Source organism: Streptomyces gottesmaniae (assembly GCF_031845845.1).
GTDB classification, from domain to species: domain Bacteria; phylum Actinomycetota; class Actinomycetes; order Streptomycetales; family Streptomycetaceae; genus Streptomyces; species Streptomyces akebiae.
This window is the reverse complement of the sequence record NZ_JAVRFJ010000002.1, coordinates 341,555-387,245: the sequence shown is the minus strand read 5'-3', so window position 1 is coordinate 387,245 and position 45,691 is coordinate 341,555. Positions and strand designations below refer to the sequence as shown.

Below are 45,691 nucleotides of genomic sequence, written 5' to 3'. Positions count from 1 at the left end.
GGGTGGGGGCTGACCCTGCGGGGCTTCGGCCGGCGGGGGCAGCAGTTGCGTGTGGCGGAGGTGGGGGCCGCCCAGGACGCGGGCCTCGACGACCACGCCGGTCTCGCCCGACTCGCTCATGATCGGGCGGCGCAGGAGGGTGGCGACGCGGTTGCCGGAGAGGGTGACCTCGTCGAGGGTGCGGTGGGGTGAGGCGATGAGTTCCTCGGCCTTCTCCCGGAGGACGGCCATGTCGACGCGGCCGAGGGGCTCGGCGTACCGGCCGCCGTCGTCCCGCGCCCAGGGCGGTCGCTCGGGCTGGCGGGGCCAGGTGTCCGTGCCTGCGGCTGCCGCGCCCGCCCCCGCGCCTGGGCCCGGACTCACACCTGGACCTGGACCCGCGGCGGCACGGGCGGCCCGGCGGTAGGCGGCCAGGAGCGCCTGCTCGCGTTGCGTGGCCTGTTCCAGGAGTGCGGCCTCGATGTCGTGGGCCGCCTCTCGGACGAGCCGCAGCATGGCGGGGTCGCTGTCGTCGCGCAGGCAGGTGAGGTCGAGGACGGCCTCGACGCGGCCGCTGAGCGGGTTGCGGACGGGGGCGCCCGCGCAGGCGAACGGGGAGAGGCAGTCGGCGAAGTGTTCCCGGCCGAGGACGAGGACGGGTTGCCGCTCGGCGAGGGCGGTGCCCACGCCGTTGGTGCCGGCGGCGGCCTCGGAGGCGCAGAAGCCCGGGGCGAAGTTCACCTCGTCGAGACGGTTGAGGAGCTGTCGGTCGCCGCCGTGCCGCTGGATCATGCGGGCCTGTCCGTCGCAGAGCACGACGGTCATGCTGACGTCCGCGAGGGAGGCGGTGAGCCGTGTGAGCACCGGGCCGGCGGCGCGCAGGAAGGGGTCCTCCATCGCGAGGTCGGGCACGAAGGGGACGAGCAGCCGGTGGGGTTCGAGGCCGGCGGAACGGCAGCGCTTCCACGAGTCCAGCACCGGGTCGCGAACGTCGGAGTCGACGTGCGCGCCCGCGAGGAAGCGCTCATGGGCATCGACGAGACCGCCGATGTCGTCCCAGGAGACGGACAACGGGATCACTTCCCTCACCTGCGCACGGCCCGCCGCGTACCGCCACCGGACGCGCCCACGGGCCGCCTGCCAGGCGCTACAACCCTAGACCTTGCGTGACGCATATCACAACGGCGCGGGTGGGGTGGGACGGGGGGCCGCAGGGGTGTGTGGGGTCCCCGTTGTGGAGGTCCTGGGAGTGACTTGTGTCTCATACGGGGTGGGGACGTTCGGACGGGTGCCGACGGCGGAGTCGCTGTTCGGAGGCCGTGTCGTCGTTCTGGCGGTGGCAGGAGTTCGGGCGGTGCATACCGGGGAGTCATTTGGGGTGGGAACGGTCCTGGGGTTCCCTTCGTTCTTGACTTGCCCTGCCTCCGTCGGTGCGGTCCCCCGCCGTACCGACGCGACGCGGAAGGACGACGTGCCCTTTGTTCCCGCTCCCGCTCGACGCGCCGCCCCCCTCGCGGCCCACCCCGTCCCCGGATCCCGAACCGCTCACCCTGATACCCAGCCCGGCCCGTCCCGTGGACCTCACCCGGGCCCCGAGCCAAGCCACACCCACGGCCGCCGACCCCACGGCTGCCGACTTCACGGCCGCCGACCCCACGGTTGCCGCAACCCCCGCGAACCCGACGGCGCCCACGACCGCTCCGCCCTGCGTCCTCACCCCTGACCCGGGGCCGACAGCGCTCGCCGGCCCCACCCCGGCATGCCCCGCTCCCGCCCCCGCCCCGGGCGACCCCCTCACCCCCTGCGACCCCACCTCCGCCCAGCACGCCGCCCCCCACCCGCCCCGGCTCGTCGCGCTGCTGCCCGGCCGGGTCCGGGCGCTGCTGCCCGCCCGGACGGCCGCCAACGGCCGACGCTTGCGGCTCGCTCTCACACTGTTGCCGTTGCTGCTGCTCGGCGTCTGGGCGGCGGTCGACTGGCGCACCGTGCACGGCGGGGCGGTACGGCTGGCCTCGGCCGATCCGCGGTGGCTGCTGGCCGGGGTGCTCTTCACCGCCCTGTGCTCGGTGGCCTCCGCGTGCGTACGTCAGGGGGCGGTGCCGGAACGGCTGCCGCCGGGCCAGTTGCTGGCCACGCAGTTCGCGGCCGGGGCGGCGGGTCACGCGCTGCCGGGCAACATCGGCGCCCACGCCGTCGTCCTGCGCTTCCTGCGGCGCCGGGGCATCCCGCTCGCCCGGGCCACGTCCTCGCTCGCCCTGTACTCGGCGGTCAAACCCGTGGCCAAGACGCTGGTGATCGTCGCCTTCGTCATCGCCTTCCCGGGCACGCTCCGCCTGACCGAACTGCTCCCGAAGGGCGAGACGCTCGCCCTGGTCGGTGCGATCACCGGCGTCAGCCTCGCCGCCGTGGTCACGCTGCTCACGACCGTACGGCCGTTGCGGCGGCCGCTGATCGGAGGGCTGCGTTCCGCCCTCACCGACACCCGGATCGTGCACAGCCGACCCGTCCGCGCGCTCTCCCTGTGGGGCGGGGCCGCCGCCTTCCCGCTGTGCCAGGGGGCCGTGGTCGCCTCGGTCGGCTCCTCGCTCGGGCTGCCGCTGTCCTGGCCGCAGATGCTCTTCGCCTACCTCGTCGCCAGTACGGCCGCCGGTGCCGTGCCCGCGCCGGGTGGCCTCGGCCCGATGGACGCGGCGCTCGTCTTCACCCTGGTCGCCTTCGGCGCGCCGGCGACCCTCGCCACCACCACGGTCATCGGCTACCGCGTGCTCACCGTCTGGCTCCCTCTCCTCCCCGGCATGCTCGTCCTCTCGGCGCTGGTGCGGGCGAAGGTGCTCTGAGGGGACGGCGCGGCGAGCGGACGCGCGCCGCGAGCGGACGGCACACCCGAGGGCACACCGAGGGCACGGTGACCTCAGGGGCACGGTGATCCGAGCGGAACTCGGCGCGCCCTGCGGCCGGGCAGGGGGCCGGCCGACGTACGGGCCCGACCGTGGGGACACCCTTCGGGGGGCACCCGTGTGGGGTGCAGGAAGCAGTTGAAACGGGAACCATCTCTGGAACAGGAGGACCGGGCGGGGCTGGGCAGGTCGGGGAGGGCGTATGTCGTACGCGGTGGGGCGTCGGGTGGTCGTCACGGGGCTGGGGGCCGTCACTCCACTCGGGGTGGGCGTGGGTGAGCTGTGGCAGGGCCTGCTGGAAGGGCGATGCGGGATAAGGGAGCTGGACGGGGAGGAGTTCGCCGAGTTACCCGTGCGGGTCGCGGGGACGGTGCCGGTCGACCCCGCCGAGCTGCTCCCCCGGCCCCGGGCCCGGCGCATGAACCGGGCCGCGCGGTTCGCCGTGCTGGCGGCGCGGGAGGCGTGGCGGGACGGCGGCTTCGATCCCGGCGGTACGGCGCGCAGCGGGCTCGACGCGGGGCGGGTCGGGGTGTCCTCCGGGGCGATCCTCGGTGACGCGTCGGTGCTCGTGGCCGGCGACCGGCAGTTGCGGGAGCGGGGGCCGCGCGCTGTCTCCCCGCTCACGACCCCGATGTGCGTGCCCTCGCAGGCGGCGTCGCAGATCTCGCTGGACCTCGGTATCACCGGGGAGGCGCGGACCGTCACCAGTGCGTGCGCCTCCGGTACCGAGGCGGTCGGGCAGGCGGTCGACCGGATCCGCTACGGGCGGGTGGACGTGGCGCTCGCGGGTGGGGCCGAGGCGGTGGTGACCCCGGCGATCATGGCGTCCTTCGCGGCGATGCGGGCGCTGTCGCGGCATGGACTGAACGGTGGTGGGGCGAGTCCGTCCCGGCCGTTCGCGAGGGACCGGGACGGGTTCGTGAACGGCGAGGGAGCGGGCTTCCTGCTGCTGGAGGCGGAGGACCATGCCCGGGCTCGTGGGGCCCGGATCTACTGCGAGGCCGCGGGGTGGGGGCTGTCCGCCGACGCGCATCACATGGCGGCGCCCGATCCGTCGGGCTCGGGGGTGGCGCTCGCGCTGCGGCGGGCGCTGGAGGACGCGGCGGCGGGGCCCTCGGACGTGGTCCACGTCAACGCGCACGCCACCGCCACGGTCGACGGCGACCTCGCGGAGGCGAACGCGCTGGCGGCGGTGCTGTCGGGGCGCCGGGTGCCGGTGACGGCGCTCAAGGGGCACCTCGGGCACCTTCAGGGCGCGGCCGGGGCGGTGGAGGCCCTCGCCACCGCGCTCACGCTGCACCACGGGCTCATCCCGCCGACCATCGGCTGCGCCGACCAGGACCACGCCATCACCCTCGACCTCGTCACCACCGCCCCGCGCGCTCTCCCGGCCGACGGCGACCTCGCCCTCACGAACTCCTTCGGCTTCGGCGGCCACAACGCGGTCCTGGCCCTGCGCCGCACCGCCTAGGCCGCCCTGTCGTCGATCACATTCCCGTCCGCCCCGCGAACGGCGCGGGCGGGCGGTCAGGCCGAGCGCTTGCGGGCGGCGGTCTTCTTCGCCGCGGTCTTCTTCGCGGGGGTCTTCGCCGTCGACGACTTCGTCGACGCCGTGGATTTCGTGGTCGAGGTCGTCGATTTCGAGGTCGCCGTCTTTCTGGGGGCCTGCTTCTTCGTGGCCGCCTTCTTCGTCGGCTGTGCGGACCTGGAGGTCGACTTCTTGGGGGCGGCGGCCGTTTTCCCGGTGGACGCGGTGGACTTCTTTCCGGAGGCCTCTTTGGGGGTGGGCCGGGACGCGAGACGGGTGACGTCGGCGCCGGCCTCCTCGCCCCGGGACTCCTTGGCCTCACGCACGCTCTTCTCCAGTGCGGCCATGAGGTCGAGAACCTTGCCCTCCGCGGCCGGGACCGGGGCGCTCGGCGGCTCCTCGCCGGAGGCCTTCGCCGCGATCAGTTCCTCGACCGCCTCGCGGTAGTCGTCGTGGAGGGACTCCAGGTCGACCTCTCCGAGCGTGTCCATGAGGGCGTCCGCGAGGTCGAGTTCCTTGTCGCGGACGGTGACACTCGCGTCGGGGGCGACCCCCTCGGTCGTACGGATCTCGTCGGGCCAGAGCAGACCGTGCATGGCCAGGACGTCGTCCACCACCCGGAGCATCCCCAACCGCTCGCGCCCACGGAGCGCGTACTTGCAGATGGCGACCTTTCCGCTGCGCTTGAGCGCCTCGCGGAGGAGGGTGTACGGCTTGGCGGCGGGGACCCCGTTCGCGGCGAGGTAGTACGCGGCGTCCACCTGGAGCGGGTCGACCTGTTCCGCCGGTACGAAGCCCTCGATCTCGATCGTCTTGGCCGTGGGGATGGGCAGCGACGCGAGGTCCTCGTCGGTGATCGGGATCATCGTGCCGTCCGCGTCCTCGTACGCCTTGCCGATCTCCCCCTGCGTCACCTCACGGTCCTCCAGCTCGCAGACCTTGCGGTAACGGATGCGGCCGCCGTCCTCCAGGTGGACCTGGCGGAAGGAGACGGAGTGGCTCTCGGTCGCGTTCACCAGCTTGATCGGGATGCTGACCAGGCCGAAGGAGATGGCGCCGTTCCAGATGGATCGCACGGGCAGCACGCACCTTTCGGGTCCCTGCTTCCGGTTTGTCCACACCGTAACGCCGACCCGCCGCCCTTGCTCGTCGGCCGCCGGGCACACCCCCGGAGCGACCCGGCCCGGCTCGCCACCGGCCTGGCGGGACCCGCCACGGGCCCCGCCTCCGGACCGGTCAGGATTCGAGAAGCGCCGCCGGGTGGGGCGCGCCTAGCGTGAAGGCCATGAACCTCACCATCAACGCGAGCTTCCTCCCGCACGACGATCCGGACGCCTCCCTCGCCTTCTACCGCGACGTCCTCGGCTTCGAGGTGCGCGACGACGGCGGGTACGACGGCATGCGCTGGATCACGGTCGGACCGGTCGGTCAGCCCGGCACGTCCATCGTCCTGGAGCCCCCGGCGGTCGACCCGTCCGTCGACGAGGGCGAGCGCCGCATGATCGTCGAGATGATGGCGAAGGGGACGTACGCCCGTGTCCTCCTCGCCACCACCGACCTCGACGGCGCCTTCGCGCGGCTGGAGGCGGGCGGCGCCGAGGTCGTCCAGGAGCCGACGAAGCAGCCGTACGGCGTCCGCGACTTCGCCGTCCGTGATCCGGCGGGCAACCTCATCCGCGTCCAGGAGGTCTGAGATCCGGGGGCCGCCGTGATCGTGCGACGCGAAGAGGACCGTCGTCGTACGAAGGCGCACGGCGGACGCGGACGACGAACAGCGGACGCGCGGCACACCCGGAGCGGATGCGCGGCAGCCCGCAGCGGACCCGCGGAACACGCACGGCGGGCGCACCCACGCACGTACCGTACGCAGCGGACTGTTCCAGCGGACCTGTTCCCAGCGGATCGGAAGCGGACGGGCGTCGTCGGACCGGCGACGCCGGCGGGGAGCGTGGGACGCGGCCCCGCCCGACAGATGGAGGAACGATGACCAAGGCCACGAGGGCGCGGACCGAGGCGCAGGCTCCCGGGCCGCACGCCGCCGACAGCCATGATCTGATCCGTGTGCACGGGGCGCGCGAGAACAATCTCAAGGACGTCAGCATCGAGATCCCGAAGCGCCGGCTCACGGTGTTCACGGGGGTCTCCGGCTCGGGGAAGAGCTCGCTGGTGTTCGACACGATCGCCGCCGAGTCGCAGCGGCTGATCAACGAGACGTACAGCGCCTTCCTCCAGGGCTTCATGCCGAACCTGGCCCGTCCCGAGGTGGACGTGCTGGACGGGCTGACCACCGCGATCACCGTGGACCAGCAGCGGATGGGGTCCGATCCGCGTTCCACCGTCGGCACCGCCACCGACGCCAACGCGATGCTGCGCATCCTCTTCAGCCGGCTCGGCAGACCGCACATCGGTCCGCCCGGCGCGTTCTCCTTCAACGTCGCCTCGGTCTCGGCGAGCGGCGGCCTCACGGTCGACCGGGGCGCCGACAAGACCAAGACGGAGAAGGTGACGTTCAGCCGCACCGGTGGGATGTGCACGCACTGCGAGGGCCGGGGCACGGTCTCCGACATCGACCTCACACAGCTGTTCGACGACACCAAGTCGCTGTCCGAGGATCCGTTCACCATCCCCACCTACACGGGGGACGGGTGGGTCGTGCGGGTCATCGCCGAGTCGGGCTTCTTCGACAAGGAGAAGCCGATCCGGAAGTACACCAAGAAGGAACGGCACGACTTCCTGTACCGCGAGCCGACCAAGGTGAAGATCAACGGGGTCAACCTCACCTACGAGGGGTTGATCCCGAAGCTGCAGAAGACCTTCCTCGCCAAGGACCGCGAGTCGATGCAGCCGCACATCCGGGCCTTCGTGGACCGGGCTGTCACCTTCGCCCAGTGCCCCGACTGCGGCGGCACCCGGCTGAGCGAGCTGGCCCGCTCCTCACGGATCGGCGAGCTCAACATCGCGGACGCCTGCGCGATGGAGATCCGTGACCTGGCCGAGTGGGCGCGCGGGATCGAGGACGCGTCGGTGGCGCCGCTGCTCGCCAAGCTGCACTACACGCTCGACTCGTTCGTGGAGATCGGCCTCGGGTACCTCTCGCTGGACCGGGCCTCCGGCACGCTCTCCGGCGGCGAGGCGCAGCGGACGAAGATGATCCGCCATCTCGGATCGTCGCTCACCGACGTCACCTACGTCTTCGACGAGCCGACCATCGGGCTGCACCCGCACGACATCGAGCGGATGAACAACCTGCTCCTGCGGCTGCGCGACAAGGGCAACACGGTGCTGGTGGTGGAGCACAAGCCGGAGACCATCGCCATCGCCGACCACGTCGTGGACCTCGGCCCCGGCGCCGGTACGGCGGGCGGCACCGTCTGTTTCGAGGGCACCCTGGAGGGGCTGCGGGCGAGCGACACGGTCACCGGACGTCACCTCGGCGACCGGGCCGCGCTGAAGGAGACGGTGCGCAAGCCCACGGGCACGCTGGCGATCCGGGGCGCGACGGCGAACAACCTGCGAGACGTGGACGTCGACATCCCGCTCGGTGTGCTCACCGTCGTCACCGGTGTCGCCGGCTCCGGGAAGAGCTCGCTGGTCCACGGCTCGATCCCGAGCGAGGAGGGCGTGGTGTCGGTCGACCAGACCCCGATCCGCGGCTCCCGGCGCAGCAACCCGGCCACGTACACCGGGCTGGCCGACCCGATCCGCAAGGCCTTCGCCAAGGCCAACGGGGTCAAGCCGGCGCTGTTCAGCGCCAACTCCGAGGGGGCCTGCCCCACCTGCAACGGCGCCGGTGTCATCTACACCGACCTGGCGATCATGCAGAGCGTCGCCACGACGTGCGAGGAGTGCGAGGGGAAGCGGTTCGAGGCGTCGGTGCTGGAGTACCGCTTCGGCGGCCGGGACATCAGCGAGGTGCTCGCGATGTCGGTGACCGAGGCCGAGGCGTTCTTCGGGGAGGGTGAGGCGCGCACCCCGGCCGCCCACCGGATCGTCGAGCGGATGGCGGACGTCGGGCTCGGCTACCTCACCCTCGGGCAGCCGCTCACCACGCTCTCCGGCGGTGAGCGGCAGCGGCTGAAGCTGGCCACCCACATGGGTGACAAGGGCGGGGTCTACGTGCTCGACGAGCCGACGACGGGCCTCCACCTCGCCGACGTGGAGCAGTTGCTCGGGCTGCTCGACCGGCTGGTCGACGCGGGCAAGTCGGTGATCGTCATCGAGCACCACCAGGCGGTCATGGCGCACGCCGACTGGATCATCGACCTCGGCCCCGGCGCCGGACACGACGGCGGCCGGATCGTCTTCGAGGGCACCCCTGCCGATCTGGTCGCGGCCCGCTCCACCCTCACCGGCGAACACCTGGCCGCGTACGTCGGCGCCTGAGCGCCTGGGCGGGGGCGCCGGGGCGCGGGCTGGTTCTCGGGACGCGGGCTGGGGCGTCGGGGCGCTTCGGGAGCGCCGGGGCGTGTCGGGACTCCCGGGCGCCCGGCACCCCGGCACCCCCGCCCCCGGCCCCCTGCCCCTGCCCCTGCCCCCTAGGGCATTTACTCCCTTTCGCACCGAATCATGGGATTCTGGCTCCCATGACGCCGATCACCGAGGTGGAGGGCCACAGGGTCGCCCTCTCCAACCTGGAGAAGGTCCTCCACCCGGCGACGGGCTTCACCAAGGGCGAGCTGCTGCACTACTACGCCACGACGGCGGACGCCCTGCTGCCGCACCTGCGCGACCGCCCGGTCTCCTTCCTCCGCTACCCGGACGGGCCGGGCGGCCAGGTCTTCTTCACCAAGAACGTGCCGCCGGGCACGCCGGAGTGGGTCACGACCGCCGAGGTACGGCGGATGGAGGGGCCGGCCCGGATGGTGCTGGTCCAGGACCTGGCGAGCCTGATGTGGGCCTCGAACCTGGTCGTGGAGTACCACACGCCGCAGTGGACCGTCCGCACCTCCGACGAGGCCGACCGGCTGGTGTTCGACCTGGACCCCGGGTCGCCCGCGACGGTCGTCGAGTGCTGCGAGGTCGCCTGCTGGCTGCGGGAGCGGCTCGCGGCGGACGGGATCGAGGCGTACGCGAAGACGTCCGGGTCGAAGGGGCTGCATCTGCTGGCGGCGGTGCGCGGGGCGTCCTCGGAGCGGGTGTCGGAGTACGCCAAGGAACTCGCCGTCGAGGCGGAGCGGGCGATGCCCCGCCGGGTGGTCCACCGGATGACCCGCAGTCTGCGCCCCGGCAAGGTCTTCGTCGACTGGAGCCAGAACGCCGCCCGCAAGACCACGGCCGCGCCGTACACCCTGCGGGCCCGCCCCGAGCCGACCGTCTCCGCGCCGGTGACCTGGACCGAGGTCGAGGAGGGCGCCGCCCCCGAGCGGCTGCTCTTCCGCGCTCAGGACATCGCCCCCCGGCTGCAGGACTACGGCGACCTGCTGGCACCGCTCCTGGACCCGGAGGCTGCACGCCCCCTGCCGTGACACGGCCCGCCGCCGGTCCGCCCGGGCTCACCCGCACCGACACGCACGACCGCACCGGCGCCCACCGCGAGGCACGCCCACGCCCGCGCGGCGGTCTACACCCGTGTCCACGTCCGCCGGTCGCGCGCCGTCGCGTGCAGGCCCTCCACGTCCGCCGGCTTCAGCACCCCACCGGCGCGGGCGAGTTCCGACAGGTCCGTGTCGCGCAGGACGCGTACCTCCCGCAGGGGTGTGGTGACCACGACGGCGGAGGGTTCGGCGAGGGCGAGGACCGGACGGACCTCGGCGGTCAGGGCGTAGGAGGCGCGGTCGGCGTCGGCGCGCAGTCCGCGCAGCAGCGCGCGGGGTTCGTGCCGGCCCACGGCGACCATGGGGTCGGTGACGACGACGCGCTGCCGACGGGCGTGGACGGAGCGGACGCAGAACAGGCCTCCGGGGCCCACGACCAGGTGGTGGATGCGGTCACCGCCGGGCAGCGGCACGGAGTGCAGGGTGTGCCAGCCCGCGCCCTCCAGCCGGTCCAGCGCGTCGCCGACCGTCCGCTCGGCGGCCAGGGCTCGGCGGCGCGGATCGGGGCGCAGCCGGCGCGGCGGGCCGGGGGCGCGGTCGAGGGAGATCAGCAGGGCCTCGCCGGGCCGGTTGGGGGCGAGGTCGTCGTCCGGCGGGAGGCTCAGCCGGGCCAGTTCGGCGGGGGTCGGCACGGGCGGCGGCCCCACGGTGACCGGGCCGATGACGAAGGGGCCGAGGACGGCCAGCACGTCCTCTCTCAGCTCCTCGCTGAGGAGGTTCACCCGGCCCGCCTCACGGTCGTACCAGGCGACGTTCCTCCCGTCGGTCCGGCACACGTACAGGCGCTGTTGTCCGTGACGCCAGGTCGGTATGACGCGCAGTCGGTTCATGCACCATCACCCCACGACCATGGGAACAGGCGGGGTGCTCCATCGGCAAGAACCCGGCTACCTTTGAGGTGACGACCCGTCGTCAGGGGCCGGGGTCCGTCAGGAGGGGCCCTGAGGCCTGGGGGAGGCGACGTTGCGCACGCGCAAGCAACCCGATGTCCCGGCTCCGAGGGAACCGTGGAGCGAGATCGTGCCAGGGCTGTGGATGGGCGGGCACGAGTTCGCGGGCCCGGCCGGTACCGGGAGCGTCGAATTCGCGGTGGTGCGCGACGAGTTCGATCTGGTGCTGACCCTGCTGCGGCTGCCGGGGCACGGCCCGGACGACGGTGTCGAGCACCATGTGTGGCCGATCCCGGACGGACCGCTGGACGGTACGCAGCTGGCGGGTGTGATGCGGCTGGCACAGGCGGCGTGCGACGCGCTGGAGGACGGCCGGCGGGTCCTCGTGCGCTGCTACAGCGGGTACAACCGCTCCGGTCTGGTCGTGGCGCACGCGCTGATCCGCGACGGGCACTCCGCCGAGGAGGCGATCCGGCTGATCCGCACCCGCCGTTCACCGTGGGCGCTGCACAACGAGCTGTTCGTGGAGTACCTGCACACGGGGCTGGCGACGGTCCGGCTGCTGGAGGAACTGGAGGAGCCCGCCGAGTAGCGGGGGGTGCGCGACCGAGCCGTCACGAAAAAGCACTTCCGCACGAATTAGGGTGTACGGGATCACAGCGGCCTCCCGCGCAGGCAGCCCCCGAGCCGCCCTCCCCGTACCCGTACCCCCCAGGAGTCCCGGTCCCGTGTCCCCGAGCCGCCCCGCGCGCGCTGCCGTCGGCGTCTTCGTCGCCGTGGCCTCCGTCCTGCTGCTGGGCGGTTGCGGCGACTCCGGGGGCCTGGTGAGCGCGGGCGCGACACCCACCGCGAGCGGCCCGACCCGGCTGTGGCCCGGGGAGCCGCCCGCCTCCTCTCCCGCCTACGACTACGGAGAGGCCGAGACGGAGGTGGTCAGGGGTATCAAGGCTCCCGGTGAGGACATCCACGAGGTGGACCCGCTGGCCGTCGTCCGCGCGGAGATCGCCGCGCATCCCGACGTGTACTCCGGGTCCGAGGCCCTCTACGGGGAAACGGCCGCGCGCATGGCCGACTGCGGCAAGGGTCGATCGAACGACACGGACGGCACGGACGGCACAGGCAGCAGGGAGGGCGCAGACGGCAGGGAGGGCGCAGACAGCAGGGACGTGACCGCCGGTACGGGCGCCGCCCGCGCCGCGTGCCCCGTCCTCAAGGCCTACTACCGGGACCTCACCGGCGACGGGCGCGACGACATGGTGCTCGGCTTCCGGTTGCTGCCCGGCAACCAGACGGCGGTGCGGATGTACACGTTCCAGGCGGACCGGCTGGTGCAGGTGCTGGCCAACGACGACGCCGTGCTCGCGGTCGAGCTGGCGGGCCGTACCGTGATCATCCGCTCCCCCGCCGGCATCGTCGGCTACGAGTACCGCACGCAGTGGACCTGGGACGAGGACCAGCTGGCGATGCTGCTCACCCGGGACGAGATCCTGCGCGTGGGCGCGTCGGCGAAGCCGTCCCGGTCTCCCGCGGCCTCCCCCTCCGCCTCCCCCTCGTCCGTCGCACCCTCCGCCTCCCCCTCGTCCGTCGCACCCTCCGCCTCTCCCTCGTCCGTCGCACCCTCCGCCTCCCCTTCGTCCGTCGCACCCTCCGCCTCCCCCTCGTCCGTCGCACCCTCCGCCTCCCCTTCGTCCGTCGCACCCTCCGCCTCGTCGTCGGTGAGGCCGGGGTGAGCGCCGAGAGGTCCGGGCGGAAACGGTTCGGCCTGCCCCGGTGGACCTCCTCGCTCACCTGGAAGGCGCTGGCCTTCATCACGGTCATGTGCTGTGGGCTGGCCGCGCTGCTCGGCGCCCTGGTGCATGTCTCCGTCACCAACCGGACCGTGAGCGACGCCCGCTCCCGGACCCTGGTCCGGCTCGACGAGGCCGCACGGGCGTACGAGGCCGGGACCCGGCTCCCGCCCGATTCCGGGATCGACCCGCGGGGCCTGCCGGGGGATCTCCGCGAGCTGGCGGTGAGCGGGCGGCGCGGCACGATGGTCGGGGTCGTCTCCGGGGTCCCCTCGATGTGGGCCGCCGCCCCCGCCGACGGCCGCGCCCTCGCCGTACAGATCGACTACGCCCAGAGCGCGTCCACCATCGAGAACCTCGACCGGGCCATCCTGGGCTCTTCGGCGCTGGCGATCGGGGTGACCCTGATCTTCGGCGCGCTGGGGGTCAGCGGGGTGACCCGGCGGCTGCGCACGACCTCCCAGGTGGCCCGGCGGATCAGCGCGGGCGACCTGGACGCGCGGGTCGGCGACCCCCGCACGACGGACCCGGCGCGCTACCGCGACGAGGTGGCCGCGGTGGCCGCCGCGCTCGACACCATGGCGTCCACGCTGCAGCGGAAGCTGATCGGCGAGCAGCGGTTCACGGCGGACGTCGCGCACGAGCTGCGGACGCCGTTGACCGGGCTGCACGCGGCGGCCGAGCTGCTGCCGGCGGGGCGGCCGACGGAGATGGTGCGGGACCGGGTCGCCGCGCTGCGGACGCTGACCGAGGATCTGCTGGAGATCTCCCGGCTGGACGCGGGGAGCGAGCGGCTGGAGCTGGACGCGATCCGGCTCGGGCAGCTGGCGGAGCGGGTGGCCGCGCACGCGAGCGGCGACACCGAGGTGCGGGTCGTGCGGGACGCGTGGGTGGAGACGGATCGGCGGCGGCTGGAGCGGGTGGTGGGGAACCTGGTGGCCAACGCCCACAAACACGGGGCGTCCCCGGTGGTGTTGACCGTGGAGGGGGCGGTGGTGAGCGTGCGGGATCACGGGAACGGGTTCCCGGACTACCTGGTGACCGAGGGGCCGCAGAGGTTCCGTACGGAAGGGGCCGGCAAGGGGCACGGGCTGGGGCTGACCATCGCCGTGGGGCAGGCGGAGGTGCTGGGGGCGCGGCTGGAGTTCGACAACGCTCCGCAGGGGGGCGCTCTGGCCGTGCTGCGCCTGCCGGCCGGTGAGGGCTGACCGCGCCCACGCGGCGCGGTCGCACACAGCGGACGCCGCCCCGCGCCCCCTTGCAGGGGCGCTGCTCTGATGGCCCATTGAGAAAGGCGCCCTCTCTCCCCTCCTCCTAATGTGGCGAATAGTCAGCCTCGCCCCCTTTTTTCCTGGAGGAGCATCAGATGTCCCTGCGGATTCTGCTCATGCGGTTCGGAATAGCCGCTGCCGGTGGCGCCCTGCTGGCGTTCGCGGCCACGACTCCCGCCGCCGGTGTCGAACAGGAGGACCCCCGGAAGAGCAAGCAGATCGTCGACGGCGAGGTCGTCGCCCGCACCGGCCTCGTGCTGCGCAGCGCGCCGACCCGTGGAGGTTCGGTCATCCGGGTCGCGCGGTACGGAGAGATCGTCAAGATCTACTGCCGGGCCGAGGGCCAGAGCGTCGACGGCAACCGGCAGTGGTACTTGCTCGTCGACGGATCCTGGGCCTGGGGCTCGGCCCGCTACATCGCCCCCTTCAAGACGCCACTCTGGTGCGACGCCTGAGCGACAAGACACACAAGGCATTCCATTTGGGTAAGTTCCGGGCATGACCACCAAGGCCGGAACGACCCTGGCGGCGGACCCCTCGGATCCGTCCCCGCCGCCCGCCGTACGCCTGCTCCGGCGCCGAGGCGTCGAGTTCACCCTCACCGTCGTGGCCGTCCTGCTCTCCGTGTACGGCTACTGCGCTGTCGGTCTGGCCAAGAACGGCACCGTCCCGCCCGGCGCCGCCGACTACGGCGCCGGGCTCGGCGTGCTCGCGCTGCTGGCCCATCTGGTGGTCCGGCTGCGGGCGCCGTACGCCGATCCGCTGCTGCTGCCGATCGCGGTGCTCCTCAACGGCCTGGGTCTGGTGCTGATCCACCGGCTCGACCTGGAGACCCCGGCCGACCAGGCGGCGCCCGCGCAGCTGAACTGGTCGACGCTCGGGGTGGCGCTGTTCATCACGGTGGTGGCGCTGCTGCGCGACCACCGGGTGCTCCAGCGGTACGCGTACGTCTCGGTGGTGGCCGCGCTCGCCCTGCTGGCGCTGCCGATCCTCTTCCCTCCGGTCAACGGGGCCCGGATCTGGGTGCGGGTCGCCGGGTTCTCCATCCAGCCGGGCGAGTTCGCGAAGGTGCTGCTCGCGCTGTTCTTCGCCAGCTACCTCGCGGCGAACCGCAACGCGCTGGCGTACGCCGGACGTCAGATCTGGCGGTTCAGACGCCTCCAACTGCCCACCGGGCGGGTCCTCGGCCCGATCGTCACCATCTGGCTGCTGAGCGTCGGCGTCCTGGTCCTGGAGCGGGACCTGGGCACCTCCCTGCTGTTCTTCGGACTGTTCGTGATCATGCTGTACGTCGCCACGGGCCGCACCGGCTGGATCGCGGTGGGACTGCTGCTGGCGTGCGTGGGCGCGGGCGCCGTCGGCTGGCTCGAACCGCACGTCCACAGCCGCGTCGAGGACTGGCTGCATCCGTTCGCGTCGATCGAGGCGGGGCAGGGCGCCAACCAACTCGCCCAGTCGCTCTTCGCGTTCGCCGCCGGCGGGCTGCTCGGCACCGGGCTCGGACTCGGCCACTCGATCCTGATCGGCTTCGCCGCCAAGTCCGACTTCATCCTGGCCACCGCGGGCGAGGAGCTGGGCCTCGCCGGACTGTCCGCGATCTTCCTGCTCTACGCCCTGCTGGTGGAGCGCGGCTACCGGGCCGGCCTCGCCCTGCGCGATCCCTTCGGCCGTCTCCTCGCCACCGGCCTCGCCTCGATCATCGCCCTCCAGGTCTTCGTCATCGCCGGCGGTGTCACCGGCCTCATCCCGCTCACCGGCATGGCGATGCCCTTCCTCGCCCAGGGCGGCTCCTCCGTCGTCACCAACTGGGTCATCGTGGCGCTGCTGATGCGGCTCAGCGACTCCTCCCGGAGGCAGTACGCCCCCGGGCCGCCGCCGACGGGCGCGCGCCGGGGCACGGAGCACGAAGGCCGGAACGAGGTCCGGGAGGGCCGGGGCGCATGACCAAGTACATCCGCCGGGCCGCCGCCCTGTGCGCCCTGCTGCTGCTGGCCCTTCTCGTCAACGCCACCCGAGTCCAGGTGCTCCAGTCCCGGGCCTACGACGACAATCCCGCCAACCGCCGCCCGGAGATCGCCCGTTGGGGCCAGCCGCGCGGGGACATCGTGGTCGGGGGGCGCCCGGTCACCGGCTCGAAGGACACCGGGGAGCAGCTCCGCTACGAACGGACCTACCGCGACGGCCCGTTGTACGCGCCGGTCACGGGCTTCGCCTCGCAGGTGTACGGGACGACGTTCCTGGAGCACGCGGAGGACTCCGTCCTCGACGGCAGCGACCCGCTGCTGTCCTTCCTCCCGCTGTGGAACGACATCACCCGTGACCAGAACGCCGGCGGCGCGGTCGTCACCACGATCCAGGAGGCGGCCCAGCGGGCGGCGTACCTGGGACTCGGCGCGCGCCGGGGCGCGGTCGCCGCGCTCGAACCGGCCACCGGACGCGTGCTGGCACTGGTCTCCCGGCCGTCGTACGACCCCTCCGTGCTCTCCGGCAACGGCCGGGAGGCGGCCGAGGCGTGGGCGCGGCTGAACGGGGACGCGAGCAGGCCGATGCTCAACCGGGCGGTGCGGCAGACCTATCCGCCGGGCTCGACCTTCAAGGTGGTGACGGCGGCCGCCGCGCTGGACGCCGGGGTGGTCACCGACCTCGACGCCCCGACCCGCTCCCCCGACCCGTACACCCTGCCGGGCACCAGGACCTCCCTCGCCAACGAGGTCGAGGGCTGCGAGAACGCCTCGCTGCGCTATGCCTTCGAGTGGTCCTGCAACACGGTCTTCGCGAAGCTGGGCGTGGACATCGGACTCGACGCCATGACGGACACCGCCCGCGCCTTCGGCTTCAACGACTCCGGCCTGCGGATCCCCTTCTCGGTCGCCCCCAGCAGCTTCGACACCGAGATGGACCGGGCCCAGCTCGCCCTCTCCTCCATCGGCCAGTACGACACCCGGGCCACGCCCCTGCAGATGGCGCTCGTCACGGCGGCCGTCGCCAACGGGGGCTCGGTGCGGTCGCCGTACCTGGTCGAACGCACCACCACGGCGAGCGGCCGCACGGTCGCCGGCTCGGGGACGCACACCCTGCGCCAGGCCATGGAGCCCACCACCGCGCGGCGACTGCGCGATCTCATGCGCGGCGTCGTCGAGGACGGCACCGGCGCCAACGCCGCCCTCCGCCACGCCACCGTCGGCGGCAAGACCGGCACCGCCCAGCACGGCATCGGCAACTCCGGCACGCCCTTCGCCTGGTTCATCGGCTGGGCCCAGTCCGACGACGCGATCGAACCGGAGGTGGCCGTGGCGGTGGTGGTGGAGGACGCGGAGGCGGTACGGGGCGACATCAGCGGGGGCGGGGACGCGGCGCCGATCGCGAGGGAGGTGATGCGGGCGGTGCTGAGGGCCTCCGGCTGAGGGCGACGCCCCGTCGGCGGGTACGGGCAACCGAGCCGGCAGCTCGACCGGCGCGCACCGTGACGACCAGGTCCGACCGGGCCCGACCATGCCCACCATCTGAGATAAGCGATGGGGTCCCGTCCCCGGCCCGACCTATCGTGCGCCCATGACGACCGCCACGCACGAACTCGCCCAGGTCAACATCGCCCGCCTCAAAGCCCCCTTGGACTCTCCCCTGTTGAAGGACTTCGTCGACGCCCTCGACCCGGTGAACGCGGTCGCGGACCGTTCCCCCGGCTTCGTCTGGCGCCTGCAGAGCGACTCCGGCAACGCGACGGACATCCCCGTCCTCGGCGACGAATGGCTGATCATCAACATGTCGGTGTGGCGGGACACCGACGCCCTGACCGCCTTCATGTACCAGGGTCGGCACCGGGAGTTGCTGTCCCGCAGGCGGGAGTGGTTCGCGCGCCTGAGCGAGGCGGCGACCGCCCTGTGGTGGGTCCCGGTCGGTCACCGGCCCACCGTGGCCGAGGCGGAGGAACGGATCCTCCACCTGCGCGCCCACGGCCCGACCCCGTACGCCTTCACGCTGCGCACACCGTTCCCGGCGGGACCGACCGGACCGACCGGACCGACCGGACCGGCGGAGCTCATCGCGGAGCCGGCGCCGAGGCCCGTCGCGCCGGACGCGGCCCTCAGCTGATCGGCTGCCGGAGTTCGGAGCGGACCTCAAGGGTGCGCTCCGCGAAGGCCTCCACGTCCACCTCCGAGGCGTCCCGGCCGACGCTCTCCACGCTCAGCTCGGCGACGGACGCGCCGGTGTTGCCGTCGGCCCAGGCGCACATCGGGTACGTGATCTCGCTGCCCGCCTGGTCCTGGGTGACGACCTGACAGCTGATGGTGAGGTCGGAGTCGCCCGGGGTGTAGTCCTCGGGCGGCACGACCACCGTGATGCTGCTGACCCCGGCCGCGCCCTTCAGCATGTTGTCGCGGGCGGCGTCGGTGTTCTTGAACCGGCCGTACATGCCCGAGACGATCAGGGCGCCCTCGGCCCCGTCCGCCCGGGGTGCGTACTGCGCGACGGCGGCCGTGACGTCACGGGCGTCCCAGGCGCCCTCCGCCTCGTCCTCCACCTGCCGCCCCGTGGTGTCGGAGAGGTCCTGGGCCAGCTTGTACTCACCGTCGAGGACGGTCTCGGGCAGGGCCAGCTTGTACTCGGCCTCCGGGAATCCGCTGGTGCTCTGCGTCCCGACGACCCACAGGCCCACGGCCCCGAGCACGACGAGCCCGACGACCCCGCCGACGATCCCGAGGACGAGCCCGACCCGGCTCTTCGGCGGCGGCGCGGGCTGCCAGCCGCCGGGGTGGGGCGCGCCGTACTGCTGCGGTGGCGGCGGGTACTGCTGGGGCACGTGCGGGTGCTGACCGTACGGCTGTGGCTGCGGTTGCGACGGGTACGGCTGCTGGCCGTACGGCCCCTGGGGCGGCGGCTGCTGACCGTAGGGCTGCTGAGGCGATGGAGGCATGGACACGCCAGCACGCTACTGCACAAGTCCTGCGCAAAGGATTGACGGCCTTGCTGACAAGTAGTCTCATAAGCGGTGACCGCTGGTAACTCCCTGAACTCCCGTACGAGGAGCTGCGACAGCCATGACTACGGTGACCTCGCTGGATTCGACGAACCCCGAGTCGGAGGCGGAGGTGCTGCGCGACGCGCTCGGGCTCCTCAAGGACCGGGAACAGGTGGCCGAGCGGCTGCTCGTCTCCTCCGCGAAGCACTCCTTCGACCCGGACGAGGAGCTGGACTGGGACGCCCCCTTCGAGGAGGGGAAGTGGTTCTGGCCGCCGGAGCTGGTGTCCCTGTACGGGACGCCGATGTGGCGGAAGATGTCGGAGGAGCAGCGCATCGCGCTGTCCCAGCACGAGGCCGCGGCGCTGGCCTCCCTCGGCATCTGGTTCGAGATCATCCTCATGCAGCTGCTCGTCCGGCACATCTACGACCGCGCCGCGACCAGCGCGCACGTGCGCTACGCGCTCACCGAGATCGAGGACGAGTGCCGGCACTCGAAGATGTTCGCCCGGCTGATCAGCAAGGGCGGTACCCCGTACTACCCGGTGAGCCGGCTGCACCAGAACCTGGGCCGCGTCTTCAAGACGATCTCGACGACGCCGGGATCCTTCACCGCGACCCTGCTCGGCGAGGAGATCCTCGACTGGATGCAGCGGCTGACCTTCCCCGACGAGCGGGTCCAACCGCTGATCCGGGGCGTCACCAGGATCCATGTCGTCGAGGAGGCCCGGCACGTGCGGTACGCCCGGGAGGAGCTGCGGCGTCAGATGGTGACGGCGCCCCGGCTGTCCCGGAGCTTCACCCGCGTCACGTCCGGCGAGTTCGCCCGCGTCTTCTCCGTCGCGTTCGTCAATCCCGAGGTCTACTCGAACGTCGGCCTCGACCAGCGGGCGGCCGTCGCCCAGGTACGGGCCAGTGGGCACCGTCGCGACATCATGCAGACCGGGGCGAAGCGGTTGACGGACTTCCTGGACGACATCGGGGTGCTGCGGGGGCCGGGGCGACGGATGTGGAGGTCGTCGGGGTTGTTGCCGTAGGCGCGTCAGGAGATGGGGGTGCCTGTGCGTCGGCGGGTGCGGCGCGGTGCGGCTTCTCGCGCAGTTCCCCGCCCCCCTGAAAGCCAGACCCTGCGGGCCTGAAAAGCACGGGGCGCAGCCCCTGCTTTTCAGGGGCGCGGGGAACTGCGCGAGCACCCCCCACCGGACCCGCACCCGACAACGCACCCCAACGCACCCTCACCCCCACCACACCCCCGACCCGGCGGCGCAGCCCGTACGCTGCGAGGTATGACGTCCGAGGCCCCCACCCGCGCGTACCGTCGGCTCAGTGTCGAGGAGCGGCGCAGCCAGTTGCTGGACGCGGCCCTGGAGCTCTTCGCGCACCACGCGCCCGAGGACGTCTCCCTCGACGACGTGGCGGAGGCGGCCGGCGTCTCGCGGCCCCTCGTCTACCGTTACTTCCCCGGCGGCAAGCAGCAGCTCTACGAGGCGGCCCTGCGCACGGCCGCGGAAGAGCTGGAGCACTGCTTCGACGAGCCCGCCGAGGGCCCCCTCACCAGCCGTCTGGCCCATGCCCTCGACCGGTACCTGGACTTCGTGGACACGCACGACACCGGCTTCAGCGCCCTCCTCCAGGGCGGCAGCGTCGTGGAGACCTCCCGGGCGACGGCCATCGTGGACGGGGTCCGGCGGGCCGCCGCCGACCACATCCTGCGGCACCTGGAGGTGGCCGAGCCGGGCCTCCGGCTGCGGATGACCGTCCGGATGTGGATCACCTCGGTGGAGGCCGCCTCCCTCATCTGGCTCGACGAGGGAAAGCAGCCGGACGTCGGCGAGCTGCGGGACTGGCTCGTCGAGCAGTTCGTCGCCTGTCTCACCGCCACCGCCGGCCGCGACCCGCAGACCGCCGCCGTCGTACGGCACGCCCTCACCGTGGAGACCCCCGACGGCGCCGCCGGGGCCCTGGCCCGGCGCATCCTGCCCGTGGTCGGTGACGCCGCCCACCTGCTGTGACACTGGTCGGGTGAAGAGCCAAGACACCCCCTTCGTGGGCGGCCCCCTCGACGGGCGCGTCCTGCCCGTGCCGCTCGGCATCACCGGGCACCCCCCGAAGACGTACCGGGTCCCGGTGCCCGACGCCGCCGGCGGCCCGCCGACGGTCCTCGTCTACCACCGGGTCGACGCCGGACGGGGCGGCCTGCTGCACCAGCTGTGGAGGTACGAGTACGCCCCGGACGCGGATCCCCGGCGCCACCTGAAGTGGCCCTGGTCCAAGCCGGACGCCCCGGCGGGCGGCGGCACGCCGCACAGCGCGGACGGGCAATCCGCCACGCCGCCCGCCCGGCCGCGCCCCACCGACGAGTGACACCCCCGCACCGAACGGTCCACCCGGCGCGCGGCCGCCTCCCCCTCCCCCGATCCTGCCGGTGCGAGGTGGACGGCCCACCTCAGCACCGGAGGTGATGACGTGTCAGAAAGGTTTCTGCGTCTGGTCGGTACGGCGACGGTCGCGGCCCTCACGGCCGGCGCCCTGCTCACCACGGCCCCCGCACCCGCCCTGGCCGCCCCGGCACCGCCCGCCGCCGACACCGACACTGCCGCCGACACCGCCGCCGAGTCCCCCTCCCCCGAGGACCGCTCGGTAGTCGACCTCCTCACCGATCTGCGACGGCTGCACCGCGAGGCCGAGAAGGCCGCCGAGGCGTACGGCAGGACCGGCCAGGAGCTCAGGAAGCAGCGGGCCGAGGTGGCGAGGCTCGACCACCGGCTCGCGGCGGCCCGCCTCTCCCTGCACGACAGCCGGGGCGCGGCCGGCCGACTTGCCCGGCAGCAGTACCAGAACAGCAGCACCGCGCTCTCCCCCTACGTACGGCTGCTGATGAGCCGTGACCCGCACCGGGCGCTGGAGCAGGGGCATGTGATCGGACAGGTGGCCCAGGAGCGGGCCGAGACGGTCGAGCGCCTGGTCGGCAGCGAACAGGACACCGACGCCCTCGCCCGCAGGGCCCGCGTGGCCCTGGACCGCCAGCTCACCCTCGCCGCCCAGCACAGGAGGGAACACGACACCGCGTCCGACCGCCTGGACGAGATCGAGGAGCTCCTCGCCTCCCTCACCCCGGCGCAGCTGGCCGACCTCAGGAAGTCGGAGGACACCGACGAGGCCACGCCCGGCCGAAGCCGCTGAGCACCCCGGGCTTGCAGGGGCGCGGGGAACGGCGCGAGAAGCCCCACCGGGCCCACGTCCGGCAGCCGGCGAGCACCGGCATGCGGGCGCGCACCCCCACGGCGCCCGCCCCTAAGCTCCCGCGACCTCCGCAAGATACGCCCGGGTCTTCTCCGCCTCGTAGAAGTACCCCTCGAAATCGGCCGGGTCGTCGAAACCATTGGCGAATCGATCCGCCACGACCGGCAGCCCCTCGGCCGCCCCGACCAGCTCCAGGACGTGCTCGGCCGGCGGAGCCAGCATCGTGTTGGTCCACTTGGTGACCGGTCCCGCGATCTGCCAGAACCGCTCGAACGTCCGCCGCATCCACACCTCGTCGAACTCCCCGTCCCCGTGGTCGAGGATCGCCGAGAGGTACACGGCAGCGCACTTGGTCGCCGAGTTCGCCCCCTGCCCGGTGAGCGGGTCGTTGGCCACGACGACGTCCCCGGCCCCCAGCACCAGTCCGCCGCTCGGGAGCTGCCCGACGGGGTGCCGCACGACCGGTGTGTAGCGGCCGGTCAACGCCGCCCCGGGATCCGTCACCTCGACGTCCGCGGCCCGCGCGTACTCCCAGGGTGTGTACCGCTTCATGAGGTCCAGGGTCAGCGCGAGCTGCCCCTCCGCGTCCCGGACACCCCCGAAGACGTCGAGCGGCCCGTCGGGCAGGCCCAGCCAGAAGAGGGCGTCGGCGCGCCCGGAGGTGGTGAGGACGGGCTGGACGATGAGTTCGCCGACGCCGGGCACCAGGTTGCAGCGGGCCGCGTCGAACTCCGGGTGTTCGGGGCGCGGGCCGAGGCCGTGCACGTACACCGCGGCGAGCGCGCGCTGCGGTTCGGTGTAGGGCGAGCGGGCGGCGTCGCGGCGGAACATCCGCACCAGTTCGCCCTTGCCCGCCGTGACGAGCACGAGGTCGTACACGCGGGAGAAGTAGTCCAGGTCGGAGACCGCGGCGCCGTGGATGACCAGTTGGCCGCCCCGCCGGGAGAACGTCTCCATCCAGCCGGCCATCTTCACCCGCTGGTCGACGGCCTGTGCGTACCCGCGCAGCCGGCCGACCCAGTCGACGGCGCGTTCCCCGGCCGGGCCGGCGACGGAGACTCCGACGCCCTCGATCCTCGGCGCCTGGGACTCCCAGAAGTTCAGGTCGAGCTCGCGCTCGTGGCGCAGGGCCGAGTCGAACATGCACTGGGTGGACATGATGCGGCCGGCGCGTATCTCGTCCGGGGTGCGATTGGACATCAGTGTGACCTCGTACCCGTGCGACTGGAGCCCGAGGGCCAGTTGCAGCCCGGACTGGCCGGCTCCGACGACGAGAATCTTCCGCATCCGGACAGGTCTCCTGGTTGGTCCGTGGCGTCCCGCGTCGTCCCGCTCGGGGACTATTCGGGGCTGAGGGATATCGCGTGGGCGCACAGCGCCAGCAGGGTCTCCATCGCGGAGGCCCGCTTGCGCGCGTCCATGATCATGACAGGTACGTGGTCGGGCACGGTCAGCGCGTCCCGTACGTCCTCGGGCTCGTAGCGCACACTGCCGTCGAACGCGTTGACCGCGACGATGTACGGCAGTCCACAGCTCTCGAAGTAGTCGAGCGCGGGGAAGCAGTCGCCTAGTCGGCGGGTGTCGGCGAGGACGACCGCGCCGATCGCGCCGCGCACCATGTCGTCCCACATGAACCAGAACCGCTCCTGCCCGGGCGTGCCGAACAGGTAGAGGACGAGGTCGTCGTCGAGGGTGATGCGGCCGTAGTCCATGGCCACGGTGGTGGTGAGCTTGTCCGGTGTCGCGGAGAGGTCGTCCGTGCCGGCGCTGGCCTCGGTCATCAGCGCCTCGGTCCGCAGCGGGGTGATCTCGGAGACCGCGCCGACGAAGGTGGTCTTGCCGACGCCGAAGCCGCCCGCCACCACGATCTTCGTGGCGATGGGAGCCCGGCTCAGGTCGGACTGCCAGGGCTTCAGCTCCTCCTCGACCTCCGCGCCCGGCCCCGCCGGGTCGGCTTCGGCACCGGCCTCCGCTTCGGTGAGCCGGTCGGGACCGCGCGAGGCGGCCCGGGCGTGGCCCCCGGGCGGGGCCGCGTCGGTGTCGATGCCGACGCCGTGCGTGCCGAGACCGGCAGGCACGGCGTCCGCGTCGAGACGAGGAGCGTCCGCGTCTATCTCGACGCGGGGGGCGTCGTCGTCGACGCCCGGGGTGACGCCGGCCGAGGCGTCGGGGTTGACGCCGGCCGAGGCGGCGTCAGAGACGGCGGAGTCCACTCAGCACCCTTTCCAGCAGAGCGCGGTCCGGCTGTCCCGGTCCGTGACCTGTTCCGTACACGCGGATCTTTCCCTGGTCCGCGAGATCGCTGAGGAGGACGCGGACCACACCGAGCGGCATCTTCAGCAGCGCGGCGATCTCCGCCACCGTCCGCATACGGCGGCAGAGTTCGACGATGGCCCGCATCTCGGGCATCACCTTGGTGTTGAGTGAACCATTGGCCAACTTCGGCCGTTCCGCCGGGGCTTCGAGTACGGCTACGAACGTCTCCACGAGCAGGACGTGGCCGAAGCGGGTGCGGCCCCCGGTGAGCGAGTAGGGGCGTACGCGGGCGGGTTTGCGGTCGCCGCCACGCACGGGCAGCCTGTTGGCGCCCTTGGAGCCCTTCGCGCTCGCCGCCCCGTGCGGCACGGCCGTCCTCTTCGCCGGGCCGGGCTCGGGGGCGCGCGGCCTGCTCCTCCTCGGGCCGCTCATCGACGGCTCCCGGCCGCCTCGGTCTCCCGCTGGGACTCGGCCTCCAGGGACTTGCGCAGTTCGCTGCGGAGTTCCGGGGTGAGGACATGGCCGGCGCGGCCGACGAAGAGCGCCATGTGGTACGCCACCACGCTCATGTCGCAGTCCGGGGAGCCGTGCACCCCGAGCAGCGAGCCGTCGCTGATCGACATCACGAAGAGGCTGCCCTCGGCCATCGCGACCATCGTCTGCTTGACCCCGCCGAACTCCATCAGTTTGGCGGCGCCGATGGTGAGGCTGCCGATGCCGGAGACGATGGTGGCCAGGTCGGCGGCGGAGCCCCGCGGGCCCTGCGGCCGCTCTTCCCGGGCCTCGCGGGCCTCGGCGTTCCTGCCGGGGTCGGAGGAGAGCAGGAGCAGGCCGTCGGAGGAGACCACCGCGACCGACAGCAGCCCCGGCACCTCCTCCACCAGGTTGGTCAGGAGCCAGTGCAGGTTGCGGGCTTCACTGCTCAGTCCGAAGGTCATGGGCGCGGTCAACTGCTTTCCTCCTCGGAAGTGCCCCCCGTGGTGTCAACTGCCTCTGTCCGGTACTCATGGGGCACGGGCATCCGTGTCTCACCCGACTGCTCGGCGATCTCCGCCTCAACGTCGCGCCGCCCCTCCCTGGCCCCTTGGTGGAACCCGCCGAGCCGACGGCGCAGTTCCTCGGCGTTCACGCCGCCCACCCGTGGGCGGGGGGTCGTGGGTGCCGGCGCGGTGATCCTGGGCGTGCGCTTGGGCAGGCCCTTGTCGGTGAGGCGCGGGGTCGGTTCACCCCGTGGCCCCTCCGTGCCGGCCCGTGACACCTCGGTCGCGCGCGCCGTGTTCCCCTCGTCGGCGGCCCGCTCGTGGGTGTCGGGTTCGCCCGGGTAGGGGGCGTCCCCGTCGGTGCCGGTGCCGGTGTCGGTGTCGTGAGCGGCGAAGCCCTCGTCGCTCTCCTCTTCGGCGCCCTTCCCCGGGGCCACCGGAGCGAAGAGCTCCATCGTCGTCTCGGACACGGACTCGGTCCCGGACGCGGGTCCGGCTCCGGCTCCGGTGTCGGGGCCGGACGCGGCCTCGGGGTCGTCGTCTTCCGGTACGACGCTCCCGGCGGCCTCTGCGGCGTCGGCGGCCGTCCCCACGGCCTCCCTCGCCTGAAGTGCCCGCTCGGCCGCCTCGATGAGGGGGTCGCCGTCGCCCTCGGGCTCGCGTACGGCGACGGATCGGCCGGGCAGGACGTTCGAGTTGGCCTCGGCGTCGGCACCCGGCAGCGAGAACTGGGGCGCGACGGAGACCGGTGTACCCACGGGCACGGCGGGCGTGGGGGCCAGCAGCGCCTTGGGCAGGACGACGACCGCGGCGGTGCCGCCCGAGCCGTGCGGCTGGAGCTGGACGGGCACGCCGAGCCGGTGGGCGAGGCGGGCCACGACGTACAGGCCGAGGCCGAGGCCCTCGCCGTCCTCCTGCTCGTAGGGCGCCTCGGGGTCGAAGTCGGTGAGGCGGGAGTTGAGCCGGGCGAGCCGCTCGGGGGCCACCCCGATACCGCCGTCCTGGACGGAGAGAGTGATCTCGCCGTTCTCCATCAGCCAGCCGGTGACCTCGACGGACATCTCCGGCGGCGAGAACGACGTGCCGTTCTCCAGGAGTTCCGCGAGGAGGTGGCTGAGGTCGTCGGCGGCGAACCCGGCGACGTGCGCGCCCGGCGGCAGCGCGGCGATGCGGACGCGTTCGTACCGCTCGATCTCGCTGACCGCGGCGCGGACGACGTCGACGAGCGGGACGGGCCCGGCGTGGTGCTGGACGTGCTCGTGACCGGCCAGGACGAGGAGGTTCTCGCTGTGGCGGCGCATGACGGTCGCGAAGTGGTCGAGCTTGAAGAGGGTGGCGAGCCGGTCGGGGTCCTGCTCGCGCTCCTCCATGGACTCGATGACGGCGAGCTGCCGCTCGACGAGGCCGAGGGTGCGCAGCGCGAGGTTCACGAACGTGGCGTGGACGCTGTGCTGGACCTTCGTCAGATAGGCCGTCGCCTCGGCGAGTTCGGCGCGCAGCCGGTCGCGGTCGTCGGCCATGGTCTGGCGCTGGCCGATGAGGTGCTTGCGGTCGCCCTCCAGCGGCGCGAGCCGCTCGTGCAGGGCGAGGGCATGCGCGTGGAGCGCGTTGACCGAGCGCACGACCTGGGCGAACTCGTCGTTGCGGCCGGTGAACTTGACCGGTTCCTCGTTCGCCGGGTCGCCGGCGACCCGGGCGGAGCCAATGCGCACCACCGCGAGCGGGCGGGTGAGGGAACGGGCCATGCCGGTGGCGACGCCGACGGCCAGGAGCATCAGGGCGCCGAGGACGGCGACCCGGATCTCCAGCGCGGTGACGTCCTCGTCGCGCAGCTGGGCAAGGTCCTTGGTGCGCCGGTCGTAGAGGGAGGACTCGGCGCCGCGCATCAGGTCCACGCGGGCGGAGAGGGCCGCGCCGACCTTCTCGGCGCTGGTGCCCGCCTCGCTGTCGGAGAGCGTGGGCTGGTCGGTGAGGTCCGCCAGGTACTTGTCGGCGGCGTCGGCCTCGGGGCCGGTGACCGTGGCGTCGTAGGAGGAGCGTCCGGCGGCGGGCGCGGTCTCGCGGAAGTGGGCGAGGGCGGCGTCGGAACGGACGCGGGCCTGCTGGGCGACGGCGGTGAGGGCGTCGCGCTGCTTCTCGTCGGCGGCCGAGGCGCCGGTCGTGGTGGTGGGCAGCCCGGTGGTCGGGTCGATGACCGTCTGGGTGGTGGTCGGGACACTGAGCGCGGCGACGAGCAGCCCCCGGGCGGCGGCGGCCTGCTGGACGGCGGTGTCGAGTTCGGCGAGGGCGTAGGCGCCGCCGCCCGCGCGTGGCGGCAGCTCGGCGGCCAGTTCCTCGGCGAGGGCGTGGAGCTCCGTGACGACGGCGGTGTACGCCGTGTGTGCCTCCAGAGCGGTGCTCTTCCCGGAGAGCGCCGATTCCCGCACGCCGGCGATGGAGGCGATGTCGTCGCGCAGGGCGGCGGAGGTGTCGGTGTCGGCGCTCAGCTCCTCGGCCTGGGTGTCGACCCGGTCGCTGCGCTGTTCGCTGGGCGCGGCCGACCTGGGGCGTCCGGCGGCGATGTACGCGGTGACCTCGTCCCGCTCGTCCGCGAGCGCGTGTGCGAGGGTGAGCGCCTCCTGGGTCTGCTCGGCGAGCGTGACGAGGCTCTGGGTCTCGTGCAGCTGCTCCGAGGCGGCGAGGATCGAGGGTGCCCCGGCGCCCGCTATGGCGGCGGCCACGACGGCCACGGCGACGATGAGCCGGTTGCGTACGTGCGCCTTCCGCCCGGTGCCGACGGCCGGGGCCCCTGCCTGTGCCGTCCCCTGCTGGTTCGGGGAGGCCTTCGAGGCTGCCTGCTTGCCTGCGCGCCGAGGCCGCGTCTTCTGCACCGGTGCTCGCATTCCTGACTCGTGTACCCATTAGCCCGGGTGACGATCCGTCAACTCGTCAAATACGGCCGTCCCCCCGGTACGGCTCCCGACCCTCCCAGTGCCGGTGGGCAGTGGTCCCGCATCATCGGTCCCGCCACCCGAAGGAGTGAACATCCCCGAGGAGTTGGCGGGCAAGTTCCCTCGGCTCGTGCCGATGCCCCCCGCAGCGGGCCGGTTGGACGTCGGCGACGCGCTTTGACAGTATTCGCCGCCGCGCTTCACCGCTCACGATCATTCCATGCCAAACCCGGCGGCCCGCCTGGAGGGTCCGGGTCGTACGGCGACCATTGTCGGCCTTTCACGGATCTTGTGGCGGGCTCGTGCAGACTGGCCGAATGCGCACGGAACTCGTCTCCGAACCCGGCGATCCCCGTCGCCCCAACGAGGACTTCGCGTCGGTGGCCCTGCCCGCGGGGGGACAGGGCGGCGCCCTCGTCCTCCTCGACGGCGTGACGCCGCCGCCCGACGGCTACGGCTGTCGACATTCGGTCGCATGGTTCACTTCCCGCCTTGGCGGCACCCTGACCGAACTGTCCGTTTCGGAGCGGGATTCACCGTTGCCCGACGTGCTCTCACAGGCCATTTCTCGTACCGCCCGGGCCCACGCCCAAACCTGTGACCTTTCTCACCCACGAACCCCACAGGCCACGGTGGTCCTCGCCCGCTGGTCGCAAGCGGCCGTGGAGTACCTGGTGTTGTCGGACTCGGCTCTGCTGTTCGAGCGGCAGGACGGCGCGGTGACGGCCGTACTGGACGACCGCCTCTCCCTGCTGCCCCGGGCCTCGTTGGCGACGGCCGCGATCGCCGACTCGACGGTGCGGAACAAGGAGGGCGGGTTCTGGACGGCGGCCGCCGATCCCGCCGTGGCCGCGCGGGCGGTGACGGGCACCGTCGCCCGCGAGGAGGTCCGTGCGCTGGTCGCGTTGACGGACGGGGCGGGCCGTTGGGTGGAGACCTTCCGCGAGGGCGACTGGGCGGACTGCCTCACCCTCGTCCGCAAGACGGGGGCGCGAGGGCTGGTGCAGCGGGTGCGGGAGCTGGAAGCCACGGATGTGGAGCGGGAGTTCCTGGGCCGCGCCAAGACGCACGACGACGCCAGCGTGGTGTTCGTGGAGTGGTGAGCGGCTCCTCCGGGTGACGGGCTCACCCCCCGCCCACGAGGGGCTCCTCGGCCGCTCAGCTCTCCACACCGCGGTTCAGCTGGTGCAGCAGACGCGCGAGCTCGGCCACCTCGTCCCGGTCCCAGCCGGCGAGCTGCCGTACGTAGGCGACCCGGCGGGCGTCCCGGACCGCCCGGAAGCGGGCCCGGCCCTCCTCCGTGAGGTGGACGAGCCAGGCACGCCCGTCGGCGGGGTCGGGCTCGCGGGCGATGAGACCGAGGTGTTCGAGGGCGCGAAGCTGACGGGACATGGTGGCCTTGCCGACGCCGATGTAGGCGGCGAGTTCGGTGGCGCGCAGGCGGCCGGCCTCGTCGAGGCGGGCGAGGAGACCGTAGGCGGCGGACTCCAGGTCGGGGTGGACGGCCCGGGCCATCTCCCCGGACTTGGCACGGGCGCGCCGCAGCAGGACCGTCAGTTCTCGCTCCAGCGCCAGGAACGCCTGGTCCATGCCGGCCGCCGGCATACCGGCCCCGACACCGCCGTCGGCCCCGACACCGCCGTCGCCGTCGCCGTTTCCGCCCTCGTCGTGCACGTCAGCGCTCCTGCTTTCCGATTCCGGGTTCCTGAAGGTTCTCGCCGACCCCGCTTCGCGGGCAGCGCCGTTCAGTATTTCGCAGGCGGGAGCGGACGGTGACCGCCGCGCGGGCGGTCACCGTCCGCTCAGGGAACGGTCCGGGTGGGCTGCGGGTGCCGATCCGGCGCTCACGCGGCCACGGGCACCTCCACCGCCGCCGGGGCCAGGGCCAGTTCCAGGACCTGACGGACATCGGTGACCGCGTGGACGTCGAGCTTGTCCAGGACCTCGGCGGGCACGTCGTCGAGGTCGGCCTCGTTCCGCTTAGGAATGATGACGGTGGTGACACCGGCCCGGTGCGCGGCGAGCAGCTTCTGCTTCACCCCACCGATGGGCAGCACCCGCCCGGTCAGCGAGACCTCACCCGTCATCGCCACGTCCGTACGGACCAGCCGCCCGGACAGGAGCGAGGCGAGGGCCGTCGTCATGGTGACGCCGGCGCTCGGGCCGTCCTTCGGCACCGCGCCCGCCGGGAAGTGGATGTGCACGCCCCGGTCCTTGAGGTCGGCGACGGGCAGCTCCAGTTCCGCGCCGTGCGAGCGGAGGAAGGAGAGGGCGATCTGCGCGGACTCCTTCATCACGTCGCCCAGCTGGCCGGTGAGGGTCAGCCCCGCCGCGCCCGTCTCCGGGTCGGCGAGCGACGCCTCGACGTACAGCACGTCGCCGCCCGCGCCGGTGACGGCGAGCCCCGTCGCGACGCCCGGCACGGCCGTACGCCGCTCCGCCGGGTCCTGCGCCGCCTCGGGCACGTGGTGCGGTCGCCCGATGAGCCCGCGCAGGTCCCCGTCGGTGACGGTGAACGGCAGCTCCCGCTGCCCCAGTTCGTGCTGGGCCGCGACCTTGCGCAGCAGCCGCGCCACGGACCGCTCCAGGTTCCGTACGCCCGCCTCCCGCGTGTACTCACCGGCGAGCTTGCGCAGCGCGCTCTCGTCGAGCACGACCTCGTCGGCGTCGAGCCCGGCCCGCTCCAGCTGCCGGGGCAGCAGGTGGTCCCGGGCGATGACGACCTTCTCGTCCTCCGTGTACCCGTCGAGCCGGACGAGCTCCATCCGGTCGAGCAGTGCCTCGGGGATCGCCTCCAGCACGTTGGCCGTGGCGAGGAAGACGACGTCGCTCAGGTCCAGTTCGACCTCCAGGTAGTGGTCCCGGAAGGTGTGGTTCTGCGCGGGGTCGAGGACTTCGAGCAGCGCCGCCGCCGGGTCGCCCCGGAAGTCCGAGCCCACCTTGTCGATCTCGTCGAGCAGGACGACCGGGTTCATCGAACCGGCCTCCTTGATGGCGCGGACGATACGGCCGGGCAGCGCGCCCACGTACGTACGCCGGTGCCCGCGGATCTCGGCCTCGTCGCGCACACCGCCGAGCGCGACCCGGACGAACTTGCGCCCCATGGCGTGCGCCACGGACTCGCCGAGGCTGGTCTTGCCGACACCGGGCGGCCCGACGAGCGCGAGCACGGCACCGCCGCGCCGCCCGCCGACGACGCCGAGCCCGCGTTCGGCCCGCCGCTTGCGCACCGCGAGGTACTCGGTGATGCGCTCCTTGACGTCCTCCAGCCCGGCGTGCTCGGCGTCGAGGACACCCTTCGCCCCCTGGATGTCGTACTCGTCCTCGGTCCGCTCGTTCCACGGGAGTTCCAGGACGGTGTCGAGCCAGGTGCGGATCCATCCGCCCTCGGGCGACTGGTCGCTGGACCGCTCCAGCTTGTCGACCTCCTTGAGCGCGGCCTCCCGCACCGCCTCCGGCAGGTCGGCGGCCTCCACGCGCGCCCGGTAGTCGTCGGACTCCTCGCCGTCCTTCTCGCCGTTGAGCTCGCGCAGTTCCTTGCGGACGGCTTCGAGCTGACGCCGCAGCAGGAACTCGCGCTGCTGCTTGTCGACGCCTTCCTGGACGTCCTTGGCGATGGTCTCGGCGACGTCCTGCTCGGCGAGGTGGTCGCGGAGCAGCTGGGTGGCGAGCTTCAGCCGGGCGACGGGGTCGGCGGTCTCCAGGAGCTGGATCTTCTGCTCGACGGTGAGGAAGGGCGAGTAGCCGGAGTTGTCGGCGAGTGCGGAGACGTCGTCGATGGCCTGCACCCGGTCCACGACCTGCCAGGCGCCGCGCTTACGCAGCCAGCTGGTGGCAAGTGCCTTGTACTCCTTGAGGAGTTCGACGACCTGGCCGGGCAGCGGCTCCGGCACGCTCTCGTCGAGGCGGGTCCCCTCCACCCACAGGGCGGCGCCGGGTCCGGTGGTCCCGGCCCCGATCCGCACCCGCCCTATGGCACGGATGAGCGCTCCCGGATCTCCGTCGGCCAGCCGTCCGACCTGCTCGACGGTCCCGAGCACACCCGTGCTCGCGTACGACCCGTCGATCCTCGGTACCAGCAGCACCTTCGGCTTCCCGGGCACCGCCCGCGCCGCGGCCTGCGCGGCCTCCACCGCGGCCCGTACATCGGTGTCATTGAGGTCCAGGGGCACCACCATTCCCGGCAGCACGACCTCGTCGTCGAGCGGCAGTACGGGCAGGGTGAGCGGTGCGGACGTCGATGCCATGATCTCTCCCTCGGCAGTCAAGTTGAGCTATGCGGACTCAATGCACATGAGCCGAGGAATGTTCCCCGAGAGGGCGACCGTTCGCTGTGGGCGATCACGACCGCCCTGCCTGCGACGTCGCAGGCGCCGAGAGGGCTCCCTTCGGCGCCGCCCGCCGCGGCACTCCGCTTCCCGGGCTCCCCCTCGACCCGCGCGGTACGCGGCTACGCGCCGGTCGTGGCGGCCTGAGCCCGACCCGTACCCGTTTCCGAGCCGACCGGACCACCTCGCGCCGCCCGCCGCCACCGTCGTACCGCGGGCCACGTCGCCACCCCGATGGCCAGGGACAGCAGATGCCCCCAGTTGGTCATCGGGTCCGTGAACGCGATCAGGTCGTCCACCAGCATCCCGCCGAAGCCCAGCAGGAGCAGCCACCGCGGCCAGGGCGGCAGCAGGCCCGCCAACGCGCCGGCGCTCGCGGCCACACCGAAGCTGATGCCGTAGTCGAGGCGGTGGAGGGAACTGTCGGGGAGGTGGCCGGCCAGGACGGCGAAGCCCACCGGGACCTCCGTCGCCAGGGTGGCGAGGACATGGCCCAGCAGGAAGACGCCGGCCGTGCGCCACCCGCCGATCCGGCGCTCCAGCGCGGTCAGCACCAGCAGAAAGGCCAGGGCGTACAGGGAACCGACCCCGCCCGCGACCCACAGCGCGCTCGCGAGCAGCACCGGCACCGGGGTGCGGACCAGATGCGCCACATCCGTACTGGAGCCCTGATGCAGGACGTGCACCAGGGTCGGGTCGGCGTACTCGGCGACGAGCGAGGTCATCACGAGGACGGTGGCGTAGAAGAAGGTGAAGGGCGTGCCGACGGGGGTGGGGAGCAGCCGCCAGGGGCGCGGGAACGGGAGGCGCCGGTGCCGGGAGGATGTACGCCCGGCGCGCGCCTCGGTCTCCTCCGCGCACGCCCCGGCATCCGCAGCCTCCGCCGGCTCCCGCTCGGTCGCCCGCCCGGGTGTCGCACCCGGCTGCCGCGGGATGCCGTCGAGGACGGGCCCCGCGGCCTCCACAGTCTCGGCGGCGTCCAAGGTGAGGGGCTCCTTCCGTTTCACCTCACCCTCGACGCCCCGGCACGCCCCTGTCTGTGACCCCCGCCACCCGAAGGGCGATTCACAGCAGACCGACAGCACTCGGGCCTCCACGAGCCCACCGCCACCACTCCACCGGTGCCACCCCTCCGCACGGGCCCTCCGCACCGGCCCTCCCCTACGAGCCCTCCGCGCCGATCTCCCTCCGCACCCGCTCCACATACGCCCGGAAGCGGCCCGCCATGTCGAACCCCTTCGGATCGAGCACCCACTGGATCTGCAGCCCGTCCATCACCGCGGCGAGCTCCTGCGCGACGGCCAGGACATCCGTGTCGGCCCGCAGTTCACCGCTGTCCACGCCGCGCCGCAGTACTCCGGACAGGGTGCCCACCACCTCGGCGTACCGCTCGACGAAGTACGCGTGGGCGGGGTGCCCGGGGTCGCCGGCCTCGGCGGCCAGGACGTTGAACATCCGGGTGCGGCCCAGCCGCGCGCCGTTGTACTCGGCGAGTCGCACGAGGGCCGTGAACATCTGGGCCGCCGACTCGAACTCCCGCGAGAAGAACCGCTCCCGGTCGCTTGCGTCTATGCGTTCGAGGACCTGGACGAGAAGGTCCTCCTTGCTGGGGAAGTGATGCAGCAGCCCGCCCTGGGTGATGCCGACCTCGGCGGCGATCCGGGCCAACGAGGAGGCGTGGAAGCCCCGCTGGGCGAAGTGGTCGACGGCGGCGTCGAGAATGCGCAGCCGCCGCTCGTCCCCGACGGCGTACGTGCCCCGCGCGCCGGAGCCCTCCGCCTGGCGCGCGGCGGAGCTGTCGGGCCCGTCGGGCTCGCGCGCCACGGAGCTGTCGGACCCTTCCGACCTCCGGTTCCGCACCATGGCCGCCACCCTAGCCCCGCCACGCCGCCTCGCAGGCCTTCGCGGACCGGCGGTTACACGAGTCAATCCCCCTTTCTTTCAAGCCATGTACCGCGTGAGAGTGGCCACTTGTCCAAAACCTAGTACCCACTCGGTTTTGCTGCTTCCCTGAACGGGCCTGCGCGGCGACGGCCCCCTCGCCCCAGGAGAGCCCATGGCCGTCACCCCGGACGCCGTGCCGCTCGGCAAGGCGACCGCTCAGGGGGGTGGTCCGCCCGGCCACCGCTTCGTACCACCGTTCCGAACCCGGCAACCGTCCCGACCCAGGCCACCGTCTCCTCCAAGGAACCCCGGATGACCACAGCCCCGTACCGCGACCCGAGCCGTCCCGTCGACGAACGGGTGGAGGACCTCGTGGCCCGGATGACCCTCGCGGAGAAGGCGGGTCAGCTCTTCCACACGATGCTGACGATGAACGGCGACGGGACGCTCGCCGAGGCGACCGACGGGCCGTTCCCCCGGCAGGGCACCACGGAACTGGTCGTGGGCGGCCATCTGACCCACTTCAACCTCGTGGGCCGGTACGGGACGCGGGAGACGGCGGAATGGGTCAACCGGCTCCAGGCACTCGCGGCCGACACCCGACTGGGCATCCCGGTCACCCTCTCCACCGACCCGCGCCACTCGTTCACCGACAACCCGGGCGCGTCCTTCGCCTCCGGCGCCTTCTCGACCTGGCCCGAGCCCCTGGGCCTGGCCGCGATCGGCGAGCCGGAGCTGGTGGAGCGGTTCGGCGACACCGTCCGCCGCGAGTACCTCGCCGTCGGCCTGCGGGTCGCCCTGCACCCGCAGATCGACCTCGCCACCGAGCCCCGCTGGGCTCGCCAGTCCGGCACCTTCGGCTCGTCCGCCAAGGTCACGAGCGCGCTGGTCAGGGCGTACATCCGCGGCCTCCAGGGGCCCCGGCTCGGTCCGCGCTCGGTCGCCGCCATGGTCAAGCACTTCCCCGGCGGCGGCCCGCAACGGGACGGTGAGGACCCGCACTTCCCGCACGGCAAGGAGCAGATCTATCCGGGTGGCATGCGTGACTACCACCTCGCGCCGTTCCGGGCGGCCGTCGAGGCCGGGTGCTCGCAGGTGATGCCGTACTACGGACTGCCGATCGGCGTGGACGGCTGGGAGGAGGTCGGTTTCGGCTTCAACCGGGACGTCCTGACCGGCCTGCTGCGCGACCGCCTCGGCTTCGACGGCATCGTCTGCACCGACTGGGGCCTGCTCACCGACGCCGTCATCGCCGGCGAGACGCACCAGGCCCACGCCTGGGGCGTCGAACACCTCACCGTCGCCGAGCGCGCCGCGAAGGCCCTGGACGCGGGCGCCGACCAGTTCGGCGGCGAACAGTGCCCCGAGGTGATCGTCGAGCTGGTCCGCTCCGGCCGGATCAGCGAGGAGCGCGTCGACGCCTCCGTCCGCCGCCTCCTGCGCGAGAAGTTCGTCCTCGGCCTCTTCGAGAGGCGGTACGTCGATCCGGACCGCGCCGAGGAGACCGTGGGCGCGAGCGAGTTCACCGCCCTGGGCGAGGCCGCCCAGCGCCGCTCGCTCACCGTCCTGACCAACCACTCCCTCCTCCCGCTCACCGACCGCCCGAACCTGTACGTCGAAGGAGTGGGCGCGCAGACGGCGTCCCTGTACGGCAATGTCGTGGCCGACCCTGCCCACGCGGACGTGGCCGTGCTGCGGCTGCGCACTCCGTACGAGGAACGGCCGGGATTCCTCGAGTCCCTCTTCCACTCCGGGTCGTTGGCGTTCGACGAGGAGCGGCTGAAGGACATCCTGGCGCTGCTGGCGGCCGTGCCCACCCTGGTCTGCGTCAACCTGGAGCGGCCCGCCGTGCTCCCGGAGATCGCCGCGAACGCCGCCGCGCTGGTCGCCGACTACGGGGCCTCGGACACGGCCCTGCTCGACGTGGCCTTCGGCCGGGCCCGGGCCGAGGGCCGGCTGCCCTTCGAACTGCCGCGTTCCATGGCGGCCGTCGAGGCGTCCCGTCCGGACGTCCCCGACGACACCGCGGACCCGGTCTTCCCGTACGGCCACGGCCTGGCGCTCTGAGGTCGCGCTCCGATCGAGCCACTGCGCCTCCGGGACGCCGCCGGGCCGTCGTAATTCGGCTGCCCCCGTGCCCGGGGCACGCGAGGATGGACGCATGCCCATCACCGACACCGACGAACCCGTGGTCATCGACCGGCACGAGGGCCCCTACGGCGAGGTCGTGCTGCGACGGCACGGAGAGCTGTTGCAGATCATCGCCAACGGGTGCTTCCTCATGGACACCTCGGACGGCCGTTCGGAGCGGCTGCTGGTCGACGCCGCTCTCTCCGCGCTGACGGATCGTTCTCGGCCAAGTGTGCTCATCGGGGGTCTGGGCGTCGGCTTCTCGCTCGCCCAGGCCGCCGCGGATCCGCGCTGGGGCCCGATCACAGTTGTCGAACGCGAACCCTCCGTCATCGCGTGGCACCGCACCGGGCCGCTGGCCGAGGTGTCCGCCGGAGCGCTCGCGGACGCCCGTACGGAGATCGTGGAAGCCGATCTCGTCACCTACGTCAATGAGACATCCGCCACGTTCGACGCGCTCTGCCTGGACATCGACAACGGGCCGGACTGGACCGTTTCCGAGAGCAACGACAGCCTCTACTCGCCGACCGGACTGGCAAGCTGCGCAAGGGTGTTGAGGCCAGGTGGGGTGCTTGCCGTGTGGTCGGCGCGGCCATCTGCGGAATTCGAGGAAACCTTGGGGAATGCCGGGTTCCAACAGGTGCGTACCGAAGAGATCCCGGTTGCCCGAGGAGTTCCGGACGTGGTGCACCTCGCGATCCGACCTGGATAGCCCTGGTGCGGTGACTGCCCGTACCCTGCTTGCCTGACGCCGATCATTCAAGCGTCAATCGCAGTCATGCGTAGTCAAGGGATCACCCCACGGATTCCGGAAAGCAACACAGGGGCGGGCGATGGAGCAGACACACACCACCCACAACAACACCACGGCGACGCCGGGCGCACAGCGCCGGGTCCTCGTGGTCGAGGACGACCCGACGATCGTCGACGCCATCGCGGCCCGCCTGCGCGCCGAGGGTTTCGTCGTCCAGACCGCGTCCGACGGACCGGCCGCGGTGGACACGGCGGAGGCCTGGCAGCCCGACCTGTTGATCCTCGACATCATGCTGCCCGGCTTCGACGGCCTGGAGGTGTGCAGGCGCGTCCAGGCCCAGCGGCCCGTCCCCGTACTGATGCTCACCGCCCGGGACGACGAGACGGACATGCTGGTCGGGCTCGGCGTCGGCGCCGACGACTACATGACCAAGCCGTTCTCCATGCGTGAGCTGGCCGCGCGCGTGCACGTCCTGCTGCGCCGGGTGGAGCGGGCCGCGCTGGCCGCCACCACACCGCGCTCGGGCATCCTGCGCCTCGGCGAACTGGAGATCGACCACGCGCAGCGCCGGGTCCGCGTGCGCAGCGAGGACGTGCACCTCACGCCCACCGAGTTCGACCTGCTCGTATGCCTCGCGAACACCCCGCGTGCCGTACTCTCGCGCGAGCAGCTGCTCGCCGAGGTGTGGGACTGGGCGGACGCGTCCGGGACGCGGACCGTGGACAGCCACATCAAGGCGCTGCGGCGGAAGATCGGCGCGGAGCGGATCCGCACGGTGCACGGTGTGGGGTACGCCCTGGAGACCCCGACTCCCTGACCCGTGCCCGCACCGCGTGCGCGGGACATACGCAGGCACGTAGGCACAGGGGGCTGGTGGCGTGATGAGCGGAGTCGGTGACCCGAGGTCCCGGAACCGGGGTCCCGGTGGCGCGCAGTCGCGGAAGGGCGCGAGTCCGCTCGGCGGCGTGCGCCCCTTCTCGATCAAGACGAAGCTGGGCGCGCTCGTCGTCATCTCGGTGCTGATCACCACCGGTCTGTCGATGATCGCGGTGCACACCAAGACGGAGCTGCGCTTCATCACGGTGTTCTCGATGATCGCCACACTCCTGATAACGCAGTTCGTGGCGCATTCGCTCACCGCGCCCCTGGACGAGATGAACGCGGTCGCCCGGTCGATCTCGCGCGGCGACTACACCCGCCGGGTCAGTGAGAACCGCCGGGACGAGTTGGGCGACCTCGCCCACACGATCAATCTCATGGCGGACGAGCTGGAGGCCCAGGACCGTCAGCGCAAGGAGCTCGTGGCGAACGTCTCCCACGAGCTCCGTACGCCCATCGCCGGCCTGCGCGCGGTCCTGGAGAACATCGTCGACGGCGTCACCCAGGCCGACCCCGAGACGATGCGCACGGCCCTGAAGCAGACGGAGCGCCTGGGACGGCTGGTGGAGACCCTGCTGGACCTGTCCCGCCTGGACAACGGCGTGGTCCCGCTGCGCCGCCGCCGCTTCGAGGTCTGGCCGTATCTCTCGGGCGTCCTCAAGGAGGCCCAGATGGTCTCCTCGGCCCGCGGCGGCGTCGCCTCGGACTCGGGCAAGCACACGCGGACGGACGTGCACCTGCACCTGGACGTGCACCCGCCGGAGCTCACCGCGAACGCCGACCCGGAGCGCATCCACCAAGTCGTGGCCAATCTCATCGACAACGCGGTCAAGCACAGCCCGGCGCACGGCCGCGTGACGGTGAAGGCCCGGCGCGGCCCCACCGCCGAGTCGCTGGAGCTGGAGGTCCTGGACGAGGGCCCCGGCATCCCCGAATCCGAGTGGCACCGCGTCTTCGAACGCTTCAACCGGGGCGCCGTCAGCTCCCCCCACGGCCCCGGCAGCGACGGCGGCACCGGCCTCGGCCTCGCCATCGCCCGCTGGGCGGTCGACCTCCACGGCGGCCGCATCGGAGTGGCCGAGTCCCCGAAGGGCTGCCGCATCCAGGTGATCCTCCCGGGGGTACCCGCGAAATCCCAGGGCGCCGTGGGCGTCTGAGCGAGGGCCCACGGGCATCCGGACCGAGGACCGCGGTGCCTGGACCGACGGCCGCAGGCATCCGGACCGAGGACCACGGTCATCCGGACCGAGGGCCGCGAGGCGTGCAACCGGGCGCCTGGGCCCGCAGGCGTTCCAGGGACCCTGGGGCGCCGGCGTTCCGGGCCCGGGAAGCCGCGGGCTTCCAGGGGCGCGGGGAACTGCGCGAGCAACCCCCCACGACCCGCACCCGACCCCATACCCACATCCCCCACACACACCTGGCCGGGGGCCTGGGGGCAGAGCCCCCAGGAACAGGATGGGACGGGCTAGGGGCGGCGGGGGCGGAAGAATCCCGCGATACCCACATCCGAACTGGCTGAATCCCCCCGTCATTGCCAGATTTCGCTCATCCTCCCGGGGCTTACTTCTCTCCCAAGTTGACGTAAAGTTCGAACCGGAGCCACAAGATCCATGGCAGATCCGCCCAGCCGGACACGTGTGATCAGGTGCGTTCGAGCAGAGGGCCGCGTGCACATCGCCGCAGGCCCCGCCCGACGCATGCCCGGCACCTGCCCCCCACCCCCGTTCCAGACCGGAACCACGCTTGTTTCCCGCCATTTCCACCCCCGAAACACGCATTCAGATGTGACTTACGCGACGAAGAGCGGACTCGGCCTGACCTTCCCGGCCACGGGGGCGTAGCCTTAATTCCCGCTGTCCATCACCTTGTGAAGCGGAAGAGGGCGGTTGCCGCCGTGTCGCCACAGTCCCCCAGTAACTCGAGCATCTCGACCGACTCAGACCAAGCGGGTAAGAACCCCGCCGCGGCCTTCGGTCCGAACGAGTGGCTCGTCGACGAGATCTATCAGCAGTACCTCCAGGATCCGAATTCGGTAGACCGAGCCTGGTGGGACTTCTTCGCCGACTACAAGCCAGGCGCCGCTGCCGCCTCGGCTCCGGCGAGCTCTGCGGCCACGGGGGCCGCAGCGACCACCACACCGGCGGCCCCCGCCGCCCCGGCCCAGGCCGCACCCGCCGCCCCGGCCGCACCCGCCCCGGCTGCCCCGGCTGCCCCGAAGCCCGCCGCCGCGCCGGCCCCCGCGAAGCCCGCCGCCGCGCCGGCCCCCGCGAAGCCCGCGGCCGCCGCGCCCGCGCCGGCCAAGCCCGCGGCGGCCGCCCCGGCGAAGCAGGCCGCGCCCGCCGCTGCCGCCGCCGAGGGCCCGGAGCTGATCACCCTGCGCGGCCCCGCCGCCGCGGTCGCGAAGAACATGAACGCCTCCCTGGAACTGCCCACGGCCACGTCCGTGCGCGCCGTCCCGGTGAAGCTGCTGTTCGACAACCGCATCGTCATCAACAACCACCTGAAGCGGGCCCGGGGCGGGAAGATCTCCTTCACGCACCTGATCGGCTACGCGATGGTGCAGGCCATCAAGACGATGCCGTCGATGAACTGGCACTACGCGGAGAAGGACGGGAAGCCCACCCTCGTCAAGCCGCCGCACGTCAACTTCGGCCTCGCCATCGACCTGGTGAAGCCCAACGGCGACCGCCAGCTGGTCGTCGCGGGCATCAAGAAGGCCGAGACGCTGAACTTCTTCGAGTTCTGGCAGGCCTACGAGGACATCGTCCGCCGCGCCCGTGACGGCAAGCTGACGATGGACGACTTCACCGGTGTCACGGTCTCCCTGACCAACCCCGGCGGCCTCGGCACCGTCCACTCGGTCCCGCGTCTGATGCCCGGTCAGTCGGTCATCATGGGCGTCGGATCCATGGACTACCCGGCCGAGTTCCAGGGCACGTCCCAGGACACCCTGAACAAGCTGGGCATCTCGAAGGTCATGACCCTGACCTCGACGTACGACCACCGGGTCATCCAGGGCGCCGCCTCCGGCGAGTTCCTGCGGATCGTCGCGAACTTCCTCCTCGGCGAGGGCGGTTTCTACGACGACATCTTCGAGGCCCTGCGCATCCCCTACGAGCCGGTCCGCTGGCTCAAGGACATCGACGCGTCGCACGACGACGACGTCACCAAGGCCGCACGTGTCTTCGAGCTGATCCACTCCTACCGGGTCCGCGGCCACGTCATGGCCGACACCGACCCGCTGGAGTACCGCCAGCGCAAGCACCCCGACCTGGACATCACCGAGCACGGGCTCACCCTGTGGGACCTGGAGCGCGAGTTCGCGGTCGGCGGCTTCTCGGGCAAGTCCCTGATGAAGCTCCGCGACATCCTCGGCGTCCTGCGCGACTCGTACTGCCGTACGACCGGCGTCGAGTTCATGCACATCCAGGACCCGAAGCAGCGCCGCTGGATCCAGGACCGCATCGAGCGCCCGCACACCAAGCCGGAGCGCGAGGAGCAGCTGCGCATCCTGCGCCGGCTGAACGCGGCGGAGGCCTTCGAGACCTTCCTGCAGACCAAGTACGTCGGCCAGAAGCGCTTCTCGCTCGAAGGCGGCGAGTCGGTCATCCCGCTGCTCGACGCGGTCATCGACAGCGCTGCGGAGTCCCGCCTCGACGAGGTCGTCATCGGCATGGCCCACCGCGGCCGGCTGAACGTCCTCGCGAACATCGTCGGCAAGTCGTACGCGCAGATCTTCCGCGAGTTCGAGGGCAACCTCGACCCGAAGTCGATGCACGGCTCCGGCGACGTGAAGTACCACCTGGGCGCCGAGGGCACCTTCACGGGCCTCGACGGCGAGCAGATCAAGGTCAGCCTGGTCGCGAACCCCTCGCACCTGGAGGCCGTGGACCCGGTCCTGGAGGGCGTCGCGCGCGCCAAGCAGGACATCATCAACAAGGGCGGCACGGACTTCACGGTCCTGCCGGTGGCCCTCCACGGCGACGCGGCCTTCGCGGGCCAGGGCGTGGTGGCCGAGACCCTGAACATGTCGCAGCTGCGCGGTTACCGCACCGGCGGCACGGTCCACATCGTCATCAACAACCAGGTCGGCTTCACGGCGGCTCCCGAGTCGTCGCGCTCCTCGATGTACGCCACCGACGTGGCCCGCATGATCGAGGCGCCGATCTTCCACGTGAACGGCGACGACCCGGAGGCCGTGGTCCGCGTCGCGCGGCTGGCCTTCGAGTTCCGTCAGGCGTTCAACAAGGACGTGGTGATCGACCTCATCTGCTACCGCCGCCGCGGTCACAACGAGTCGGACAACCCGGCCTTCACCCAGCCGCTGATGTACGACCTGATCGACAAGAAGCGCTCGGTGCGCAAGCTCTACACCGAGTCCCTCATCGGTCGCGGCGACATCACCCTGGAAGAGGCCGAGCAGGCGCTGCAGGACTACCAGGGCCAGCTGGAGAAGGTCTTCACGGAGGTCCGCGAGGCCACCTCGCAGTCGACGCCCGGCGAGGTCCACGACCCGCAGGACGGCTTCCCGGTCGCGGTGGACACCGCGATCACGGCGGAGACCGTCAAGCGGATCGCCGAGTCCCAGGTCAACGTCCCGGACCACATCACCGCCCACCCGCGTCTGCTGCCGCAGCTGCAGCGCCGGGCGGCCATGGTCGAGGACGGCACGATCGACTGGGGCATGGGCGAGACGCTGGCCGTCGGCTCCCTCCTCCTTGAGGGCACCCCGGTCCGCCTGGCCGGCCAGGACTCGCAGCGCGGCACCTTCGGCCAGCGTCACGCGGTGATCATCGACCGTGAGACGGGCGAGGAGTTCACGCCGCTGATGTACCTCTCCGAGGACCAGGCGCGGCTGAACGTCTACAACTCCCTGCTCTCCGAGTACGCGGCGATGGGCTTCGAGTACGGCTACTCGCTCGCCCGTCCCGAGTCCCTGGTGATGTGGGAGGCCCAGTTCGGCGACTTCGTCAACGGCGCCCAGACGGTCGTGGACGAGTTCATCTCGTCGGCGGAGCAGAAGTGGGGCCAGACGTCCGGCGTCACCCTGCTCCTCCCGCACGGCTACGAGGGCCAGGGCCCGGACCACTCGTCCGCCCGCCCGGAGCGCTTCCTCCAGATGTGCGCGCAGAACAACATGACGGTCGCCATGCCGACCTCGCCGTCGAACTACTTCCACCTCCTGCGGTGGCAGGTGCACAACCCGCACCACAAGCCGCTGGTCGTCTTCACCCCGAAGTCGATGCTGCGCCTGAAGGCCGCGGCGTCGAAGGCGGAGGAGTTCACGAGCGGCGGGTTCCGCCCGGTCATCGGGGACAGCTCGGTCGACCCGAACGCGGTCAAGAAGGTCGTCTTCTGCGCCGGCAAGGTCTACTACGACCTGGAGGCCGAGCGTCAGAAGCGCGGCGTCACGGACACCGCGATCATCCGCATCGAGCGCCTCTACCCCCTGCCCGGGGCCGAGGTCCAGGCGGAGGTCAACAAGTACCCGAACGCCGAGAAGTACCTGTGGGCCCAGGAAGAGCCGGCGAACCAGGGCGCCTGGCCCTTCATCGCCCTCAACCTGATCGACCACCTCGACCTCGCGGTCGGCGCGGACGTCCCCCACGGCGAGCGCCTGCGGCGCATCTCCCGCCCGCACGGGTCCTCCCCGGCGGTCGGCTCGGCGAAGCGCCACCAGGCCGAGCAGGAGCAGTTGGTGCGTGAGGTGTTCGAGGCGTAACAGCGCTCGAAGACCGCACGCCACCGGGCCGCACCCCCTCGTGGGGGGTGCGGCCCGGCCGTTTTTCCGCACTTATCCTTGACCCATGTACTTCACGGACCGTGGCATCGAGGAACTGGAGAAGCGGCGTGGCGAGGAGGAGGTCACCTTCGAGTGGCTGGCCGAGCAGCTGCGGACGTTCGTGGATCTGAATCCGGACTTCGAGGTGCCCGTGGAGCGGCTGGCCACGTGGCTGGCGCGGCTGGACGACGAGGACGAGGACGAGTAGCCGTTCCTCCGGGCGCGAGGGACCGGGCTCAGTCGCGCGGGTGGGCCAGGTCGTAGAGCAGGCCGAGGGTGCCGTGGGCGATCAGGAGGCCGCCGGCGACGAGCCAGCCGGGACTGCGGCGGTGGAGCCCCCAGCCGGTCAGCGGGAGTCCCGCGAGGAGTTGGGCGGTGGCCAGGGCACGCGCTCTGGGGGTGCCCGCCCAGGGTAGCCACGGGCCCAGGCGGCCCCGTTCGAGGGCGTCGAGTTCCGTGCGGACGGCACCGCGCCAGCCGGTCCACTCGATGCGCTGGACACCGGGCTGGACCCGGGCGACCTCACGGAGCCGGTCGGCGGGTTCGCCCGGGGTGAGGCCTGCGGGGAGCGACACTCCGGCACGGGCGAGGACGGCGAGCAGCCCGAGCAGGCGGGCGCGGGCGTCGGCGGCCGGGTCGGGCTCGGTGAGGCGGTCCAGGGCCTGCCCGTCCAGGACCGGATCCAGCCCCAGGCGGGTGGCGAAGGTGCGCATCGCCTCGTCCTCACCCGCGGGAGTGCCGTTCGCGAGCCATACGTAGCCGACGGTGCGGCGGAATCCGGCCGCGAGGGTGTACCCGCCGCGGTCGGCGTCCCACCAGAGGGCGAGTACGGGCCACGGGACGCCGACGGCGAGGGCGGTCGCCCAGCCGGTGAGGACCCGGTCGACCAGCTCCCCGCCGTGCGACCAGGGCTTTCCCTCCGGGACGAGCACCGTCCACTCCGTCCCGGCCGGGACGAGCAGCATGCGTTCGCGCAGCAGCTGGGCGACGGGGGCGACGGAGTCGGGATCCGCCCGGCAGAGCAGGAGCGCGCCGGGGGAAGGGGCGGGCCGGGGGTCACGGGATCCCGGGGAATGTTCCGTCGACATGCCCCCACGCTAGGCCGATGTGCCCAGGAATATCCCTGCGGGATCACCAGAACGGGTGTCTTGACTTTCCTCGACCGCGATATATCGTGAATTATGGGAGACGCGATAGTGCGCGTCTGGTGTGTTCTGTCGTGTCCGGGTCTGCCGAGGAGGTCAGCACCATGTCCGAGTGGTCCGTCGCCGAGCCGCGAAAGCTCACGTTCGACGAGCCGGTGACGGCACTGCGGGTGCGCGTCGTCAACGGAACGGTGAACGTCATGGGCACCGACGAGGGTTCCGCCCGTCTGGAGGTGGCCGACGTCGAGGGCCCTCCGCTGACGGTGACACAGAAGGACGGCACACTGACCGTGGCCTACGACGACCTGCCCTGGGCGGGCTTTCTGAAGTGGCTCGATCGCAAGGGCCGGCGTCGCAACGTCCTGGTGTCGCTCGCCGTCCCGACGGGCACCCGGGTCGAGGTGGGCGTGGTGGGTGCCACGGCCGTCGTGTCCGGGCTGGGCGGGCGTACGGAGGTGAAGGGCGTCTCGGGCGACACCACGCTGGTCGGCCTGTCGGGGCCGGTGCGCGCCACGACGGTCTCGGGGAGCGTGGA

At 72.3% G+C, this 45,691-nt stretch carries 38 protein-coding genes (1 of these 38 only partly in view); 24 read left to right on the top strand and 14 right to left on the bottom strand.

All coding sequences use genetic code 11. The annotated features are described in order from the left end of the window. Positions 1 to 1,059 (bottom strand): GAF domain-containing protein (locus tag RM704_RS04205; protein ID WP_311589494.1); only part of this gene is annotated, 1,059 nt, incomplete at its 3' end. 398 nt (positions 1,060 to 1,457) lie between these two features. On the opposite strand from RM704_RS04205, the gene RM704_RS04200 reads away from it, so the two are divergent. Then, on the top strand, positions 1,458 to 2,816 hold the full coding sequence (locus RM704_RS04200; protein ID WP_033526555.1) for a lysylphosphatidylglycerol synthase transmembrane domain-containing protein: 1,359 nt from the start codon (positions 1,458 to 1,460) through the stop codon (positions 2,814 to 2,816). A 262-nt stretch (positions 2,817 to 3,078) separates the two neighbouring features. Further along, complete coding sequence (locus tag RM704_RS04195) at positions 3,079 to 4,347, top strand: beta-ketoacyl-[acyl-carrier-protein] synthase family protein (RefSeq protein ID WP_033526556.1); 1,269 nt, start codon at positions 3,079 to 3,081, stop codon at positions 4,345 to 4,347. A gap of 56 nt (positions 4,348 to 4,403) precedes the next feature. Here the strand turns inward: RM704_RS04195 and ku are convergent, their stop codons facing one another. Beyond that, on the bottom strand, positions 4,404 to 5,480 hold the full coding sequence (gene ku, locus RM704_RS04190; RefSeq protein ID WP_498076427.1) for a non-homologous end joining protein Ku: 1,077 nt from the start codon (positions 5,478 to 5,480) through the stop codon (positions 4,404 to 4,406). Between the two features lie 209 nt (positions 5,481 to 5,689). Between ku and RM704_RS04185 the strand changes: the two genes are divergently transcribed. From RM704_RS04185 to ligD, 3 genes are all read left to right on the top strand, one after another. Further along, positions 5,690 to 6,097, top strand: a complete 408-nt coding sequence (locus tag RM704_RS04185; protein ID WP_033526595.1) for a VOC family protein — start codon at positions 5,690 to 5,692, stop codon at positions 6,095 to 6,097. A gap of 290 nt (positions 6,098 to 6,387) precedes the next feature. Next, on the top strand, positions 6,388 to 8,787 hold the full coding sequence (locus RM704_RS04180) for an ATP-binding cassette domain-containing protein (protein WP_033526558.1): 2,400 nt from the start codon (positions 6,388 to 6,390) through the stop codon (positions 8,785 to 8,787). A gap of 200 nt (positions 8,788 to 8,987) precedes the next feature. Beyond that, on the top strand, positions 8,988 to 9,869 hold the full coding sequence (gene ligD, locus RM704_RS04175) for a non-homologous end-joining DNA ligase (protein WP_033526559.1): 882 nt from the start codon (positions 8,988 to 8,990) through the stop codon (positions 9,867 to 9,869). A 95-nt stretch (positions 9,870 to 9,964) separates the two neighbouring features. On the opposite strand, the gene RM704_RS04170 is transcribed toward ligD, so the two are convergent. Next, positions 9,965 to 10,768: a nuclease-related domain-containing protein gene (locus tag RM704_RS04170; RefSeq protein ID WP_033526560.1), complete on the bottom strand. Its 804-nt coding sequence runs from the start codon at positions 10,766 to 10,768 to the stop codon at positions 9,965 to 9,967. A gap of 133 nt (positions 10,769 to 10,901) precedes the next feature. Between RM704_RS04170 and RM704_RS04165 the strand changes: the two genes are divergently transcribed. The 7 genes from RM704_RS04165 to RM704_RS04135 all read left to right on the top strand — a co-directional run bounded on the left by RM704_RS04165 (position 10,902) and on the right by RM704_RS04135 (position 17,978). Beyond that, positions 10,902 to 11,420: a protein-tyrosine phosphatase family protein gene (locus RM704_RS04165; RefSeq protein ID WP_033526561.1), complete on the top strand. Its 519-nt coding sequence runs from the start codon at positions 10,902 to 10,904 to the stop codon at positions 11,418 to 11,420. Positions 11,421 to 11,556: 136 nt separating this feature from the next. Beyond that, a complete protein-coding gene (locus RM704_RS04160; protein WP_311589489.1) occupies positions 11,557 to 12,558 on the top strand; it encodes a hypothetical protein in 1,002 nt (333 codons plus the stop codon). Beyond that, on the top strand, positions 12,555 to 13,823 hold the full coding sequence (locus RM704_RS04155) for an ATP-binding protein (protein WP_033526562.1): 1,269 nt from the start codon (positions 12,555 to 12,557) through the stop codon (positions 13,821 to 13,823). Before RM704_RS04160 ends, RM704_RS04155 begins: the two co-directional genes overlap by 4 nt. Positions 13,824 to 13,981: 158 nt before the next feature. Continuing rightward, complete coding sequence (locus RM704_RS04150; protein WP_033526563.1) at positions 13,982 to 14,341, top strand: SH3 domain-containing protein; 360 nt, start codon at positions 13,982 to 13,984, stop codon at positions 14,339 to 14,341. A 43-nt stretch (positions 14,342 to 14,384) separates the two neighbouring features. Continuing rightward, positions 14,385 to 15,830, top strand: a complete 1,446-nt coding sequence (locus RM704_RS04145; protein WP_052145958.1) for an FtsW/RodA/SpoVE family cell cycle protein — start codon at positions 14,385 to 14,387, stop codon at positions 15,828 to 15,830. Beyond that, positions 15,827 to 17,290: a penicillin-binding transpeptidase domain-containing protein gene (locus RM704_RS04140; protein ID WP_033526564.1), complete on the top strand. Its 1,464-nt coding sequence runs from the start codon at positions 15,827 to 15,829 to the stop codon at positions 17,288 to 17,290. The genes RM704_RS04145 and RM704_RS04140 overlap by 4 nt, the downstream gene beginning before the upstream one ends. Positions 17,291 to 17,438: 148 nt before the next feature. Continuing rightward, positions 17,439 to 17,978, top strand: coding sequence for a DUF3291 domain-containing protein (locus RM704_RS04135; RefSeq protein ID WP_033526565.1), 540 nt, complete (start codon positions 17,439 to 17,441; stop codon positions 17,976 to 17,978). Here the strand turns inward: RM704_RS04135 and RM704_RS04130 are convergent. Continuing rightward, a complete protein-coding gene (locus RM704_RS04130; protein WP_311589524.1) occupies positions 17,971 to 18,801 on the bottom strand; it encodes a hypothetical protein in 831 nt (276 codons plus the stop codon). The genes RM704_RS04135 and RM704_RS04130 overlap by 8 nt on opposite strands. A 124-nt stretch (positions 18,802 to 18,925) precedes the next feature. Between RM704_RS04130 and RM704_RS04125 the strand changes: the two genes are divergently transcribed. The 4 genes from RM704_RS04125 to RM704_RS04110 all read left to right on the top strand — a co-directional run bounded on the left by RM704_RS04125 (position 18,926) and on the right by RM704_RS04110 (position 22,028). Next, positions 18,926 to 19,882: an AurF N-oxygenase family protein gene (locus RM704_RS04125; protein WP_033526567.1), complete on the top strand. Its 957-nt coding sequence runs from the start codon at positions 18,926 to 18,928 to the stop codon at positions 19,880 to 19,882. Positions 19,883 to 20,131: 249 nt separating this feature from the next. Then, positions 20,132 to 20,857, top strand: coding sequence for a TetR/AcrR family transcriptional regulator (locus RM704_RS04120; RefSeq protein WP_033526568.1), 726 nt, complete (start codon positions 20,132 to 20,134; stop codon positions 20,855 to 20,857). Between the two features lie 10 nt (positions 20,858 to 20,867). Then, positions 20,868 to 21,209 (top strand): DUF8847 domain-containing protein, encoded by a 342-nt coding sequence (locus RM704_RS04115; RefSeq protein ID WP_033526569.1) that lies wholly within the window; start codon positions 20,868 to 20,870, stop codon positions 21,207 to 21,209. Positions 21,210 to 21,311: 102 nt separating this feature from the next. Beyond that, positions 21,312 to 22,028 carry a hypothetical protein gene (locus RM704_RS04110; protein ID WP_033526570.1) on the top strand — a complete coding sequence of 239 codons (717 nt, stop codon included), beginning with the start codon at positions 21,312 to 21,314 and terminating at the stop codon, positions 22,026 to 22,028. Between the two features lie 111 nt (positions 22,029 to 22,139). Here the strand turns inward: RM704_RS04110 and RM704_RS04105 are convergent, their stop codons facing one another. The 5 genes from RM704_RS04105 to RM704_RS04085 form a co-directional block, all read right to left on the bottom strand. Further along, positions 22,140 to 23,375 (bottom strand): styrene monooxygenase/indole monooxygenase family protein, encoded by a 1,236-nt coding sequence (locus RM704_RS04105; RefSeq protein WP_033526571.1) that lies wholly within the window; start codon positions 23,373 to 23,375, stop codon positions 22,140 to 22,142. Between the two features lie 53 nt (positions 23,376 to 23,428). After that, positions 23,429 to 24,004 carry a GTP-binding protein gene (locus RM704_RS04100; protein WP_259408262.1) on the bottom strand — a complete coding sequence of 192 codons (576 nt, stop codon included), beginning with the start codon at positions 24,002 to 24,004 and terminating at the stop codon, positions 23,429 to 23,431. Between the two features lie 277 nt (positions 24,005 to 24,281). After that, positions 24,282 to 24,776, bottom strand: coding sequence for a DUF742 domain-containing protein (locus RM704_RS04095; protein WP_311589478.1), 495 nt, complete (start codon positions 24,774 to 24,776; stop codon positions 24,282 to 24,284). Further along, positions 24,773 to 25,294, bottom strand: a complete 522-nt coding sequence (locus RM704_RS04090; RefSeq protein ID WP_033526573.1) for a roadblock/LC7 domain-containing protein — start codon at positions 25,292 to 25,294, stop codon at positions 24,773 to 24,775. The genes RM704_RS04095 and RM704_RS04090 overlap by 4 nt, the downstream gene beginning before the upstream one ends. Next, the gene (locus RM704_RS04085) at positions 25,291 to 28,206 is read right to left on the bottom strand and encodes a sensor histidine kinase (protein WP_192829620.1); all 2,916 of its coding nucleotides are present in this window, start codon (positions 28,204 to 28,206) and stop codon (positions 25,291 to 25,293) included. The genes RM704_RS04090 and RM704_RS04085 overlap by 4 nt, the downstream gene beginning before the upstream one ends. Positions 28,207 to 28,571: 365 nt before the next feature. On the opposite strand from RM704_RS04085, the gene RM704_RS04080 reads away from it, so the two are divergent. Further along, entirely contained in the window at positions 28,572 to 29,357 is a 786-nt protein-coding gene (locus RM704_RS04080; RefSeq protein ID WP_033526575.1) for a protein phosphatase 2C domain-containing protein, read from the top strand. A 55-nt stretch (positions 29,358 to 29,412) separates the two neighbouring features. Here RM704_RS04080 and RM704_RS04075 read toward each other — a convergent pair whose 3' ends face one another. The 4 genes from RM704_RS04075 to RM704_RS04060 all read right to left on the bottom strand — a co-directional run bounded on the left by RM704_RS04075 (position 29,413) and on the right by RM704_RS04060 (position 34,445). Then, positions 29,413 to 29,928 carry a MarR family winged helix-turn-helix transcriptional regulator gene (locus RM704_RS04075; RefSeq protein WP_033526576.1) on the bottom strand — a complete coding sequence of 172 codons (516 nt, stop codon included), beginning with the start codon at positions 29,926 to 29,928 and terminating at the stop codon, positions 29,413 to 29,415. A 170-nt stretch (positions 29,929 to 30,098) separates the two neighbouring features. Then, positions 30,099 to 32,501, bottom strand: coding sequence for an endopeptidase La (gene lon / locus RM704_RS04070; protein ID WP_033526577.1), 2,403 nt, complete (start codon positions 32,499 to 32,501; stop codon positions 30,099 to 30,101). A 203-nt stretch (positions 32,502 to 32,704) separates the two neighbouring features. Then, positions 32,705 to 33,565: a rhomboid-like protein gene (locus tag RM704_RS04065; protein WP_033526578.1), complete on the bottom strand. Its 861-nt coding sequence runs from the start codon at positions 33,563 to 33,565 to the stop codon at positions 32,705 to 32,707. A 178-nt stretch (positions 33,566 to 33,743) separates the two neighbouring features. Further along, positions 33,744 to 34,445, bottom strand: coding sequence for a TetR/AcrR family transcriptional regulator (locus RM704_RS04060; RefSeq protein WP_033526579.1), 702 nt, complete (start codon positions 34,443 to 34,445; stop codon positions 33,744 to 33,746). A gap of 333 nt (positions 34,446 to 34,778) precedes the next feature. Here RM704_RS04060 and RM704_RS04055 point away from each other — a divergent pair, with 333 nt between their 5' ends. From RM704_RS04055 to RM704_RS04030, 6 genes are all read left to right on the top strand, one after another. Continuing rightward, the gene (locus RM704_RS04055) at positions 34,779 to 36,533 is read left to right on the top strand and encodes a glycoside hydrolase family 3 protein (RefSeq protein ID WP_033526580.1); all 1,755 of its coding nucleotides are present in this window, start codon (positions 34,779 to 34,781) and stop codon (positions 36,531 to 36,533) included. A gap of 94 nt (positions 36,534 to 36,627) precedes the next feature. Beyond that, entirely contained in the window at positions 36,628 to 37,308 is a 681-nt protein-coding gene (locus RM704_RS04050) for a spermine/spermidine synthase domain-containing protein (RefSeq protein WP_033526581.1), read from the top strand. Between the two features lie 121 nt (positions 37,309 to 37,429). Further along, a complete protein-coding gene (locus tag RM704_RS04045) occupies positions 37,430 to 38,167 on the top strand; it encodes a response regulator transcription factor (protein WP_033526582.1) in 738 nt (245 codons plus the stop codon). 64 nt (positions 38,168 to 38,231) lie between these two features. Beyond that, positions 38,232 to 39,386 carry a HAMP domain-containing sensor histidine kinase gene (locus RM704_RS04040; protein WP_078937055.1) on the top strand — a complete coding sequence of 385 codons (1,155 nt, stop codon included), beginning with the start codon at positions 38,232 to 38,234 and terminating at the stop codon, positions 39,384 to 39,386. Between the two features lie 737 nt (positions 39,387 to 40,123). Beyond that, the gene (locus RM704_RS04035; protein ID WP_311589468.1) at positions 40,124 to 43,951 is read left to right on the top strand and encodes a multifunctional oxoglutarate decarboxylase/oxoglutarate dehydrogenase thiamine pyrophosphate-binding subunit/dihydrolipoyllysine-residue succinyltransferase subunit; all 3,828 of its coding nucleotides are present in this window, start codon (positions 40,124 to 40,126) and stop codon (positions 43,949 to 43,951) included. An 85-nt stretch (positions 43,952 to 44,036) separates the two neighbouring features. Continuing rightward, positions 44,037 to 44,219 carry a DUF6104 family protein gene (locus RM704_RS04030; RefSeq protein ID WP_003961784.1) on the top strand — a complete coding sequence of 61 codons (183 nt, stop codon included), beginning with the start codon at positions 44,037 to 44,039 and terminating at the stop codon, positions 44,217 to 44,219. Between the two features lie 28 nt (positions 44,220 to 44,247). Here the strand turns inward: RM704_RS04030 and RM704_RS04025 are convergent, their stop codons facing one another. After that, positions 44,248 to 45,099 (bottom strand): hypothetical protein, encoded by an 852-nt coding sequence (locus RM704_RS04025; RefSeq protein WP_033525398.1) that lies wholly within the window; start codon positions 45,097 to 45,099, stop codon positions 44,248 to 44,250. A gap of 161 nt (positions 45,100 to 45,260) precedes the next feature. Between RM704_RS04025 and RM704_RS04020 the strand changes: the two genes are divergently transcribed. After that, on the top strand, positions 45,261 to 45,691 hold the start of the coding sequence (locus tag RM704_RS04020) for a DUF4097 family beta strand repeat-containing protein (RefSeq protein ID WP_052145837.1). 481 nt of this gene lie beyond the right edge of the window; only the first 431 of its 912 coding nucleotides appear in the window; it begins with the start codon at positions 45,261 to 45,263; its stop codon lies off the right edge, out of view.

Excerpts from the sequence above, each read along its gene's own strand:
- RM704_RS04195 (WP_033526556.1), top strand. The coding sequence starts at position 3,079 with ATGTCGTACGCGGTGGGGCGTCGGGTGGTCGTCACGGGGCTGGGGGCC.
- RM704_RS04185 (WP_033526595.1), top strand. The coding sequence starts at position 5,690 with ATGAACCTCACCATCAACGCGAGCTTCCTCCCGCACGACGATCCGGAC.
- RM704_RS04180 (WP_033526558.1), top strand. The coding sequence starts at position 6,388 with ATGACCAAGGCCACGAGGGCGCGGACCGAGGCGCAGGCTCCCGGGCCG.
- ligD (WP_033526559.1), top strand. The coding sequence starts at position 8,988 with ATGACGCCGATCACCGAGGTGGAGGGCCACAGGGTCGCCCTCTCCAAC.
- RM704_RS04170 (WP_033526560.1), bottom strand. The coding sequence starts at position 10,768 with ATGAACCGACTGCGCGTCATACCGACCTGGCGTCACGGACAACAGCGC.
- RM704_RS04150 (WP_033526563.1), top strand. The coding sequence starts at position 13,982 with ATGTCCCTGCGGATTCTGCTCATGCGGTTCGGAATAGCCGCTGCCGGT.
- RM704_RS04145 (WP_052145958.1), top strand. The coding sequence starts at position 14,385 with ATGACCACCAAGGCCGGAACGACCCTGGCGGCGGACCCCTCGGATCCG.
- RM704_RS04140 (WP_033526564.1), top strand. The coding sequence starts at position 15,827 with ATGACCAAGTACATCCGCCGGGCCGCCGCCCTGTGCGCCCTGCTGCTG.
- RM704_RS04135 (WP_033526565.1), top strand. The coding sequence starts at position 17,439 with ATGACGACCGCCACGCACGAACTCGCCCAGGTCAACATCGCCCGCCTC.
- RM704_RS04130 (WP_311589524.1), bottom strand. The coding sequence starts at position 18,801 with ATGCCTCCATCGCCTCAGCAGCCCTACGGTCAGCAGCCGCCGCCCCAG.
- RM704_RS04125 (WP_033526567.1), top strand. The coding sequence starts at position 18,926 with ATGACTACGGTGACCTCGCTGGATTCGACGAACCCCGAGTCGGAGGCG.
- RM704_RS04120 (WP_033526568.1), top strand. The coding sequence starts at position 20,132 with ATGACGTCCGAGGCCCCCACCCGCGCGTACCGTCGGCTCAGTGTCGAG.
- RM704_RS04105 (WP_033526571.1), bottom strand. The coding sequence starts at position 23,375 with ATGCGGAAGATTCTCGTCGTCGGAGCCGGCCAGTCCGGGCTGCAACTG.
- RM704_RS04095 (WP_311589478.1), bottom strand. The coding sequence starts at position 24,776 with ATGAGCGGCCCGAGGAGGAGCAGGCCGCGCGCCCCCGAGCCCGGCCCG.
- RM704_RS04085 (WP_192829620.1), bottom strand. The coding sequence starts at position 28,206 with ATGCGAGCACCGGTGCAGAAGACGCGGCCTCGGCGCGCAGGCAAGCAG.
- RM704_RS04080 (WP_033526575.1), top strand. The coding sequence starts at position 28,572 with ATGCGCACGGAACTCGTCTCCGAACCCGGCGATCCCCGTCGCCCCAAC.
- lon (WP_033526577.1), bottom strand. The coding sequence starts at position 32,501 with ATGGCATCGACGTCCGCACCGCTCACCCTGCCCGTACTGCCGCTCGAC.
- RM704_RS04060 (WP_033526579.1), bottom strand. The coding sequence starts at position 34,445 with ATGGTGCGGAACCGGAGGTCGGAAGGGTCCGACAGCTCCGTGGCGCGC.
- RM704_RS04055 (WP_033526580.1), top strand. The coding sequence starts at position 34,779 with ATGACCACAGCCCCGTACCGCGACCCGAGCCGTCCCGTCGACGAACGG.
- RM704_RS04050 (WP_033526581.1), top strand. The coding sequence starts at position 36,628 with ATGCCCATCACCGACACCGACGAACCCGTGGTCATCGACCGGCACGAG.
- RM704_RS04045 (WP_033526582.1), top strand. The coding sequence starts at position 37,430 with ATGGAGCAGACACACACCACCCACAACAACACCACGGCGACGCCGGGC.
- RM704_RS04040 (WP_078937055.1), top strand. The coding sequence starts at position 38,232 with ATGAGCGGAGTCGGTGACCCGAGGTCCCGGAACCGGGGTCCCGGTGGC.
- RM704_RS04030 (WP_003961784.1), top strand. The coding sequence starts at position 44,037 with ATGTACTTCACGGACCGTGGCATCGAGGAACTGGAGAAGCGGCGTGGC.
- RM704_RS04025 (WP_033525398.1), bottom strand. The coding sequence starts at position 45,099 with ATGTCGACGGAACATTCCCCGGGATCCCGTGACCCCCGGCCCGCCCCT.